This is a genomic window from Massilia aurea, from assembly GCF_014200505.1.
Taxonomy (GTDB): Bacteria; Pseudomonadota; Gammaproteobacteria; order Burkholderiales; family Burkholderiaceae_D; genus Telluria; species Telluria aurea_B.
On the sequence record NZ_JACHBX010000001.1, the window covers coordinates 1,488,318 to 1,544,543 of the forward strand.

Here is a 56,226-nt window from a genome sequence, read left to right on the forward strand (position 1 = left end):
AGCCCGGCCGCCATCGTCCACAAGGCGATCAGCGCTAGCTTGACCGGCATTGGCCGCCCGTGCAGGCGCTGCTGCGCGCCGGACCTGAGCGCGCCGGCCCCGGTCCGGGCCCCGGTGACACCACGCCGGACAAGGCGTTGCAAGCGTTGCTGGAAGGTCGGCGCAGGCGTGCTGCCCGTGTTGTCATCGTTCTGCTGTTGGTCCACGCGCTATCCCTGCCTGCTCAATCTGTCAATTCGGCAAGTATAGCCGACCGGTGGCCTGCACCCGGCACGCCGTTGCGTTAGGCGTCACGCGGTGCTGGTCTTCGGCTCGATGTGGCCGGCGCGCAGCAGTACCTCGATCCGTTCCCCCGTCTGCGGGCGGCTGTAGACGTGGCCCTGCACCGAGTCGCACCCGGCGCCGCGCAGAAAGTCGAGCTGCGCGATCGTCTCGACGCCTTCGGCAATGACGTGCATGCGCAGGCCGTGGGCCAGCGAAATGATGGCGTCGACCAGCGCCGCGCCGTCGGCGCTGCCCACCATGTCCTGGACGAACGAGCGGTCGATCTTGAGAACGTCCACCGGCAGGCGCTTCAGGTATTGCAGGCTGGAGTAGCCGGTGCCGAAATCGTCGATCGACAGCTTCACGCCCATGCGCTTGAAACACGCCATCGTGTGGATGGCCGACTCGATGTCGCCCATCATCATGCTTTCGGTCAGCTCGATCTCGAGCGACGCCGGCGGCAGGCCGGTGTCCTGCAGCACGCGCTCGACGCTGTCCAGCAGGCCGGGCTCGGCCAGCTGGCGCGCCGACAGGTTCACGGCGATGCGCAGCGGCCCCAGGCCGCTGCGTTGCCACTGCCGGTTCTGGAGGCACGCCGTCTGCAGCACCCATGCGCCGATCGGCACGATCAGGCCCGTCTCTTCGGCCAGACCGATGAAACGCTCCGGCTGGATCGTGCCCAGCAGCGGGTGGCGCCAGCGGATCAGCGCCTCGGTGCCCACGACGCGGCCCGTGGCCAGGTCGATCTGGGGCTGGAAATGCAGTGTGAACTGCTGCTCGTGCAGCGCGCGCCGCAGCGCGCTTTCCAGCGCCAGCCGGTCGGATGCCTGCGCATTCATGTGCGGCGCATAGAACTGGACCCCATTGCGGCCGTCCAACTTGGCGCGGTACATCGCGATTTCGGCATGCTTGACCAGCGTGTCGGCGTCGGCGCCATCGGCCGGCCAGGCCGCCACGCCGGCGCTGCAGCCGAGCACCAGGTGCTGGTCGCCGAGCTGCAATGGTTCGGCCACCGCATCGCGCACCTGCCGGATGCGCGTGGCGGCCTGGCGTTCATCGCTGCACCCGCACAACACCAGCACGAAGTCGTCGCCGCCGACACGCGCCGCCGTGTCGAGCGGGGGCAGCGTGCGCTTGATGCGCGTGGCCAGCAGGCGCAGCGCCGCGTCGCCGGCAGCGCGGCCCAGCGTATCGTTGATCAGCTTGAAGTGATTGATGTCGAGCAGCACGACCCACACCGACATTCCGGTCGTGGCGGCGGCAGTCGCACGCTCGATGCGGTCGGCCAGCAGCGCGCGGTTGGCCAGGCCCGTCAGCGTATCGTAACGGGCATGGCGCTCGAGTTCGGCCTCGTAACGCTTGGCAGTGGTGACATCGTAGACGGTCACGACGAAATGGCCGACCTTGCCGTCCGCACGGCGCACGGGCGCGATGTAGACATCGGTGATCAGTTCGGCGCCGTCGCGCGCGTGCATCGTCACGAGGGCGTTTTCCTCGCGTTGCTGGCGCAGCGACGCCAACAGCACCTGCACCGACGGCTGCTCGATGTCCGCGCCGAGCAGGAGCGCGAGCGGCTGGCCGGCCAGTTCCTGCGGCGCATAGCCGAAGGTGCGCTCGCAGGCCGGATTGGCGTAGCCGATCGGATAACCCGATGCACGCGCATCGACCAGCAGGATCGGATTGGCGCTGGACGCCATCGCCCGCTCGTACACGCGCAGCGAGCCGGTCGCCCGTTCGAGCGCGGCGGTGCGCTGCCTGACCAGTGCTTCGATGCGGCGCGTGCGCGCCACCCGTTGCTGCACGAGCGTGGCGGTGGCGGCGCTCAGGACCAGGCCCAGCGCCAGCGTCACCAGCTCGCCCGCGTGACGCCCGAACGCCTGCGACTGCTCCTCGACCACGACCTGCCAGTGGCTGCCGGCGATGTCGACGGATTCGACATGGCGCAGCGTGTTGCCGTCGCTTATACGGGAAAGCCAGCCGGCGGTGCGCGCGGCAGGGCCATGCCGATAGGCCGTCACGATCTGGCCATCGACATCCGGCCCCTGCAGCGACAAACCCACGGCATCGTCATCCAGCAACCGAACTGCATGCAGTGTGCCGCCCACCAGCAGCGCGACATCGATCACGACCTCGGTATGGCCTACCACGGCGGCGCGGCGCGCAAACACGTCAGCGGGGCGCTCGTTGCCCCGGTAGACCGGCACGGTGATCAGGATGCCGCGGCGCCCACCGCCGCCCTGCAGCAGCGTGACGAGCGGACTGGCGACCGGTGCGCCGGCATCGATCGCCGTCTGGCTGACACGGCGCAGCGGCGGATGCGACCATACGTCACTGCCGAACGCGATCGCATTGCCGAGGATGGGCGTAACGTAATCGTTGACCAGATAAAGCGGACGCTCGCCGGCGCGCACCAGCCCCGCAGCGCCACCAGCAGCGCCACCCGCGGCGCCACCCGCCGCGCGCTCACGGATCTGGAAGTCTGGCCAGAAGGCCCGGCGTTCGGCTTCGAATGCCGGGCGCTCGGCAGCGCTGACGAAGCGCTGGAACACGATCGCCTTCAGGTAACCGTGATTCGCCACCAGCGGCAGCGCAAACGCATCGAATTCTTCGCGCGAGATATGGTGCGACGCGCGGAAAAACAGATTGACGGCGCGCGCCGCATCGACGGCTTTAAAAAAAGCCTGCGTCACTGCGGCCACGCGCACGCCGGCGCGCTGCGCGAATTCGGCGTTGGCGCGCTCGGTCTCCAGCGTGCGCACGACGCCGCACAGCGCCGCGGTCAGCATCAGTCCAAGCAGACAGGTGACCACCGCGGCCCTCGACAGGCCGCGTCCGGTACCCAATGAGCGGCGGGCGGATACGCTGTACATACAGCAGATGCTAGCGCAGAATGCGAGGCCCGGGCGCAGCGTTGATACGGCGTTTCCGCACAAGAATCTGCCGTGCGATGATGTGTTTTGACAACGCTTGCATTATCATCTCGCGCATGTCGTCCGAACCCCAAGCCCCTCCCCAGCCCTTGCCGCCCGATGCGCCGCCCCAACGCGTGCTGCGTCAATTCCGTATCGTCTTCAATGCGGTCAAGACCCATTTTCGCCAGCTCGAACACGAATCCGGGCTGGGCGGCGCCCAGGTCTGGGCGCTGTCGGTGATCGACAGCCAGCCCGGCATCGGCGCCACCAGCCTGAGCCGAGCGCTCGATATCCACCAGTCCACGGCCAGCAATCTGGTACGCGGCCTGGTCGAGCGCGGCTATGTGACTGCAGCGCGCGAAGGCACCGACCGGCGCAGCGTTGCCCTGCGCGTGCTGCCGGCCGGTCAGGAGGTGCTGCGCCGCGCCCCGGCGCCCCTTGCCGGCGTGCTGCCCAATGCCCTAGCCACGCTCGATGAATCGACGCTGCTTCGGCTCGAACAGGACTTGGGCACATTGATCGCGCGACTCGATGCCGATGAAGCGGCGGGCAAGATTCCGCTCGGCCAGTCATAACAGGAACACGCGGGAAACACCGGGAAAAAAAAGCCCCCCGACGAATGCGGGGGACGAAAAGAAGCGGGCTGACCGCCTCTTCGCTGATCGGGGCAAGGTGGTCGAACGACCCACTTGCCACGTCCCTATATTGCCCGAAAAGTATAATCAAGGCAACCTTATTTGTGCCAATGGACACAGGAGGGCGCCGCACACGCGAACACGACAGGAACAGGTATGGAAATAGCAGGCTGGTTGCAGGCAGGTGGATGGGGATTGTTGGCAGGCGGCGCGCTGATGCTGGGTGCCGGGATCGGGGTGCGTTATGCTGTGCCCAAGCGTCTGGTCGCAGCCGTCATGGCGTTCGGCAGCGGCGTGCTGATTTCGGCGCTGTCGTTCGAACTGATGGATGAAGCGCTCGAGACCGGTGGGCTTGCCTCGACGGCCGCCGGGTTCGTGGTCGGCGCAGGCATCTATACGGGCGCCAACTGGCTGCTGGCGCGCAAGGGCGCCAAGCACCGCAAACGCTCGACACCGCAGGAGGGCGCCGATCCCAAGGCCAAAGCCAGCGGCACGGCCATTGCCATCGGCGCCCTGCTGGACGGGATTCCGGAGTCGATCGTCATCGGCCTGTCGCTGCTGGGCGGCCAGGGCGTCAGCATGGCAATGGTGGCGGCGGTGTTCCTGTCGAACCTGCCGGAAGGATTGTCCAGCGCCGCGGGCATGAAGCGCGCCGGGCATTCGACCGGGTACATCCTGGGCATCTGGGCGGCGATTGCCCTCGCCTCGGGCCTGGCGGCGACGATGGGCTTCACGCTGTTTCACCAGCTCCCGCCTGAAATGCTGGCCGCAACCACGGCGGTGGCGGCCGGGGGCGTGCTGGCGATGGTGGTCGACACGATGATCCCCGAGGCCTTCGATGAGACCCATGATTTTGCTGGCCTGATCGTCGCGGCGGGGTTTCTCGCCGCCTTTACACTGAGCAAGCTTTCTTCGTGAACTTGCCGTGCATTACTGTTTATAATCACCTTTTCAAGCGACGCCCCCTCCCTGGCGTCGCAATCCCTACTTCCTCCTAAATATGCAACCCCAGTTTTCCGGCGGCACCTGGCGTGACGGCGCGGCGCCGCTCGCACTGCGCTATCTGTTTGCGCTGTTCCTGTTCGTCGTGGCGCTGGCAGCCCGTTTCATGCTGGTGGACATCCTGCCGGCGCGCGGTTTCCCGTTTCTGTCGTTCTTCCCTGCGGTACTGCTGGCGGCCTACCTGGCCGGTCTCGGGCCGGGCCTGCTGACCGCGTTTCTGAGTACGTGGGCGGCCTGGGCATTCTTCATGGGCCCGCGCCTGGCGCCGGCCGCCATGGCGCACAGCGACCTGATCGCGCTGGTGTTTTTCGCGTCGATCCTGGTTGTCGATTGCCTCGCTATCGAGCGCATGAACCTGGCCATGCGCAAGCTGCGCACGACCGGCACCCGCTTGCGCGAAAGCGAAGATGCGCTGGTGGCGCGCCAGGCCGAGCTGAGCGAAGCAAACCGGCAAAAAGACGTCTTCATCGCAATGCTGGCGCACGAGCTGCGCAATCCGCTGGCGCCGATCCTGTCGGCGGCCCAGCTGATCGCCATGCGCGCGGGTAACGATGAACCCCTGGCGCGCGCTGCGGCCATCATCACGCGCCAGGGGCTGCAACTGACGCGGCTGGTCGACGACCTGCTCGACGCGTCGCGTATCCACTCGGCCAAGCTGACGCTGCAGGTTGCGCCGGCCGACCTGCGTGACGTGATCGCCAGCGCGCTGGAAACGAGCGCGCCGATGATCGAACAATCCGCCGCCAACTTCCAGCTGACACTGCCGCCACAACCTATTCCCGTGGACGTCGACAGCACCCGCATCGCCCAGTGCGTGTCGAACCTGTTGCACAATGCCTTCAAGTTCTCGGCCAATCAGGGCGACATCCATCTCTACATCAGCACCGGGGCCGATGGCATGGCCCGGATCCGGGTCACCGATACGGGCCGTGGCATTTCGCCGGACATGCTCCCGCGCCTGTTCGACATGTTCACGCAGGAAGGCCGCAGCGGCAACGATGGCAATAGTGGCCTGGGCATCGGCCTGGCGCTGACGCGCGACCTGGTCCTGCGTCACGGCGGCACGCTCACCGCGCACAGCGACGGCCACGGCCGCGGCGCATCGTTCGAGATCGCCCTGCCGATCAGCACCGAAGTGCACGCAACGGCTATCGCCGCGCCATTGCCGGCAACGGCCGCAGCGCCCCGGCAGGCGCCGTCGGTGCTGGTCGTGGACGACAATGTCGATGCCGCCGAGCTGTTGCAGGCGCTGCTCGCACTGCACGGTTTCGACGTGCACATCGCCCATACGGGCGCCGCCGCTCTTGCCGCGCTGGCCCAGGATCGCTACCGCGTCTTGTTGCTCGATATTGGCTTACCCGACATGTCCGGCTACGAGGTCGCCATCACTGCACGTGCCCAGGGCTTGCTGGACGACACGACCTTCATTGTCGCGTTGACGGGCTGGAGCGACGCCGAGTCGCGCCAGCGCTCGGTCGATGCAAGAATTGACCATCATTTGAACAAGCCAGTGCAGATGGAAGCACTGTTGAGCCTATTCGATGCGCGAACGTTGTCGAACAATCTTACAAATGTATGACACAGATCAAGGTCAATTAATTTAAGTACTTGTTGGTATTGAGGATTTTGAACAGGCACGGTACGTGCTTATATGATATCGCAACAGCAATGTTCGGATTTCGATGTCACCTACATGTTCATCCATCCCTTAATAGAACGGAGTGCTCTGTGAAACTGATCAAACACTTGAGGAGTGCCGCCCTTGCCACCATGCTGTTTTCGGCTGGCGTGGCCAATGCAGCGCTGTACCAGTTCCAGCTGACCGGCGATTACACGGCCAGCTGGCAATTGAATTCGACCGTCTCGCCGGATGCTGTCGGCGAAGGCGAAGGCTTTGTGCTGGAAGACGTTTTCGGCGATTTCCCTGGTTCGTTCTTCGACTACACCGATCTCACCTTCTTCAGCGAGGCCATCGGTGGCGGGATGCAGATCGAGGACTATTTCGGCGATAGCGTGCTGTTGAGCACCGATGGTGTCCAGCTCTACACGGGTTCGGAATTCAGCCCGACCTTCCGCCTGGGCAAGTTTGCACTGAGCGAGTACCTGGGCACTGGCAGATATTCGCTGACCATCACGGATCTGGATGCAGTGCCACCACCGGTCGACGTGCCGGAACCAGCCAGCACTGCGCTGCTGCTCGGCGGCCTGGGTGTCCTGCTCGCATCGCGCAAGCGGCGTCAGGCCAGGTAATCATCATGCGATCGACAAGGCTGTGCTGAACCAGCCTTGCTATCTTTTCGGCGCAGGCGGCGCAGCCACCGCACCCTGCGTGCGCAGATAGGCCACGATCTCGGCCCCCTGCTTCTCGCTCATGAAGCTGAGAAAACGCATCTTGTTACCCGGTACGACCTTTTCGCTATTGCGAATGAACGCGACCAGCTTCTGCTCGTCCCAGACGAAACCTGCCTGTTTCAACGCCGCCGAGTAGGCATATGCAGGGGCGCTGCCGGCCTTACGGCCCACGATCCCGTTCAACTGCGGCCCGAAACCATTGCGGGCGCCCGCGCCCACCTCGTGACAGTTCGTGCAGCGCGCGAACAGACGGCGGCCGGCATCGACCTGCGCCTGAGCGGGTGCCGATGCGGGTGCCGGTGCCGGTGCCGCCAGCGTCTCGGCACCCGTTCCCAGCAACAGCGCAACACCAATAATGAACGCGCGCATGATTACTTCACCCGCTGCTTCTCAAGCTTGCGCGCCAGTGTGCGGCGATGCATGCCCAGCCGGCGCGCGGCCTCGGAAATATTGAAATCGGTCTCGGCCAGCACCGCGTGAATGCGTTCCCATTCCAGCGTCTTGATCGACGTCGAGCGGTTCGTCACCTCGATTTCGGCGCTGCCGGCCACATGGCCAAATGCCGCCTCGATATCGTCGGCGTCCGATGGCTTGGCCAGGTACTGGACGGCGCCCAGCTTGATCGCCTCGACCGCGGTGGCGATGCTGGCAAAGCCCGTCAGCACCACGATGAGCATGTCGGGGTCGTGCTCGTGTAGCAGTTGCACACAGGCCAGGCCCGACGTCTGGCCCTTGAGCTTCAGGTCGACCACGGCGTAGCCGGGATTGTGCTGCGCCAGGATGGCAGCGGCTTCATCATGGCCGGTGGCGCCCAGCACGCGGTAACCGCGCCGCTCGAATGAGCGGCTCAGCGTGCGGGCGAAGGCTTCGTCGTCTTCGATGATGAGCAGCAGCGGCTCAGGGTTCGGCATCGTTCAGTTCCTCTTCCAGTTCAATGGCCGACATCGGCAGTCGCAGCATGACCACGGCGCCGCCTTCCGGCCGGTTGGTCGCCGTCACCGTGCCGCCGAGCTTGCGCACGACGTTCACGGCCAGAAACAACCCCAGACCACCGCCGGGTTTGCCCTTGGTGGACTGGTACGGTTTGCCAAATTGCGCCAGCATGCTAGACGCAAAGCCGGGACCACGGTCGAGCACGGACAGCACCAGCGTACGCTCGTCGATGTGCGCATCGAAGCAGACCCAGTCGGGCGAGGCTTCCAGCGCGTTGTCGAGCAGGTTGTCGACTGTCTGGCGCAGCGCCGAATCGCTCGCCACCGGCCAGTCGTCGGCGATGCGATTATTGTACGTGAAAGTGCGCACCGGGCGGCTGGCCTGCCACCGTTCGACCAGGCCATCGAGAAAGCCCCGCACCGTGGTCCGTTCGGCCGATTCGCCGCGCGCTTCGCCGGCCGAGAGCAGGATGCCGCTGACGATCGACTTGCAGCGTTTGAGCTGCGTCTGCATCTCGGTCAGTTCGCCGAGCAGCTCGGCGTCGTCACGAAATGCGGGCATGCGCTTCCAGTCGCCCAGGATCACCGAGACGGTCGACAGCGGCGTGCCCAGTTCATGGGCGGCGCCGCTGGCAAGCAGGCCCATGCGCACGATATGCTCTTCTTCGGTTGCGCTCTGACGCAGCGCCGCCAGTTGGGTCGCCTTGTCGCGCACATTGTTCGAGATGCGCGAGACGAACAGCACCAGCAGACCGGCATTGAGCGCGAAGCAGACCAGCAAGCCCTGGACATACAGGCTGCCGATGCCGCGCTCATGGTCGAACGGCAGCGGGAGCGGCTCGGCAAACGCCGCCAGTCCCGCCATGCAGGTGATCGTGATGACGACGATGCTCCAGGTCCACAGCACCTCGAGCAGCACGGCCGAGACGATGACCTGCAGCAGGTACAGAAACGCAAACGGATTGGTGGTGCCGCCGGACAGGTACAGCAGCACGGTCAGACTCGAGACATCGACCAGGATGGCCATGAACATCTCGCCGTTCGAGACCGGCCGGCGTTCGTGCCAGCGCAGGTGGCTGGCGATATTGAAGGCGATCAGGCACGAGAGCACCTGCAGCATGTGCACCAGCGGCAGCGCGATCCCGAACAGCAGGATCGCGACGGCGATGGTGGTGACCTGGCCGATGACGGCGATCCAGCGCAGCTCGATCAGCTGCAGCATGTTCTTGTGGCCGGCGGCGAATTCCACGTTCGCAGCCGCCGCCGACGGCGACGTGCGCGCCGCCCGGGCGAAGAAATCCAGTGGAGATTGCATCGAAACCCGTCTGTTCAATGCCCCGTGCGCGGCAATGCGGTCGGGGCGTCTTTAATCGTTGGCGTCGCGGGAGCGCTTCGCCTCGTAGCGGGCCACCCACCACCAGGCTGCGGCCACCATGAGGGCGAGAGCATACCAAGTCAGCGCGTACACGAGGTGATTATTTGGGAACGAGATGACGGTCAGGCCGCCGACGGCGCGCTCGGGCGCCGATGCAGGATCCTGGTTCTTGCCGGCGTCGACGAAAAACGGCGCCGTGCGGGCAGCGTCGAACCCGCGTGCGGCGGTCAAGGCAAGAGCGTCGCGCGAGTACCAGCGGTTGCCGGCCGGGTCGTTGTCGCGCAGGAAGCCGCCTTTGGGTTCGCTGATACGCAGCAAACCGGTCAGCTTGACGGGCTCGCCCGGGGCGGCGCAGGCATCCGGCCCGGCCGTGCGCGCCGGGAAGCGCGTGGCGATATCGCCCGACGACGGGATGAAGCCGCGATTGACAAACACGATGTGGCCCTCGTCCGTGCAGAACGGCGTGAGCAGCCAGAAGCCCGCGCCCAGCTCGGACAGAGCCTGGACGGGTGCGGTGAATTGGTAAAGATAGTGACCCGACAGGGCAACGGCCCGGTATTCGTCAGATTCCTTGGAAATCTGCGGCCACTGCGCTACCGGGGGTAGCGCAGCTGGCGCCGCATGAACACGTGCATCGACGCGTTCGATCAGGTCCAGTTTCCATTGCAGGCGAAACACCTGCCAGGTCCCCAGAACTGCAAACAGCACGAGCAGCAGCAAGGCCAGCACCGCCACCAGGCGTCGCACGAAAGGCGAACGCCGTGGCGGGGGCTGATCCTGCGCCGACAGGGTCGGCGGCTGCTGCGCGTGCATCACCACGATCAGGTCATGTCGGAGGTGTTTTCAGCACCCATGCCCGGCATCATGTTGGTGTTCATGTGGTGCATGACCCAGATCGAGCCCGACATCACAATGACCAGCAGCACCAGCGTCAGGACCAGCGCCATCATGTTCCAGCCGCCTTCTGCCTTCGAATTCAAGTGAAGGAAGTAGACCATCTGGACCACCAGCTGGACCGCGGCGAAGCCGAGGATGACCCAGCGGGTCATGTCCGGGGCCAGCACATTGCCCATCACCAGCCAGAACGGAATCGCGGTGAGGATCAGCGACAGAGCGAAGCCGATTGCGTAATCCTTGCCACTGTAGTGGATCTGGTAGCTGTCATGACCATGATGACCATGGTCGTGCTCGTTATGATGATCGCTCATGGCAGCACTCCCATCAGGTAGACAAAGGTAAACACGAAGATCCAGACCAGATCCAGGAAGTGCCAGAACAGCGACAGGCAGGCCAGACGACGGAAGTTTTCCGGCGTCATGCCGTGCTTGGACAGCTGCACGAACAGGGTCACCAGCCACACGATACCGAACAGCACGTGCAGACCGTGGGTACCGACCAGCGAGAAGAACGCGGTCAGGAAGCCCGAGCGCTGTGGGCCGGCGCCCAGGTGGATCAGGTGCTGGAATTCATAGATTTCCAGCGACAGGAACGCCACGCCCAGCAGGCCCGTGACGACCAGCCACAGCTTGGTCTTGCCCACGTTCTTGGCTTGCGCCGAGATCATGGCCATGCCGAAGGTGATCGACGACACCAGCAGGAAGCCGGTGTTGAGTGCGATCAGCGGCAGTTCGAACAGCTCGGCGCCGGTCGGGCCGCCCGCGTAGTTGCGGCCCAGCACGGCGTAGGCAGCGAAGAGCGATGCGAACAGCAGGCAGTCGCTCATCAGGTAGAGCCAGAAGCCGAGCAACGTGCCCTGCTCCGGGTGGTGCTCCCGCGCCATGTAGCGCGCGGTCACTTCGGCGGGGGTCAACCCGCCTGTCATGGTTGCTTTAATTTCAGACATGGCTTTCCAGCATACGAGTACGTGCGGTTTCGGTCTTCAGGACTTCTTCAGCCGGAATGTAGAAATCGCGTTTGTAGTTGAAGGTATGGGCAATGATCGTACCGAGCAGGACGATGAACGCCCCGATCACGAGAGCCCACATATGCCAGATGATGGCAAAGCCGACCGCGCACGCCAGTGCCGAGATCACGAAACCGGCCCAGGTGTTCTTGGGCATGTGGATCGCGACGAAATCGGCGAGCGGACGCTGGTAACCGTTCTTCTTCATGTCAGCGAAGGTGTCGTTGTCGTGCACCACCGGCGTGAACGCGAAGTTGTAGTCAGGTGGTGGCGACGAGGTCGACCATTCCAGCGTACGGCCATCCCACGGATCGCCCGTGAAATCGCGCAGACGTGCGGTGTTGCGGTCACGGAAGCTGACATACAGTTGCATCAGCAGCGCGCCGATACCACCAGCGATCATCAGGGTGCCCAGGAATGAAATCTGGAACAGCCACTGGACCGACATGTCATCGAAGTGACTCACGCGGCGGGTGTAGCCCATGAAGCCCAGGATGTATGGCGGCGTGAACGCGACCCAGAAACCGATCGACCAGAGCCAGAACGACACGGTGCCCCAGAATTTGTCGAGCTTGTAGCCAAACGCTTTCGGGAACCAGTAGTTCAGACCCGCGAAGATACCGAACACCACGCCACCGATAATCACGTTGTGGAAGTGAGCGATCAGGAACAGCGAGTTGTGCAGCACGAAGTCGGCCGCAGGAATCGCCAGCATCACGCCGGTCATACCGCCGATGGTGAAGGTCAGCATGAACGAAATCGTCCACATCATTGGCAGTTCGAAGCGGATCTGGCCGCGGTACATCGTGAACAGCCAGTTGAACAGCTTCGCGCCGGTCGGGATCGAGATGATCATCGTCGTGATGCCGAAGAACGCATTGACGCTGGCGCCCGAACCCATCGTGAAGAAGTGGTGCAGCCAGACCAGGTACGACAGCACCATGATGACGCAGGTCGCGTAGACCATCGAGGTGTAGCCGAACAGGCGCTTGCCGCAGAAGGTCGAGACGACTTCGGAGAAGATACCGAACGCTGGCAGGATCAGGATGTAGACCTCAGGGTGACCCCAGATCCAGATCAGGTTCACGTACATCATCGCGTTGCCGCCACGGTCGTTCGTGAAGAACGCGGTGTCGAACAGGCGGTCCATGCCCAGCATCGCCAGCACGGCGGTCAGGATCGGGAAGGTCACGACGATCAGGATGTTGGTGCACAGCGAGGTCCAGACGAAGACTGGCATCTTCATCAGGCCCATGCCCGGTGCGCGCATCTTGATGATGGTGACGATCAGGTTCACGCCGGACAGCAAGGTACCCACACCCGCGATCTGCAATGACCAGATGTAATAGTCGACGCCCACCCCCGGACTGGCCAGGATGCCCGACAGCGGCGGATACGCGAGCCAGCCGGTACGTGCGAATTCACCGACGAACAGGGATGCCATGATCAGCACGGCGCCCATCGTGGTCATCCAGAACGAGAAGTTGTTCAGGAACGGGAACGCCACGTCGCGCGCACCGATCTGCAGTGGCACCACATAGTTCATCAGACCCGTCACGAACGGCATTGCCACGAAGAAGATCATGATCACGCCGTGGGCGGTGAAGACCTGGTCGTAGTGGTGCGGCGGCAGGAAGCCGGCGTTGTCGCCAAAGGCGAGCGCCTGCTGGGCACGCATCATCAGGGCGTCGGCGAAGCCGCGCAGCAGCATGACCAGACCGAGGATCATGTACATGATGCCGATTTTCTTGTGGTCGATACTGGTGATCCAGTCTTTCCACAAGGAGCCCCACAGGCGGAAGTAGGTCAGGATGCCAACGAGGGCAATACCGCCTACGATCACACCTGCGAAGGTAGCAAGCAGGATCGGCTCATGGAAGGGAATCGCGTCCCAGCCAAGCCGACCGAAGATAAACTTCGTCAAGTCGAAAGTGTCTTGCATGGTTACTTCTTCACAGTGTTAAAAGGGGCGACGCACATTTCCAGCGCCTCGGCCAGCATGGACTTGCCATCCTTCGGCAGCTGGCGGATGGCCGCAGCCATTTCGTTGCGCTTGTGATCCTCGTGCATTTGCTGGTTCATGCACATGGTGCCTTCAGCAACGCAGCGGTTCAGGATGCGGTTGAACAGCGCGGGCTCGACCTGTGCGTAGTGGCGCACCGGCTCCTTGGCGGTCGGCTTTTCGAGCACCATGTAGTCAGCGCGGTCGAGCACTTCGGTACCAGTCTTCATTTCCTTGACCCAGGTGTCGAAATCGGCCTGCGTCACGCCCTTGTAGGCAAACTTCATGTGCGAGAAACCGTCGCCGCTGAAGTTGGCCGACAGGCCGCGATAATCGCCGGTCTTGTTCAGCACCGCGTTCAGTTCCGTCTCCATGCCCGGCATCGCGTAGATCATGCCAGCCAGGGTCGGGATGTAGAACGTGTTCATCACGGTCGACGACGTGATCTTGAAGCGCACCGGCACGTCGATCGGGGTCACCAGGTGATTGACCGACGCGATGCCCTGTTCCGGATAAATGAACAGCCATTTCCAGTCCAGCGCCACCACTTGCACTTCGAGTGGTTTGACCGACGCAGCGAGCGGCCGGTTGGCGTCGATGCGGTCGAGCGGACGATACGGGTCGAGCTTGTGGGTACTGACCCAGGTAATCAGGCCCAGCACGATGATGATCAGGAGCGGTGCGCCCCAGATGATCAGTTCGAGCTTGGTCGAGTGGTCCCAGTCAGGTTCGTAGGCCGCGTTGGCGCCCTTGCGGTAGCGCCAGGCGAACCAGACGACCAACAGCATCACCGGAATGATGATGATCAACATTAATAGAACCGATATGACGATCAGATCGGCCTGCTGCTTTGCTATATCGCCGGTGGGATTCATTACGACGGTATTGCAGCCAGCAAGCGCTGCAAGAAGAAGTAATGGCAGTCCGCGGCGGACAATTTGTGGAATCATGCTAGGTATCTAACGTTACATGGAGGGAGAGCGTGCTACTGTACTGCCAACGGTCGCCAAAGAACATTGGACAGTTTGTCCCACCCTTTGCCATAATGCAATTTTAACAATAGTGTTACCCACAATAGTGGCGACCGCGACACGACTTTTGGAGAATTAACCATGCACAGCACTACCCACGGCAGCGACGACGCCGCTCCAATCACGAGCCCGAACAGCGGCGCACGTAACATCAACGCCCGCGACGAACACATTTCCCCCGGCGACATCGCCGTCGGCGTCATTGTCGGTCGTTCGGCGGAGTACTTCGAATTCTTTGTGTATGCCATCGCTTCGGTGCTGGTGTTCCCTTCGATCTTCTTCCCGTTTGCCGATCGCCTCGAAGGCACACTGTACGCCTTTGTCATTTTCGCGTTCGCCTTCATCGCGCGTCCGTTCGGCACGCTGCTCTTCATGTGGATCCAGAAACGCTGGAGCCTCGACATGAAACTCCTGATCGCCCTGTTCATGATGGGCACCTGCACCGTCGTCATCGCCCTGCTCCCGAGCTACAGCGAAATCGGCGGCGCTGCCATCGTGATGCTGGCACTGCTGCGCATCGGCCAGGGCCTGGCCCAGGGCGGTTCGTGGGATGGCCTGCCATCGCTGCTGGCCCTGTCGGCACCTGAAGGCAAGCGCGGCTGGTACGCGATGCTGGGTCAGCTGAGCGCGCCGCTCGGCTTCGTCATCGCTGCCGGCGTGTTCGCTTACCTGATCGGCAACCTGTCGCAGGAAGACTTCCTGACCTGGGGCTGGCGCTTCCCGTTCTTCGTCGCCTTCGCCATCAACGTCGTCGGCCTGTTCGCCCGCCTGCGTCTGGTCTCGACCACCGAATATGCACGCCTGCTCGACACCAACCACATGACGCCTGCCCCGGTCGGCGAACTGATGCGTAATCAGGGCACCAATATCATCATCGGCGCTATGACCGCACTGGCCAGCTACGCGCTGTTCCACCTGGTCACCGTGTTCCCGCTGTCGTGGATCCAGTTGTACGATACCCGTCCGGTCGAGTCGTTCCTGCTGGTCCAGATGGCTGGCGCTGTGCTTGCCGCGCTGGGCATTCTGGCCTCGGGCTATATCGCCGACAAGGTCGGTCGTCGCACGACGCTCGGCACGCTGGCCGCGCTGATCGCGCTGTTCTCGGTCTTCGTGCCATCGCTGATCGATGGCGGCACCGCTGGCCAGAACACCTTCATCCTGGTCGGCTTCACCCTGCTGGGCCTGTCGTATGGCCAGGCAGCGGGCGCCACGACGTCGAACTTCCAGAAGCACTTCCGCTACACCGGTGCGGCGCTGACGTCGGATCTGGCATGGCTGGTCGGCGCGGCGTTCGCCCCGCTGGTCGCCCTGGGTCTGTCGGCCAACTTCGGCCTCGGCTACGTCAGCCTGTACCTGCTGTCGGCAGCCGTGGCCACGCTGGCTGCGCTGAGCCTGAACCGCAAGCTGGAAATTCGTGACTGATCTGTCTGGCTTTTTTTGACAGTGACAACAACGGCCCTTCGGGGCCGTTGTTGTTTTCGGCTGCGTGCACAGGCGATGAACCGTTTGCATTACTAAATACAACATTGCATTCCATCCAGCAATCTTTGCTGATGGTATGATCTTCGCAGCCGACACGCGTGTGCCCCAACGGCCCGCGCTACAGTGGCCAGTTCGCGCATCCATCGACGGATGGCGACGCTGGCACTTGCCCCAACCGCTACCGCGCGCCCGGCTTGTCTGCCGCATGGCACGACATCACGGAGCCCAGTCCGGTACACGGGACGTGGCCGTATTTCATCCTGTTCTCACGATCGCACAACCATGAATCTGCATCTGTCACTGCTGGCTGGCGCCCTTCTCGTCACGCAATCGGCCATTGCCGCCCCGCCGGCTTGCTACAATTTTTCACCGGTTAATCAATTCAATGTCCAGGTGTCGGCCAGCTACTGGAATCCGATCATCAGCTACGTCTCGGCCCGCAGCAAGGTCTGCATGAAGCTCAAGCTGGGCCGCACCTCGGCCGACACGACCAGCTTCGTGCTGGCCCGTGAAGTCGACTTCGCGTTTACCAATCACCTGTTCAGCCCCGATCGGGACAAGATGGGCTGGACGGTGTTCGGGCGCCGCAACGCGCCGCCCGTGCATGCGCAGATCGTGGTGCCGGTCGACTCGCCGATCAAGGACCTCAAGGAACTGGCCGGCGCCGCCGTGAGTTTTCCCGGCGCGGAGGCGCTGGTTGCCTACAAGGTCAATTACGCGCAGCTGCTGCGCGCCAATATTCCCGTCAACGTCGTGTTCGCAGGCAATCAGGACGCCGCGTTCACGCAGCTGTTCGCCGGCATGGTCAAGGCCGTCGGTGCGAATTCGCAGCTGGTGGCGAACTGGAGCGGCCGTGAAGGCAGCGCGTTTCGCGTGCTGTGGAGTTCAGCGCCATTCAATGATCTCGCGCTGATGGCCTCGCCACGGGTGCCGGCCGAGCAGGTGCGCGCCGTCGCCAGTGCCTTCCTCACGATGCACACCGACCCGGAAGGCAAGCGCGTGCTCGCCGAATCAGGCGCGCTGGTTCACGCCCCGGTGCCGTTGTCGTTCGTCCCGGCCAGCCAGGCCGACTACGCCAGCTACCGCGCGTTCTACGCCGACGCGCCGGCCAGCCTGCGGTGACACGTCTCGCCATGATATTTGCTCCACTGCGCCTGCTCAAGCGCGTCTTCCTGCCGCGTTCCCTGATGGGACGCGTATTCGGCGTGTTCGCGGCCACGATGCTGCTCCTGCTGGCGGCCGGCCTGGGCATGTTCTACCGCTACCAGTACCTGCAGCACATCGAAGAAACGCAGGACAATGCGCTGATGCTGGTCGAGGCGGTGATCCAGCCGATCGAAGAAAGCGTGGTCATCGGCGATTACGACACGGTCAAGCGTACGCTCGGCAAGATGCTCGTCAAATCGCCCTTCAACCGCGCCCAGTTCCTCGAGGTCGGTGGCGGAGCCATCAGCCTGGAGGCGCAGGACAGCCAGCACGCAGCGCCGCCAGACTGGTTCACGGCGCTGATCGTCGAGCGGTTCTACGATGTCAACCGCGTCATCACGGTCGGTGGCAAGGATTACGGCGTCATGCGCCTGTCGTTCGACGTGACCAAACTGGCGGCCCAACTGTGGCAGCTCATCATCGAAACCGCGGCGGTGGCCTCGGTGCTGGCCTCGGCCAGCCTGCTCATGATGCGCGTGCTGCTGCGCCGCTGGCTAGACCGTCTTGGCGGCCTGCGCGCCTTTGAACACGACGTCGCCGCCGGCCTGGTCACCGCCGAGGCGCCGTTGCACGATGACGCGCCGCTCGAGATCCAGGAAGCGATCCTGGCCGTCAACCGCGGCACTGCCAGTCTGCGCGTGCAGTACGGCGAGCGCATCGAGCTCCTGATGAATTCGCTCGTCCAGCACAAGAGCGCAATGGACCAGGCCGCGATCGTGTCCGAGATCGATGTCGACGGCCGCATCGTCGTCGTCAACGACCAGTTCATCGCCAACAGCGGCCTGTCGCGCGACGAGGTCGTTGGTCAACCCCTGGCGCACCTGACCATCCCCGGCCCGCTGCCAGCCTGGGCACCCGGGCCGAACGTCTGGAAAGGCGACGTCATGATCGCCGGGCGCGATCGCACGCTGCAATGGCACCGCACGATCGTGCCGATGTTCGATGCGGGTGACACGGTGCGCTATATCTGTATCGATATCGACATCACCGAGCGCAAGGCCTTCGAGCGCACGATCCTGGCGACGGCCCGCCGCGAAAACCTGATCGCCGAGCTGGGCCGCGTGGCCCTGACGGCGACCGACCTGCACCACGTATTCCGGGAAGCGATCCAGGCCGCAGCGGCGGGCCTGGATGCGCCGAGTGCGGCGCTATTTTCGCTGGAACCGGCGCCGATCGGACGCTCGCTGGTGATCCGCGCCGGCAGCGGCGCCCTGGCCTCGGCCACCGGGTTCGCCCTTGACTGCCCGCTGGGGCCAATGCCGCAGCAAGAGCCGGCCGACCTGCTGCGCCCGCTGTTCGCGACCGTCGGCGCCGCCTACCAGGTGCGCAGCAGCGTCGATGCCTGCGTGATTTGTACGGAAAGCCCGTTTGGCGTGCTGGGCGTATTCTCGGACGACGCCCGCCAGTTCGGCGCAGACGACCGCAATTTCCTGCGCAGCATCGCGCACATCCTGGCCACCACGATCGAGCGCCACACGGCCCAGCAACGCCTGACCTATCTGGCGCAATACGACGCCTTAACCGACCTGCCGAACCGGCGCTACCTGTCCGAGTCGCTCGACCTGGCCATCGGTGCCGCCGCTGCGCAGGCACGACGCACCGGCGTCATGTTCATCGACCTGGACCACTTCAAGAAAGTCAACGACATGCTGGGGCATGGGGTCGGTGACCAGTTGCTGGTGCTGGCTACCAAGCGTCTGCAGGCCTGCGCGCGACCGGGCGATCTGGTTGCGCGACTGGGCGGCGACGAATTCGCCCTGATCCTGCCCGACGTCGTGGAAGACGGCGACATCGCCGTGCTATGCACCAGCATCATCGATGCGCTGGCCGCGCCGTTCCTGCTGCAGGGCCAGCAATTGTTCGTCTCGGCCAGCATCGGCATTGCGCGCTACCCGGAAGACGGCGCCAGTGCAGAGGAGCTGCTCAAGAGCGCCGATACGGCCATGTATGCGGCCAAACACAATGGCCGCGGCAATTTCCAGTTCTTCAGCGCTGCCATGCACGATGCGACCACCCAGCGCATCAAGCTCGAAGCCGAGCTGCACCAGGCACTGGAGCGGCGCGAGTTTTTGCTGCATTATCAGCCGAAGCTGGATCTGGCCACGGGCAAGACCAGCGGCTTCGAGGCGCTGCTGCGCTGGAACCACCCACAGCGCGGCCTCGTGCCGCCGCTCGAATTCATCTCGGTCCTCGAAGACACAGGTCTCATCATCGCGGTCGGCGAATGGGTCGTGGCGGAAGTCTGCCGCCAGCTCGGCGCCTGGCGCGCCGACGGCTTCCCGATCGTGCCGGTCGCCATCAACCTGTCGGCACGCCAGCTCGAGCAGGACGATCTGGCCGCAACGATCGAGCAGATCGTCACCGCCAGCGGCATTGCGCCGGCACTGCTCGAGTTCGAGCTGACCGAATCGATGCTGATGGTGAATCCGGACGCCGCGGTCGCGATCCTGGGACGGATCAAAGCGCTGGGCATGCGCCTGTCCATCGACGATTTCGGCACCGGCTATTCGAGCCTCGCGTACCTGAAGCGCTTCCCGCTCGATGCGCTCAAGATCGACCGCACCTTCGTGCGCGACCTGCCGCATGACAGCGACGACGCCGCGATCACCCGCGCCGTCATCAACCTGGCGCACAGCCTGAATCTGAAGGTGGTGGCGGAAGGCGTGGAAAATCTCGAGCAGCTGTGCGAACTGAAGCGCTTTGGCTGCGACGAAATCCAGGGCTATTATGTCGATCGGCCACTGGTGCCGGCACGTTGTTTCATTCGTGCCGACAGCGCGCCGCTGCTGGGAATGCAGCGCGACGCTGCGCTGGCGATGTAAGCGAGCCGGTGTTGGCGGGCCGATCAGGCCAGCGCCGTATCCAGTACCGTCATCACGATGAACCCGATGACCAGCGCAATGCTGGCCTGGGTGCCATTGCCCGACTGGCGCGATTCCGGAATCACGTCATTGACGATGACAAGCAGCATGGCGCCGGCAGCGGCGGCCAGCGCATACGGCAGCAGACCAGCGGCGATACCGATGAGCGCGACGCCGAACACGGCAGCGATCGGCTCGATCAGCCCCGACACGATGCCCATGCCGACAGCAGCGAGGCGGCTGTAGCCGACGGAATGCAGCGCCAGCGCCACGACCAGGCCTTCCGGCACGTCCTGGATCGAGACACCAGTGGCCAGTGACGTGGCTTTTTCGAGGTCGATGCCAGCAAACGCGACGCCAATGGCCAGGCCCTCCGGCAGGTTATGCAGCGCAACGGCCCACACGAACAACCATGCGCGCCGCAACGACACCTGGTCGGGATCGGTAGAGAGGATGCTGTCGGTATGGACCGCGCGGCTCATCAGGAGAATCGCGCCGGCGCCGGCCAGGATGCCCGCGCCCACCATCAGGCTGGATTCCCAGCTGCCCGCTCCGGCCGATGAGGCTGCGTTCAAAGCGGGAATCACGAGCGAAAATGCAGTGGCGCCCAGCATGACGCCGGCGCCGAAACCGAGGAATGAGTCGTAGGTACGACGAGAAAAATTCTGTGCAAACAAGACGGGCAATGTGCCAAGCGCAGTGGCTGCTGCCGCGGCGCTGCCGCCCAGCAAGGCGGCCAGCATCTTCGGGTTGGCATTCATGAACTGCTCGATCAGGCTGCCGATCAGGACAAACAGGACAACGGTGCAGATACCAGCAATAATGACGCGACGTGGGGTGAGCCAGCTCGGCATGCCGCGGTGTGGTGGGGCTTTCTCGACTTGACTATCCATGCGGCTTCCTGATAACTGAATGCCGCCTGCCACAGATCATGCGGCAGGCGGCGTGGGCATACGCTATGCGTTTTGCTTACGTCGTTTCGCTTACGTCGTCTTCTTGACGCTGGCCTTCTTTTTCTTGGCAATACCGGTATCGTCGAGCGGACCGCCGCGTGATGCCACGGTGGGTTCACCCATTGCATTTCCGCTACTGCCACCTATCGTACCACCGGATGCAGATTGCATCATGCCCAGTTCGGAACCGGTGCGCGGCATGGCCATCGGGTCCGACAGCGTGCGCGCCGCCATCATTTCCAGCACGTCGATATCGTCGGTCGGCAGCGCCACTTCGGCGTCGCCCGCACCGCCATCGACAGCCATCTGCTTGTCGCGGTCGCTGATGAAGTCCCAGTCGGCGCCCTGGTTCCAGGCACCCCGGACCTCGCCCTCGCCCTGCGACATATTGTAGTAAACGCTGGCAAATGCCGGCACCACGGGCATTTTGCCGGGCGGGAAGTTTGGCTCCATTGCGTACAGCGCTTTCTCGAACGATTTCATGTGCGCCACTTCGCGCGTCATCAAAAAGCCCAGCGCCTCTTTGACGCCCGGGTCGTCAGTCAATGAAATCAGCCGCTCGTAGACAATCTTGGCGCGCGCTTCGGCAGCGATGTTCGAGCGCAGATCGGCGCTCGGCTCGGTGATCGAGTCGATGTACGCGGCCGTCCAGGGCACACCCGCCGAATTGGTCAGCGGCACACCGGCGCCATACAGCACCTGGGTGATGTGACTGTCGTTACCGGCCCCCGTGATGCTGCGATAGGTATCGGCTTCCATGTCGACACCTTCGGCCAGGCGGCCTTTGGCGCCCTTGTTGAGCATCGCAACGATGTTGCCGATGACTTCGAGGTGGCTGAGTTCTTCGGTGGCGATATCGAACAGCAGGTCCTTGCGGCCTGGATCATCCTCGGCAACCGCCTGGGTAAAGTAGCGCATGGCGGCGGCAAGCTCACCCTGCGGGCCGCCGAACTGTTCGAGCATCAGGTTCGCCAGGCCGGGATTGGGGCCGCTGACGCGGACGGTGTACTGCAAACGCTTATTGTGAGCAAACATGAAAGTATCCTCATATGGGTGTTCATCCTTGCGGCACGCGTCATGCGTGACCGTCCAGGACGGGCCGTCGTCAAGATCGGCAGCCCAGTGAACCCATAATCGCATGACAACTATTGGTCATCCATCAGGTGTAATCCCGAGTCCGTGTAGGATTAATTTGACACGATGTTATTTCAAATCAACATTTGCACGTGGCAGCCAGCCTGTGCAATCTGGCACATGACTGACAAGGCACCGGCATGCGCGCCTACAGTCATCTCGACCGACGTGCCCCACGATAGCGGACAAACAATCACATCGGGGGTACTACCATGTTCAATCTCAAGCAACTCAGCCCAACCATCACTGACATGATCCGCTTCGATCATTCGCACGTCATGGTCACCTTCCACCAGTATTCGAGCGACAAGAGCCCGACCGTCAAGAAGGCGTTGGCCGACACGATCTGCGATGCGCTGGAAATCCATGCAACGCTGGAAGAAGAGATTTTCTATCCGGTAATGCGACGCGAAGATGCGAAGCAGCCGTTCATCCACGAGGCTGAACCGGAACACGACGAGATGCGCCGCCTGATCGCCCAACTGCGTCGCACCAGCGGCGCCGATCCGCGCCACGATGATCTGGTCATGGAATTGATGCGCGACGTGATCCATCACGTGGCCGATGAAGAAACCCGCCTGCTGCCCGATGCCGAGAACATCCTGGGCAAGGCGCGCCTGTCGGAACTGGGTGCTGCAATGACGCGTCGCCGTCTCCAGCTCGTCGGGCCGAAGGCCGGCAAGCTGGCCAAGGAACATCTGGTTGGCTTCTCGGGCAGCAGCGCGGCGCTGGCCGTCGGTGTCGTCGGCGCCCTGATTGCCGCCTTCGCGCTGACGCCAAAGACAACCTCGAACGACAAATCGGCAGAGGCATAACGCGCGCAGTCGCCTTTACCTGACGCGATGCAACACCGTCCCCGGCAACGGCGACGGTGTTTTTTTTGGCGCTCTACAGGTCGGGATAAAGGACTGGCAACTATCGGCCGAGGCCACGTTAAGACCGTGCAGGGGCTGCAATGAACAACTGCAGCTCTTCGCAGGCGCGTACCCGTTCGAAGTCGATGGTGGCTACCAGAAAGTAGCGCAGTGGATTGAGCGTCAGCGGGCCTTAGTCTGTCAGACCGGCCATGGCCCCAGCCATTTTCAGCAAGTGGTACACCTGCGAAAACGCCGTCGTGAAGTGCGGCACCATCCGGTCAAGCGGCGTGCGCTGCAACGCACTCATCACGGCGGCCGTACTGGTCGCGCGCCAGAACTTGTGTGGACCAACAATAAAGTTTGACAAAAGCCCTTTTAAGAACCTGGCCAATTCCAACGAGCTGGTGTGCGAACAAAGTTTGACACAAACAGTCGTCGGCGTCTTCCATGTCCGCAGGTAGCGACAATAAAGTTTGACACAACTACCTGTCCCCGTAGGCCAACGCGACCGGCTGCTTTCGACCCAAAGCAGTCATACGGGTTGATGCTTGCTTAGCGGCGAAGGTGAACCGTGAATGCCGGCTCGCTTCCGATATCTGCCAGCGTAAGGCTACAGCTCGGCAGCACGGCAGACAGGCGCGCTGCTGACTCACCCATTGCTTTTGACCGGCTCTAGGAGCGAGCCTGCCACCCCACGTGCGTGGGCCGGACGCGCGAGCAGTACCAGGCCGACAGCCCCGGACAGAATCAACAGCCCTGAAATAATTTCCGCTTGCGTCGCCGTGGCGAAGCCGATATCGAACATTGGATTAATCCGTACCTGTTCGATCACCATGCGCTCCACGCCGGCGAGCAGCACGTACAAGGAAAAGAGCCATCCTTTGCGGAACCGGTGATCGCGCAGAACCCAGAGCAGCGCGAAGCAAGCAAGCCCCATCACAGTCTCATACATGGGGGCCGGGTAGACGCCGGGAGCAGCGATGACTTCGCCAATAATATTATTCTCATAGGTTTGCGCCCACATCCAAGTCGGCAGAAAATCAGGCTTAAGTGCAATGTTGGAAGCGACGCCCCAGTCGCCGTCGCCCGAGACCTGACAACCGATTCTTCCCAGTGCGTAGCCGAGCATCATGGCTGGCGCAGCCGCGTCCATAAGAGGACGCAGCGGCAGCTTATGCCACTTCACGTAAAGCAGACCGACAATGGTCCCGAGGATGAGTCCGCCGAAGATGGTGAGACCGGCACGAGTGAATATCATTGACAAAGGATCGGCAGTGAACTCATCGATATGTTCGAAAATATGGAAAATCCGCGACCCCATGATTCCTGCCACCATGATCGCCACGGTAAAGCCCGGAACGATTTCCTGGGGCGCTACGGGCCGCAGCGTCACGAGTCCATCGCTACCCCTGCTCTTCATCATCGCAGGCCCGATCTGGCCATTTTTGTAAAGCCGCCCTAGCTCGCGTTGGAACTGTGCTGTTGCCACCAGCATCGCGAAGGCAACGCATATGCCGAACATGGGTAGAGGCAAAGGGATATCGTAGCCCGTGATTGCCTTTAGGAAGTCGCTAAGATATGGATATGCCATCGTGTTCCTTTGAAACCAGGTGCCTAGTTAATCCGAGATGCCCAGAGGCTGCTTCTAGCTGAACCCGGCCGTCCAGCTGAGCATATCAGGTCACCAAAGCGGAAAAGTCGCGGACTGTCACGACAGGCCGCTATCGACCCGAAGCGGACCGTTACTTTTTGACCAGGAGTGTCGGGTCGAACCAAACATCCTCATACCCATCGGCGATTTGGAATCTGTAGCCCGGGGGCAGTGACAGGTAAGGTTCAACCGATGGCAGGTACTCAGCAACGTGTGCGACGTGAAGCGGTTGATAGAAGTCGGGATCTGTCGATGCCTCGCCACCACCCCAGATAAACCACCCGCACGTTCCGTCAAGGTGAATCCGTAAGCCGTTGATGGGAAGTTCTCCAACAGTGGCGAGCGCAATCCCCAGTTTCGCCCCGAGGGCTGGCGGCTCCGCCACTGCACCGAATTTTGAACACACGTCCTCTTGCTTTTCCATGGATTCCTCTCAATGTTGGCTCGGGAGGTTGAAAGACCGCTTCTCGCCGACCCCTGTCGTTCAGACCAGCATGGCTGGTTGCCAAGTTGAAAATCCAGTGGTGGCTCCGACAGGCTGGAAGCGACCTATAGCAGACTACCGGGAAAGGGCGTAGCACAGGTATCCAGTCGCCACGACAATGTACGCGATTGCAATGTACCCGGACCACATCATGAATTTTCCTTCCCAGCTACCTTCCTTGCTGAGTTTTGAATAGTATCCCCAAACATTTCCAGGCTCGTACTTCTTTCGATGCCTGTAGTCGATAATTTGGTTGGGAATTCCAAGAACGATTACAAGAACTAACGCCGTCATCTTGAGTATAAACACGTGGTCCTCCTTTGGTCGTAGTCCTCCGCCAAAGCCCGCGCTTGGCCGAACCCGCCCTCTCGTATTAGCTTAGCAGGTTGCCAAGCTGGAAGATTCACGGACTGTCACGAAGGACCGGTTCCGACCCTAAGCAGCCGTTGAGTTGCTGGGGAAAACGTCCTAATCTACCAATGCGGATATGAGATGAGCTACAAGTGCCTGAACCTTAGTTGACGGCGTGGGGACTGACGGAGCTACAGCAGAGGCTTTCAATGGCTCAAGCTGGCAGTCAGATATACACCGGACAAGCTTGCGACAGACCAGCAGCCATCCGACGCGTTGACGGCCCTGAATACTTTAACGCAGTGACCTTGGCATGGGCAGCAAAACGCGGTATCCGTATTGATTTCATCCTACCTGGACATCCCCCTACCTAGAGCGTTACAACAGAACGGTTCGCTACGACAGGCTCGCCTATTACCTGTTCAATATGCTCGACGAAATCCAGCAATTCGCCACTAATTAGTAGGGGACCTATAATCACGACTGGACCAAAATGGCGCTCGGCGGCTTTACACCACAACAGAAACTTGGCCTTGCCGCTTAACCTCTATTTTTAGTAGCCTCTAAAAATGGGGAAATTACCACCGGAGACGAGCGCGTCCTGGCGACGCTGGCTACGGATACTCTTGAGCCGAAATTTACTTCGTACGGCGCCGGAAGGCCACTAACACTTAACGGGAAGGATGTCACTGGCTCCAGTGGTTTCGATTAATCGAGAGCCCCTGAAAGCGACGCTGCTTCTCGATCAAGACAGTTATAATTGCTGCAGGCGCAAGCGATGTCAGAAGAAATTACGACAGCGGATAATTGAATTAGTTCGAAAATGTCGGACTACCGGATCTGATACCCGGCTCCGCTGTGACACCCAGCCTCGCGAACACCAGCCCTGCTACGCTAGCCATGAGTCGCAGAAACCAGGCTGGAAATCAGCATACATCCACACGCACCGTAATGGCCTTGCAGCGCAACCATGCGTCCACCGATACGAAAAGTCAACGCGCCATTAACGATCACGTTCATACCATGGCCAGGCATTGGGCAGAAAATCTTGTCGCCAACGCGGGCAATTCCGATCCCCGCGACAGTGTGCGTGACCGATGCCGTGATGACTCGACCGCCGTGAGATGTCATATCTCCCAAGCGGATAATTGGTAGCGCCATGTTCCACCTCTCGTTGTCGAAGTTATCGAAACCGCCCGCTTCATTCTGTAGCTGCGTTCAAGTAGCCGCACTTTCGCAATGTATTTTATAATCCTCAATCATGTGAGGATAATAGCGAAAATCGCCGGTGTAATTTATTAACTGTTGCTGCAAGATGTAGATCTCTGCCCATCATTACCGCGCAGGTTTTCTTCTTGTTGTCGTGCGACTACAGCAGCTTTTTCAGCATCAAGAACCAAAAGCCGATTAATCGACCGTGCAGTCCCTTCACGAACAGGTCAAATGCAATCACCGTCTCTTATTCACGCAGGCTTGCTAACGACGCATTACTATTCCTTGATAGACAAATTGAAGGCTACTGTCACTCATCTAAATAATCAAGAGTGTGACGCTGCTGCAGGCGTGTCATGCCTGCAATCTTGTCGTCTGGATCGTCCGACATCATAGCGATGAAGATCGATTTGTACACTGGATTATGCCTGTCGAAATCCATTCCATGGATAACCATCAGCTTGGTAATGGCTAACGTAATCGGGATACGTTCGATTTCGGTAAAAATCATGCGTTTAAGCGCATCCACCACGCCGCGCGTCACTGGCGCGATCGGAACGGAACCGGCAAATTCTCCGCGTATTTCCTTGAATTCACTATTGGCAAACGCCGTCATCGCATTGATATAGATCGGGTCTGGGTCACGCTTGTTTATGTACTTCAACATCAACAATCGATTGCTCTCCAGCATACGACGCACGGCCGAGAAGGGCGTGATAGGCATTGGCATGTCAATTTCGGCCTTGAATAAAGCGACTGCTTTGGCACTATCAAGCAAATAAAGCCCGGTAATAGCATCAGGTGAGCGCGCAAAATCATTTGCGAGAAAATTCCACGCTTCTTGCCGATCGGCCTGACTGATCCCATCGAAATAACTTTGATCGAGGCCGTTTAACCGCTCCGCTCCAGTCTTATCGAAGAATGCATAAAATTTTGCGAGGGAGCCGCTTTTTAATGGACTGATCATGGCACAGTTCCCTCTAGTCTTAGCAGATCATTCACTTCCACGTCGCTAAGGCGAATCAGATCGCCGGCACCACCAATTTTGTACATGCTCAAATCTTTCACTTCACCTGAAATCATCTTAAATTGAATCACTGGCTTTTCAACATTATGCCATAGCGTGTTGGTGTCACTAAGTTTTTCAATTGATTGCACTGTACTCACATTGCCGGTTACACCCTCAGCGTATTGTTCGGACACGCCTTTCCACAAATCGCGCGCGTAAGGAGGGTCGCCATACCTAGCATCCCAAGTATAACCCTTGTTGACTTCTTCCCAGCCGTCAATAATTCGTCCGCCAGATGTCGTCTCCAATGTCACACCATTGATACTCTCCGCATATTTTTGTGCTGCCAACGGATCGCCGGACCAGAATACAGCGCCGTCCTTCGGTGAACCAACATCCAATCTTTTTATGACTTCATCCCATGAATCGCCGGGACCACTGGGCAAATGCGGCCGCAAAATTTTTCTTCCCTCTTCGATTTTGGCCGCCGCAAGTACCCTGTCACCACGTTTTTGCGCTTCCTGTGCTTCGTTCGACAATTTCGTTATGCGCTCCCGGTCCGCGGCGACCGCGGCATCCACTACGGCCTGCTTCTTCGTATTAGCCCCATCGTCCGGCGGCTTTACTGGATCCGGACTGTCCTTCAGTGGCACGTCATCTGCAGCTGCAACTGGCGCCGCTTTCGGTTTCGGCTTTGGTTTTGCGACGCCTGCTACTGCTGGCTTGGCAGCGGAAGTTGGCGCTTTCGGCATGGGCTTCGGTAGCACCTTGCCTGGCGTATCGCGCACGCGTTGCTTTACCGGTACAGTGGCCGCCTTGTTCTCGACCTTCACCCCCGCCGACACCGTATGCGCCTCTTTCGGCGCTGTCTGCGCCAGGACCTTGCCCAAGCGGGCGTCCAGCTCGGCCAAGGCTAGCGGCATCTGTTTCAACGCATCATGTTGTAGCGCGTAGAATTTCTTTTCCCAAGCCGCCAAAGTCGCGATAGTGGTTTTCACGCTGTCGAAGTAGCGAAAGCTTTCCAGATGCGTGCGCAACGACCTGACTATGCTGACTAGCTTGCCGATAAATTTTCCAATCGCCTGCACCAGCGTTTTTTCGTACGTGGCAAATTTCACTGCACGCAGGAATTTCAGCACGTCGCCGTGGACAAACTTTTGCAGGAACTGGACCAGTTCAACCAGCTTAGTCGCCTCCTTAATCAGCATCAGCATTATCGCGCGCAATGCGGCGCCCAATTCGGAACCAGCGATGCCGCCAACGATAGCACCCGCACCGGCTGCTGCCGCGCCGCCTGCAGCCAATGCTAGCGGCAAGGCGACCACAATCAGGCATGCGCTGAGCAGAACCCATTCCATCAGCTCCTCGCGCTTTTCAGGATGGCTGGCCAGACGCAGGATGACAGCCGTCGCGTCACGTGCGCTGGTCACGATGACAACGCCGGGAACAAAACTGATCAGCATGTCGGCCACGACCGCCGACAACGGCCGGTGATCGGCAAATTCACCGAAGAGCACGGATTTTAGCCAGTCCATACCACCGACGATGCCATCCCATGCATCGTCGAGGATCGAATCCTTAGGCGGCGACGGCCGCGTCATGCCTTGCCCTCCTCTGGAGCCTTGCGTGGCGTCCAGCTAAGGAGTTCATGAATGTCCTCATCCATTTCTGTACTGACTGTAGACTGCGCCTGCATCGGCTTGTAGTCGTATTCGATCTTCGCGCTGACGCCCGCGGGCACGCCTACAACGCGCGCAATGCCTGCCGCATCGAGCACGCCCTTCCGCGTGCTGCCGTCGCTCAGCGTGGCTTTGTATGCGGCGCCAGCCAGCACCGCACCCCAGTCCGTAAGATGGCGGAACTCCAAGTCGGTCTTTTGCAGTTCCGGTTTGAGTACGTGCGGCATCACATACGGTTGGGTCGCCGGTCCCGGCATCGTATGCATTGACGCCTTCGCCGTCCATGTCCCAGAGGTTCCGTTGGTGATGCCGGCCGCGTCGATCTGAATGAACGAGCCGCCTGCGGAAATCATAACCTCATCTTTAGCATGGATTGCGATGCGCGACGTGGTCGACAAGAGACGCACAACTTTCTCGGCGATCAGGTCCAAGTCGTCATTTTGCGCTTGGATTTCGACTTTCCCCTTGGCCGCAAATAATTTGATACCGGCGTTATAGGCAAAAAGGCTGATTTTCTCCGCGACGCTGGCCAACAGACTTTTGCCGGTTCTGTCGCATTAGCAAACCTCCGGTGGCGGGATCAGATAGACTGCGGCGCCCGACTACTGGATGACTCGACATGCTCAACTTCAAAGGGGCGCGCTTTCCAATTGATGTGATCCTGGTCTGCATCCGCTGGTATGCAGCCTACCCGCTGAGCTACCGGCACCTCGAAGAGATAATGGAAGAGCGCGGCGTGTCGGTCGACCATTCATCGATCAACCGGTGGGCCATTCGTTTCCTGCCGCTCATAGAGAAGATGGCCCGGAAAAACAAGCGCCCGGTCGGAGGCAGCTGGCGCATGGATGAGACCTACATCAAGGTCAAGGGCGTCTGGAAATACCTCTACCGCGCTGTCGACAAGCAGGGTAAGACCGTCGACTTCCTGCTGACGGCAAAGCGCGACATGGCCGCGGCTAAGCGCTTCTTCGAAAAGGCTATGGGAGTGAACGGCGATCCGAACAAGGTCGCGATGGACAAGAGCGGCGCCAACAAGGCGGCCATGGATGCGGTCAACGCTGGCCGCGATGTGCCGATCCTTGTACGCCAGGTTAAATACCTCAACAACATTGTCGAACAGGACCATCGCGCCATCAAGCGGGTGACTAGGCCAATGCTCAACTTCAAATCGTTCCGGTCTGCCGGCTCTGTACTCGCAGGCATCGAGTTGATGCACATGATCCGCAAGGGTCAGTTCGCGATCGACGGCGTCGAGGCCATGTCGTTCGCCGACCAATTTTTTGCGCTGGCAGGAATAGTCCGTCCAGTTTGAGCGGTGCAGTGGCGTCCTAGGAAAATTCTGTCGTTTGATCAACAACGCGACACAACCGTTCTGAATGGCAGCACTTGCCGTCCCAGTGATTGAAGGAGCAGCCCTGGCGCTGCTGCGGGCGCTTGGCGTTGTCGCTGTCACGGGTGCCGGCGCGGCCGTTGTCAACGAAGCAGCGAAAAAGAAGGCTGAGTCAGCTGAGCGAGCAAAGGCAGCGCCTATCGCGAAGGCCGGATCGCAAGCAAAGACGCGCGATAAATGCTCCAAATGTCCTCCCGATTGTGGAAAGTTAGTCACCCGGAACTGGCACATGTCAGACGAAGCCCGCGCTTATCAAGCGCGAATTACGGGGTTTACGCCCCGCACCGAATGGGAGTTCGGCAACACCGATTTTGATGGATTCAAGTCGCAAGCATGCTTGTTGCTAGAAGCCAAAGCGGGTTACGATCAGTTTTTAAGCCAGCAGAGGAAATCGAGGAGACGCCCAAAGTGTTTTTCCGGCTCACAGGATTAGCTAAGATGAAAAATCAAGCTAAATCACAGAGTATTGTTGTTGAGGCTGCGTCACCAGCCCAATTGCACTGGCACTTTATGGAACCGAAATGCTATGCCTACTGTACTGAATCGTTCAGTTTATCCTTACTACCCATTGTTACACACTTGACCCCATGAGTTTCTATCTCGCTGTTAGCGCAAACTTCCGGACTGGCACCAGTCTTCCATCCTTGGACGACCAGTACAATGATCTGTGGAAACTCGCCAAATCTCTGGAAACATTGGGCCAACCGATCAACGATTGGTTCCCGCCTGCGGACACGGAAGTGAACTCCTTGTTAAACCAAGCATTTACCTCCAGTGGCGTCAGCCCTGCCGCACTCGCGCTAGCGAGGGCTGACAAGGGCAATCGCGCGACTGATCTTCGTACATTGGGGGTCTGGAATGGTAAGGATGACCAGGGCGCGATAGTATATACCGCGACCTATAATACCAGCCGCATTCCATCAGATCTGGATTTTAGCGCCGACGGGGTTACCGGATTTATCGACTATAGGAATGTAGTTACACTCGTAAAAGCTGTGATCACTATATGGAACCCTATTTTAGTAAAAGTGGTACCCAGCGGGTACAGCAAACGCCGAATATTCCCTGACCGCCCGCCGGTGGGATGGATGATTTATCTCCCGTTTGAGGTAAACGCAAAACAAGTCCCTGAAGCGGCCCATGTAATTCCAATCACTGACGGAAAAGGCAAAAAGCAACAAGGAACCTTGATCGTAACGGTGACTAATAGGTTCGATGTGACTGACCCAGAACACGTGAAGAAGGCAAATGCCATCGAAACTCGACTTGTAGACCAAGATCTGCTCCCTACGTTGAGGGAGTTTGTGACAAAATTTTAGCGCACGATTCATTCGATTCGCTTAGCGCTGGCTGTCGTTAACTGCGTGTTTTCGATAGTTAGCCACTAGGGGGCTAGTGTCCCTCTATCGAATACTTGTGCAGATGTGATCACCTAATCCTCGATTCCACGTAGGGCGAAGCGCAATTAAGTCGCTTCCACCAGCCTGATATTCAGACCACGTAGGCCGGCAGAAGATTGCACTTCCTGGCGCGACTGTGAACGCCGGTCCCTTTAGCAAAATCAGACGGCACAGCTCAGTACGGAAGGACAAACACCGTAGCTCCTAGGCCAGGCTACTTATAAACGACGGAAACTGCACCTTGTCGCCTGTCGTTGAGGATGCAAAAATGCAGGACGATAGAGCCAATATTTGCCCACTCGAAAAACATGTCGACACGCATTCGATGAATCCACAAAATCATCAGATCTGGATTTAGCTAATAATCAGCTAAGATGTTGATTTGCACCGAAAATTGGCCCACTTTCCCCAGTAATTTGCAACTGAAACTGACCCACGTGAAGAGCACAATTTGACCCGTCTCATCGGCAGGAGAACGGAGTGATCGACGTGGCTTTACTAGGCATAATTCGACGCTGGCACATTCGTGATCAGATTCCCCTACGGGAGATCGCCAGACGAATCGGCATCTCGCGCAATACCGTCCGACGTTATCTACGATCGGAAATGACTGAGCCCAGCTATGCCGAGCGGCGTATAGCTAGTGGGCTAGACAAATATTCTTTGCAATTATCAGGATGGCTCAAGGCAGAAGCGAGCAAGCCGCGCAAACAGTGGCGCAGTTTGAAACAGATCCACGCGGACCTGAAAGAACTGGGTTACGAGGGGTCGTATGACCGCGTGGCAGCGTTTGCCAGGCAGTGGAAGGCGGGTCAAACTGAGTGGGTCAATTCATCGAGCAAACGAACAGCTTGATTTTCTTCAAGATGTCCTCTCAAATTTCAACGGCAGCTTTTGGCCGGCACTTGCCCTTGCGTACAGCTGTCATGACCTGGTTGAAGCATTTTTAGTGCTTGAGTGCCCACCACCTGATTGCCGGGCCTGCTTTCGCCGCTCAAGTAACGCTCCTGTGCCCGTGACCTGGTCGATGTCCTTAATCAGTGTGTTGATGCGCTCGGTCGGGACGGTGGGGCCAAGGCAACCGGTGTAGAGCACGACACTTTTATTGCGATATCCCCGGCCCCGGCTCACGCTCAAACTAAGCGTCGACATATCGGTGAACGTGTTTTCGCAACCGTCGGCCCCTTCCTGGTAACTATCGCGAATCTCATCGAAGCTCGCGTTACGCAGCGCCTGTGCGATTTGCGTCAAGCCGCGCCGGTCAATCCGGGATTCATCAGAGCCGCCTGTGTGCTCGAAGGTCGGGCCAGAGTGACGCACCCGCCCGTCAGAAAAAATCTTGACCTCGAAGGCGGGGCAGTCGAACAGGCAGGCCGATTGCTCGATTGTGAAGGCATCGAAGTCCGTGAACGGCTTCAACCTCTTCTGTTCGATTGAGCCTGCATCTCTACACGCCGATAGCAGCAATGCCGCCGTGAGGAAGATCCATGTGCTGAGTGATCTCATCAAAGTTTTCCAGCCATGATTAGCCGATCGGCAACTCGCCGCCACTTGAAAATATAAATGTCGCCGCTTGCAGACAAAGGTGCCGGCGCCGTCAGCTTCTGGTCGAACTTGGCCGTTGGAACAGCATAACAGGTCATCAAAGCCGAAAAGTCGTAGACTATCCCGAAGGGCCGGAGCCGACCCGAAGCAGACCTTGAGAGTCTTCAATTTTGTTTTGCTAAGCGACGGTGATTGGCGTCGTGATCCGGTGACCGTGTGAATTGAAAAAGCTTCCACCTGCAAACCCTTCGAGGGAGCGCTCGATAAATTCTCTCGCTGTCGTGGTGGAGATTGAATGCTTTTCGTCCGGTGGTATGTGAACGCGCCACCAACGACCAGATCGACTCTGATGTGGCCAGTCGATGAGATACTTGAGCCACATATGACCACAAAGATTGCAAGTTAAAACAGAGATTTCGGCCCCGTGGCTGTCTTCGCCAACTTCGACGGTTTTATAATCCTCAAAGCGAAACGGGGGTTCTTCACAGGAACATGAACGCCGTTTCATGGCCTTATCATTCAATCCAGAAAGATTTAAGAGGCGTCTGACAATTCTCATCATGCTCTCTTCCTAACGAAATGATTGTGGATGCGATGGGCCGCTTTTGGCCGAACTCGGCCACTCACTACAGGATGGCAGGGGGCTCAGAGAGGGAAGCCACGGAACGTCACGACAGGCGGCGCCCACCTGCCGCAGCGGTCGCCACTGCAATCGCATCTGTCTCAACTATGCTGTGACTCCAAGCGGTACGGGATATCGCGCCCGCGTATCAGTTGGCGGCCTGCTCGAGGTCGCTGTCGCAGGCGTAGGACTCGCCCTGATCGAAACCGTTGACCGTGACATTTTTCAGGCGGCCATACTCGTCGAATGACACATTGGCCAAGCGCTGCGGCTCGGTGCCGACGGCATAGGCGGCCCCGCTCTCGCTGAGCATCACTTGTTCGGTGGTGACCTTGTTCAAGTCGAAAGTCTGGGTACCCACCCTGAGCAGATTGCCCTCCAGCTGGAAATCGACCTTCCGTCGGTTCATGATGTCCTGACCGGCGCCAACGCAGGTCACCTTGCGTGGCTTGACCGTGAATTGCTGGGCGTAGGTTGTGAACAGGGTCTTGCCATCAAGCGGCAGCACGTCCTTCACGCCGCTGCAGCTGATGTCCTTGTCGCCGTACTTTGCTATTACGTTGTCAGTGTTGCCCGGGCCGGAATTCTGCAGCGTGAGGAACAGCTCGCCCACTTCGCCGATCAAGGACACGCCCTCGGCTTGCTTACCAGGAGGCGTGCGCAGCAAGGTTGCCTCGCCCTCGTGCAGATTGGCGCTGAAGGTGCCGATAGTCACCGCGCCATTGCTGCCGACCTTTACTTCTGTTGCCACCGGCTTCATCTGCAAGCCTTCTGTACACTTCCCGCCGAATCTGCCTTGCAGGGCACCGGCGATCGGCTGCCAGTAATCGACCTTCGGCAGTGTTGGTTCGGCCTGCTCGGCGGCTTCTGCGACCTTAGCCCGCTCTTCGGCGGCTGCCTGTTCGGTCTCGGGCTCGCGGTCATCAGTAGATTTGCTGCAAGCAGTAACGCCGAGAGCAGCGACAATCAGCAGGAGTGAAAAAACAGGAGGGCGGTGCGGACGCATAGGCTGTAAGTTAAGATTTAAGCAATGATTGCAGATCATATCCGAAACGAATACGCGTGATAAGCCCAACCGTACACTGGATTGCGTCGTCAGCAAAGCTGCCAACCTGCTGTCGCCCCTCGAACAAGGCCGTCTGGGTGCCGGGCAATGAAAGCTGCACGAGATCCAGCTTCCCGAACAGCAGTTCGTAGATTTCGCTCGAAACCACAGAACCATTAGGGAGTGGCCCAGCGACTTGTTGCTAAATCGTACCGAACCCGACCGCTCAGTCGAAGAACCTGTAACCGTTCATTGATCGTTGTATGCGCACTATCACTTGGCGAGACCTCGGCTCGTCGAATATTAAGACGCAATACTTGATCACGAACTGCAGGAACTTCAGATAGTTCACTCCGCCTGGATGAGCGGGTCGCGAGCATTTCAACAATTGCGAAGTCAAGCGAGGTGAAATCACCTTTCATCGTGCATCATTTAGCATATCTGCATAGTAGGTACAGGTGGATCTAACCGGTGACAGTCCGCTCTTGGCCGATTCCTGCCTGTCGCGACCGGCTGGTTTCGACCCGAAGCGGACGGTCGTCGAAGGGCCAGCCTCATCGATGCACCAATCGCCACTTTCCTATACAGCCAACAAGCAAAAAATAGGACGCCGCCATGAGCCAGAGCATGTTGCCCCATCCGATGCGCGGCCAGCCGTAGTCGTGAAAGTACTTAGCATTGACCGTCCAACTCGTGTAAGCGGAAAAAGCAAATAAGACTAGCAAAACCGCACCAAAGCCACCGACAAGAAGGCGCGCAACATATCCAATCTTATGGTGTTTAGTATCCATATCTTATGTCCGGTTATGGCCGAACCCGGCCGTTCGGCCCAGCATAGCAGGTTGCTGAGCTGGAAAATTCACAGACAGTCACGATAGGCCGCTGTCGACCCGAAGCGGACCTAGGCGGCTGCCTTGGCAGAGAATGCATTAGCACGCTCAGAAAGTAATTGAGCATGCCACTTCTCGAGAAATTTCCCTTCCGCTTCCACACCCTTGTCCTTATAGAGCCGTTCAGCCCACCTGCCCTCAGAGCGCTGAACAAAGGCATAGCCATCATCGTTAAGATCCGAATTGAGAAGTTCTGTCTTCGAAGTCACGTGTTCCAGTGAGGCTGGCATAGCGTTGATCAAATAGTCATGTTGTCCCAAAAAACTCAAAAGTTGCCAAAACCGTCGCTGAATGACGCCGTACTTCACTTCTGGGAAGCCGGCTCGCCGATGCGTAGCTTCACACTCGATTTGCTATTGGACCGATATGATTTTGAAGTCCTGTGCAGGCCGTGGCGGCCACTTTTTGCTCATAGCTTCCTTTCAATCTTAGTCCAGTTTTGGCCGAACCCGGCCGTTCAGGCCAGCATAGCAGGTGGCCAGGTTGAAAAGTCACTGACTGTCTCGACAAGACGCTGTCGAACCAAGCTGTGTAGAAACCCAAGAAAAATCGTCGGATGAAAAATCGAGCCCCAGAACGGCCGCTATGCGATTTTCTTGAGGTCGGGAGGGGCACACTAAGCATGAAATTTTCAAGTTTTTGCACAGCCTGGACCCATTTCAGACGCTCAGTACGACTAGCGTCAACTACGAGACTAACCTTCTTTGACGCCACGTACGGTGTCGCTTCACCAACCACAAGCAACACCGCTATGCGATCAGCCATCTACACTATTTTGCAGTTTTCTCATATTCGCTTTTGCCATCCGTTATATGACCTGTTTTTTTATCGACTGAGTAAGTGAGCAGTTCAGATGGAACTTGCAACAGTCCGTCCTTGTAAACTGCGGGCATGCTGTGCGTCCGAGTGCTTGAATCAACGAAGCTAGGCATTGTGCGCTTCACAAGATATGTGTCACCATTTTTTTGGATATCGAGGGATATATTTAATTTAGATCCACCATCTTGAATGCGGCTCCATTTTCCAACGAAAGCGTCACTGTTCGAATTTCCGCATCCTGCAATAAACAAACAAGAAAGCCAAAATAGATTTTTCTTCATACGTATCCTATGTTTTTATGATGATAAATTACTGCTAGGCAGTTAGAGACTCTCTACGGCTGACAAGCCCCTCGCTACTAGGTGCTAGTCACGTCCGGCATAGTTTACCATGTGGAAGTTTGGGGAGACTGCCCTAGCGGGGCCTAATTAGGCGCAGCATTAGCACTGCCCAAACATCGTTTGCGGGTTCGGTTTACGTCTGGTGCAACATGAAGCGATGGCTCGACGTGATCGTCTGCTTGTGGCCGGTTCCTGCCTGTCGCGACCGGCTGGTTCCGACCCTAAGCGGCCCTCCGGTTCCAGTCTCCTGCGGTCATCGTGCATGTCCTGCCTGCTGCATCAGCACATGAGTTCACTCACGATTTGTGTCCAATCCGACATTAACATTGAGTCCTGATGCATCCATGCCGCCGCTAAATGCTACATTGAGCAGCTTGTGCGAATTTTCCCAAGTTTTGCGGTCATAGCTTGACCAGTATTTGTAGATGTAAATATCTCGCCCAAATGTGAGGCTGCCGGTTACGGACTGGCTGCCCTTCAATAAAGATCCACGCGTGGTCACTTTCAGTGGAACGGGTGAATTAGCCGGGATATGGAGAACAAACTCACCTTCACCTAGCGGCGGCGTACCCATCTTCACAACCGGAAGTGCAGAAATCATGTCTGTAGGTGCAGGCATCGCTGCGGGTGCAGGCACCGTAGTAGCGCAACCTGCGGTGAACAGAACAATTAAAGCAAGCCCGACGATGCACTTTTTCATTCCATCCTCTGTATGTCGATAAATTAATTGAACTCTACGGTATCTAGCAAATTTGTACGACCGCTTATGGCCGAACCCGGCCGTTCACATCAGCTTAGCAATTCGCACGGCTTGAAAAAGCACTGACTGTCACGACAGGCCGCTACCTACCCGGCGCGGAGATGGCGACCTTATGCGCTCTATCTAATCCGCTGCCAGACTCACTTCGTTGGGACCGAAGATAACGCTGGATGATCGAATTCGCATTTATGCATGAGCCAGAGTGAAATGCACAATGCGACAAGGTTTATGCCGATGGCGAAGCGCGCACCCGGTTGTCCCAGGTTGATACTGAATTGCGCACCAAATCCCGAACCGAAAAAGCCGACTTGAAATGGTGACAGCTTGGCGAAGACCTGAAGTTGCACACCGCAAAACACTGTGTAGCCGAGAAAGGGTGTCTGTAGCAGAGGTGTCTGTATAAACCAGAAAATCACATTTCGGTATAGGGCGTGCCGAGTGCCTTCAAGCATTTGCACACCACACCATATACCCCATAGAAAAAACCCCATGCCGAGTGCGAAGGGAACGATATTTGTTGGGGCTAGCTCCTGACCTTGCAGAACTGCGGTCATGCTTGAGCCGAATCCAAGTGCCCCGCCACCGATAGACAGGACGCCAAGTCCACGACGTTGCCAGTTACTCAAGGAGCCGATCATGTGAATCTGCGCATTGTTTTTTGTTGAAGATGCGCGAGATTACCAGACTACAGCTCGGAGGAAATGCTCGGATTCTCACCACGACAGACAGGAAACGATATATCAGCGCTTATGCCTTCTCGAGAAGTCCGCTTTTGGCCGAACCCGGGCGTTCAGCTGAGCATATCAGGTCACCAAGGCGGAAAAGTCGCGGACTGTCACGAAGGGCAGGAACCGACCCAAAGCAGACGTTCAGAAGGTTGGGTCTAGCACTTTATTGAGGGCCGCATCTTCCAAGGGCACTCGTGATGGCAGCTTGCAGGCGGATCTATAGATTCTTATCCATCATTACGTCCGCTTGACCAGCTCGACGCGCCGGTTCTTTGCACGTCCCGTATCGTCGTTGTTAGCTGCCACCGGCTTGGTATCACCTAGGCCTAGAGTACTGAGGCGCTCCTTAGCGATACCTGTAGCAATCAGTGAGCCCATTACGGCGTCCGCACGCTGCTGCGACAATGTCTTGTTGTGAGCCGGATCACCAACATTATCCGTATGGCCCTCAATAGTCAGATTCAAGGAGGGGTTCTTATCCAACAGTTTTGCAATCTCATCCACTGCAAGTCTGCCATCCGGCCGGATACCCGCTTTATCGGTATCGAAGTTGATATACAACGCAACGTGCCCGTCCTTCCCCAGCGCGTTCCACATCTCGTCGGCCTTGATGAAACTGACTCGCTGCTGCATAGGTTTTTCTTCCAGTGTCGTGACACTGACATTCAAACCATCGTCAAACAAAGAAAAACTGAGCCAGATGTTCCTGTCAGGCGCACGCAGCAGGTATTGCGCATATACCGGAACATCTCCCGGCAAATCGGCCGGAAGGTTGGGTAGCCGCAATCGCTGGAGGATGGATTTGGTTTCGCCATTGCGCGCGACGAATACTGGATCAGCAGGGCCCACTGCGTCTACGCGGACTGCGCCGAGCGCTCGAAATGCGCTGTCGTAGTTGCGGTAGGCCTCCAACAACGACATTTTTACTACACTTAGCGGGAACCAGCGCTGCTGGTATCGGCCCTCGACAGAACGCAGTTCATTGCCCGCAATCACATAAATCTGGTCGAATTGCTGTTCCTCGTTATGATAGCCCTCCGTTCCCGCTGGCCTGTCAACGTAGGGAAACGCTGGTAGTTTGGTAGACGTTATAGGCACGCTTTGCAAATCAAAAGGTGTGACGGCACTGCTGATGGCTGGGTTGCCAATAGGTGTCGCTTGCGAACGTGCACGTGTTGAATCTGCTGTCGAGGTAGTAGTCGCCGCCGTTGTCTCTGCAGTAGTGGCGTCATCGCGCTTACAGGCGCTTAAGGAGATAAGTGCAGAGAGAGCCGCTGTTGTAATCTTAGTGGCATTAGACATTAATATTTTCTTGGAAAGTTTTTAGAGTTATTGTATGGCACTAGTAGTTAAAATAATTGAATGGCCAATACAGCTTAATATGCAACGCCGTTCAACTTTTGAGTCTAGAGGAAAAGTCTACCTAACTAGTGACACGATAAAAGCACACATATTTACTGTCTAGGAACAAGTCGCATAAAATAGGATACAAATAGGAGACACGACGTACAAAGGGCTGCACGGTCAATCAAGGGCCCCTTTTAGCGGAAATAGGCCAGTTGACCAAGCTTAGCAGGCTGCCAGGATGAATCCAATAGCCGCCGTGACAGGCCGGAAACGACCCATTGCGGACCTTAAGCAAGGTACCGCATACGCCAACGGGTCAACCCTTCTTCCCTAATTAGCGCAAACATGGGGCCTCGTTACTCGTCATTGCCGCTGATTTTATTGCCACTGGTCCTGGTCCATGATGCCTACGCCCAGTTGCTCGCACAGGCCCACGAACTTGTCGCCGTCGTGCTCATCGACCAGCACGACATTCCAAATGTCGTCTCCGTCGTCCATTACGATCATCCGCTTGCCGAACTTCGGTGCGTGTTCCAGCAGGGTATCGAGCAGTACGCTGATCCGCGCCGGCCCCTGCGGCGGTTCATCAGGCAAATCAGGCGCCGGCAGCTGGCGCGTGTTACACATGCACAACATCATTTCTTCGAACGTGTCGTTATCCTTGAAGTCGGCCTGCACGGCCAGCTCGATTGAAGCCAATTCTTCCATCAGAGTAAAAAATTCCGGCATGCTTTCGCTGTTGTCCACTGTCGAACGTGCCTGTTCGGCTAGTTCCGGCGTGCCGCTTACGAGCTCAAGCCAGCGTACAAAAGCATCACTCTCACTGAGTTCATAAGTATGTCCCTCTTGGGAGGCGCTAATGTCGCTAGATGTCGTCATGGGTAGGTCAATCCTGAAAGATTATTAGAGTAATAACAATATCATAGTAAACTTCCCGCCTCTATACCAATGCGAGCAGAAAATTAACTTTCCTCGTAATGCTGGTTTCGGCCAAAAGACCGCTTCTGGCCGAACCCGGCTGTTGAGCTGAGCATATCAGGTCACAATGGCAGAAAAAAGCGCAGACTGTCACCAAGGGCAGGAACCGACCCATGACAGACGTCCGTCTTGCCAATGAGGTCAGCGCACGTCTGCGCAGTAGACATCGCGCAGCTCGCTACAAGCCTCGTCGAAGTGTTCGAGGTACGACTTACAAAACGTAGACTCATCCGCTGCGGAGTCAAGCCATGCCGCCAGTCTAGTAAGACCAGTGCGCTCAGAAAAAGCGATCAGGTCGCTGATTGCAGTCGATCCCACATCTTGCAGTGGTCCAAAAGAACCGGAATTTCTGACTGCATAGTCTATCCACCACATCCAATAAACGCCCGACTCGGCTGGACTAAGGGAATCCGCCCCTTCATCATTTAGCTTCTGGAGGACGACAGCGCCTGTATCGATGAGCCAGGTTTCAAGGTCAAGCATCATTAGTGGGTTCCCTGCCGAGTTTGAATCGTTAGCTGTTTAAGCGTCCGCTCTTGGCCCAGGCTGTGTAAAAACGTAGCGTCGTGTAAACGGACGTCGTCCGGTAACCGTTAAGACAGTATCTCATCAAGACGGATGCAAAATGAAGCGCTTCATTGAAGGCGAGGATCGTGGCCAAGGCACTCTGTTGCCCGAACTCTTGGACGACTACGTGGCCGAAGATAATCCAGTGCGAGTGGTCGATGTATTCGTGGACGAACTTGACCTTGGCCTCCTGGGCTTCACTCGGGTGCAACCAGCAAAGACGGGCCGGCCCGCTTACCATCCCGCAGTTCTTCTCAAACTTTACATTTATGGCTACCTTAACCGCATCCAATCGAGCCGTCGGCTCGAGCGCGAAGCGCAGCGCAATGTCGAGCTGATGTGGTTGACGCAACGCTTGGCGCCGGACTTCAAGACGATCGCGAACTTCCGCAAAGGTAATGGCAAAGCGATCCGCAATGTGTGCCGGCAGTTTGTCGTGCTGTGCCAGCAACTGGACCTGTTCTCGGACGCGGTTGTGGCGATCGACGGCAGCAAATTCAAGGCAGTCAACAGCAGCGACCGCAACTTTACCCAAGCAAAGCTCAAGCGCCGGATGGAAGAAATCGAGGCCAATATCGGCCGCTATTTGGCGGAACTGGACACGGCTGACAGGCAGGAGCCGGCGGTAAAGCAAGCGCGTAGCGCCCGACTGAACGACAAGATATCAGCGATGAAATTGCAGATGGCCGCGCTTAGAGAAATTGAAGCGAAGCTGGAGGAGACTGGCGAAACGCAGATCTCGCTGACCAATCCAGGGCGAGGAAATTTTGACGTGCAAGCAAGCCGGCATTGCCGTGCTGGTGCCGGCTACCAGAACATCGAACGCCAAGGCCGACGACAGATTCGACAAGGCAGATTTCGTCTATGACCGGGAGAAGAACGAGTACCGTTGCCCGGCGGGTCAGGCACTGATCTGGCGTTTCGCCGGCGTTGACAAAGGCATGACGCTCAACCGTTATTGGAGCTCGAATTGCAAGACCTGCCCGCTCAAGGGCAGGTGCACGCCTAGCCAACAGCGCCGGGTGACGCGCTGGGAGCACCAGGACGTGCTCGACGACATGCAGGAGCAGCTTGAACGGAGCCCGGATGCCATGCGGATCCGGCGTTGCTCAGTCGAGCATCCATTCGGGACCATCAAGTCCTGGATGGGGGCAACGCATTTCATGACAAAAGGACTGGAACGCGTGAAGATCGAAATGAGCCTGCACGTGCTCGCCTATAACTTCAAACGGTTGATGTCCTTGTTTGGGGTCGCTGGCATGATAGAAGCAATTAAGGCGTACGCCTTTTTATTGGACCTGCAGTGCGTGTTTGGAGCGGGTGCCGTGCTGATCAGATCAGTATCCTCAAAAAACCGGCACTGCTCCCTGATTACCCTAAAGCGCCGTACCATAAGCATCGGCGGGTACAGTTCCACTGCCAAAGCCTGCTTCTAAGTTTTTACGCAGCCTGGAGCCATTGCGGACATTCGAGCTGCAATGTCAATCAGTCGCGACGACGCTTGCCTTCGGCGGCGCATCGGGACATTCGTCTGCCCAGCGCGTGACTGTCATGTCGCGCAACTGTTCTCCGATGGAATCCATGCGGAGGCATTTCCCTTTTTTGGAGTAGTAAAGGATGCACCGTGAGCTGTCCATGGAGCACGAGTCCACCTCGAAAATTTTGTGGCCAGTGAGCTGCAATTCAGCACCGCTGTATTCGTAACCGTCCGACGAATGCCGCCGTGTCGGCCTCCAGCCCTGCTTGAGAAGCTTGGCACGCGCCGGTAGCAGCGCTTCGCCCTCGGCGATGCCTGCAGGTCCGCGCTGGTTGCCTTTGTGCACTCCGTCAGCTAAAGCCGCGCCGGCGGCGAAGCAGCATCCGGCCAAGGCAACAGTCGTGATCAAGCTCCTCATTTCCCCGTTCCTCCGGCGGCTCTGCAGCTCGCCAAAAATTCTGAATATTCGACATAGGGCTGCGGTGGATAATGGTTGGCAAGCCCAGGCCCCTCAGGCAGCGCGGCCCATTTGAGCGCCGCCTTTGGCATCGCGCCTGCCACGTCCCCCACCTTGATCTTGTCGATCACGCCGATGGTGCGCAGCATGTCCACGGCGATGAGGTCCTGCGTGTTCGGCGTGAAGTCGGTAAGTCGGTAAGTCCTATCTTGCCGCCGAACTGGCGCCATGTGTCAACTGTGATTTGATACATGCCGGCAGCGTGGTCCTACCTCCGAACCCCGCGCCCGGATGGGTCGAGGTGTCCGTAAATCGCCAAGGGTCATTTTTCTTGCCCTTGACCGCGCTATATTTAAAGTCATAGCCGCCGCACTCGGAAGCTGCGATCGCTTTGAGATAGGCCGCGGCATTCGGATCGGCCTGATACACCTTGTTCTCCTCGTGTCGAGTATTCTTCTCCAGCGCGACGCGGATGGCCTTCGCCTCAGCGCTCTCCTTTAGGCGTTGTCGTTGCGCGGGCTTGGTGCCGGAGGGTCCTGCCCGTTGGTGATGTTATGGTGGCTGCTGCGCTCATCGTGTCTCCTCAAACATCAATGTCGATGTCGTCGGCTTCGGCGGTCGACGACAGCATGTGGGTATTGCCTTGACCGTCTGATACGCCGTGCTCGATTTTGCCGGAGGCCCGGACAATTGTGTATTCCGCGTGCGCCAAAATCTCGCCACTGTGCGCGTCAATTAGGACGAAGTGGTCGTCGCAAGAGGCGTCCTTCGAGGCAGCAGCTTGGTTAGGCTGCAAACTGTCAGCTGTCGCCGCGGCCGCTGCCGCTGCCGCCGTAGCGATCGGCGCAGTCGAGGCGCGTGCGCCCGACCCTAAGCCGACTTCAATCGTGTCGGTTATCTGGGAGGCAATCAGCGTAGCTCCGCACGACGTCTTCATGCCCTCGACCGCGATGCTAATGCCCATCATGCTGGCGTTCATGGCGCCCTCAACGATCACGGGCGAACCCGAGCATTTAGGACCGTGGACTCGGTGCCCGACCCCAGCAGCAGGCTTGCCGTGAATAATAAGGAACTGGTGCCCCTCAACAACGATTCCGCCATGCGAGGTCCTGTCCCCCACCCTGATGATTGCTTTGTCTCCCGACTTGCCTTCCCTTCTGCCGCGTGGCGGCACGGTCTTGCTTGATTAGTCTTGTTCGGAAACGCTAGCCTCCAGCTTGTCGTGATGAGCTAGCCGAGGTGCTGCCCCTCGTTGCATGAAGTCCCGATTGTCGTGCCTACCTTGAGCCGAGCGACCATCTTTCGCCGCCCAAAGTAACAGATCGCGCGAGCTCTTCTTGTTGATCGGCCTGCAGGCCGTAGACGAGGCAAAAGTGTTCACGCTCAGAAATGAGGACAACCGGCCGTCCATCATAGTGGTCTACTCGTCCTGCTCTGCTACCAAACTCAATTTCAGATTTAACTGGGAATGAACGGCAGCTGTTGGCCGAACGCGGACATTTAGCTGAGCATATCTGGTCACTAAGGCGATAAGGTCGCGAACTCTCACGAACGGCAGTGTCGCCGTCGGCAGCGGCAAGAACATCGATCATGCCCTCAAGCGCTAACCGGCTCTGGAGCACTATGTCAGCTCCGGCACTTTCCCGCTAGACAACAATCCAGCCTAGAACGCGATCCGTCCAATCGCCATCGGCAAGAAGAACTGTCTGTTTGCCGGCTCGGAGCGTGCTGGTCGCCGAGCCGAAGCCACCCAGAGCCTGTTTGCGATGACCAAGCTCAATGGATTGGATCCGGCCCGCTGGCTGGCCAACACCCTCGACAAACTGCCGACTTGCCCAAGCAGTAAGATCGATTCGCTGCTGCCATTTGCGGACTCTCAACCAGCTTGATTCGGCTGTGAAGATGGGGCGGCTGACCGCTTACGCATGCCCCTGAGTGTGCATGTCTCGACCGGCTAGACGCCCTTCCCCGCTGGCATTCGGCAAGCAGCATCTGATGTGGGAACGCATGGTGAACCTGGTCGACATGGCGCTCTACATGGCCAGGTCGTACGGCCGCAACCGGGCATATGGCGTGCGCGGTTTCGCCGATGACCAGCTGGGTAGCCTGGATGCGATCAAACAGAACCCGGTACTCGCCTAGCGCACCGGCCAGGTCGGGCTGTCGACCGTGATGGGCGGATGCGATACGCCGCGCGCTTGAGCGAGCGGCTGAACCGCGCGGGGCTCGGTCTGTTAGAAGCCGACCTTCAGGCCGACCGACACCACGTCGGCCTTGGCGCCGATCTCCGGCTGCTTGCCATAGCGCTCATATTCGCCGACCAGCGACAGGTTCTGGCCCAGCGCATACTGCAGGCCGACCGCGCCGTACACGCCATTGTCGTTGTCCGAATAGCTGGCGCCGTTGGACGACAGGTTGACCTTGCGCTCGTTACGGGCCACGCCCAGCTTGCCATAGGCCGACAGGCGCTCGTTCAGCGGCACCGCATACTTGGCAGCGACATAGCTGCTGGAACTCTTGACTTCTCCCTGTCCGAAACCTGACGTCGAGAAGACATTGACATCTTGGTTGCCGAAGCGGGTATAGCCGGCCTCCAGGGCCCAGTTCTGGTCGACGTTATAGCCTGCGAATACCTTGCCGCCGGCCTTCCAGTCGTCATCTGCGGAGCGGTTCTCGGCACCGGCCACTGCCACGCCCAGGTAGGTGCGCGAGGCCCAGTCGGGGCCGAGCCCAGTGGTCGTCGTCTGGGCTTGGGCGGATGCGATGGCGGTCATGCCGACCGCGAGCGCGATCAGGAGCTTGTTCATGGTTTTGTTCCTTGGTCTGGTTCGCAGTTCCCAATGAATTGCGTAGCGAAAAGATACATCGCGACGAGCCTGGTCCGAACTGCGGATGCGTAAGCACTTGTAACGAAACGCCACGGTCGACGGCCCGTCGGCGCGCTGCATGTCGCACATTCGGGGGTTGCCGTACTGATGCGCACTGTACGCCAACAATTCGTGCAAGATGCAATATATGCATTTTGTTACGCCTGGATACAAGATCGCCTTGGCAGACCTGGAGCGAACGACAAAGGGACTACGACAAGAGGGCGACATCGCATCGCGACAATGAGTCGCGCATAGACCCAACGTACAGGCCGCCCAATGAAATGTCGGTCACGATCTGCTCCGGAAACTCGTCAAAGCGCCAGCGTAATCCGCAGCGCAGGTGTTACCCCATCCAGCGCGTCACGAGCGGCACCAGCCAGGGAGCAAGCAGCGCTGTCAACGCGCCATTCAGTCCCATCGCCAGGCCGGCAAACGCCCCCATCTCGGGACTGAGCTGAAATGCCCGCGCCGTGCCGATCCCGTGCGCGGCCAGGCCCATAGCGAACCCACGCGCCGCGTCCGAGCGTACGCGCAGCGCATGAAACAGCCAGGTCGAAAAAATGGCGCCAAAGATGCCCGTGCCAATCACCAGCGCAGCGGTCAGGGAAGGCAGGCCGCCCAGCCGCTGGGCCACGGCCATCGCGATGGGCGACGTGACTGACTTGGGTGCGAGCGTCGCGATCAGTGCCGGCGTGGCGCCTAGCCACTGCGCCACGACGACCACTGAGACAATGGCCGTTACGCAGCCCGCGAGCAACGCCGCCGTGAGTGGCAACCAGTGCTGGCGCAGGCGCGGCAGCTGGCGCACCAGCGGCACGGCCAGCGCCACTGTCGCCGGGCCGAGCAGGAAGTGGACGAACTGCGCGCCGGCGAAATACCGCTCGTACGACATGCCGGACAGGCTCAGGATGCCCACCACGATAGCGATCGCGATCGCGACGGGGTTGGCGATCGGCGCACCCTTGCACCAGGCGCCGATGCGCTGCGCGGCCAGATAGGCGCACAGCGTCATGGTCAGGCCCAGCAGGGGCGAGGCCGCCAGATAAACCCAGAACTGGTGCAGGCCGGCGAAATCAGGCATCGCGATCTTTCGCCGGTTCGCCCTTCATGCCGCGCAGCAGCAGGCCGGTGACGGCCAGCGCCAGTAGGGTGCTGACGACAACCGACGCGACAATCGCCAGCCAGTGGCCACTGCCGCTGGCGGCGGCGACCACGATGCCCACGCCAGCCGGCACGAACAGCAGCGACAGGTGGGCCAGCAGCGCGTTGGCCGCCTGCTCGACCAGCACCTGTAATTTGGGAAAGACGATCAGGGCAGCCACGAGCAGCAGCATGCCGGCGACGGGGCCGGGCAGCGGCAGGCGCAGCACGAACACGATGCCCTCCCCCAGGCACTGAAATAACAACAACACCGCAAACGCTGCCAGCATGCTTTCTCCTTGATGCAAGACGGCGGCCAGAGGCCGCCGCAAACACGCAGGATAGCAAATTACCGATCAGGCAGCAGTGGTTGCCTCGCTGGCGGCGCCGAGGGCGCCACGCTTGACCTGGTCGCGCTCGATCGACTCGAACAGCGCCTTGAAGTTGCCTTCGCCGAAGCCGTCGTCACCCTTGCGCTGGATGAATTCGAAGAACACCGGGCCCAGCTGCGCCACACCAAAGATCTGCACCAGCAGACGCGCCTTGCCGTCCGTGACCGTGCCGTCGAGCAGCAGGCCGCGCATCTTGAGCTGTTCAGCGTCTTCGCCATGGCCCGGGATGCGCTCGTCGAGCATTTCGTAATACGTCTCGGGCGGCGCCGTCATCAATGGCACGCCGGCCGCGCGCAGGCTGTCGACCGTGGCGATCAGGTCTTCGCTCAAGAGCGCGATGTGCTGGATGCCTTCGCCGTTGAACTGCATCAGGAATTCCTCGATCTGGCCGCCGCCCGCCTTGCCTTCTTCGTTCAGCGGGATGCGGATCATGCCGTCCGGCGCCGTCATCGCCTTCGAGGTCAGGCCCGTATACTCGCCCTTGATGTCGAAGTAGCGGATCTCGCGGAAGTTGAACAGCTTCTCGTAGAAGCCGGCCCAGTACGACATGCGGCCGCGGTACACATTGTGCGTCAGGTGGTCGATGATCTTCAGGCCGTGGCCTTCCGGGTTGCGCGGCGCGCCGTCGATGAACTTGAAGTCGATGTCATAGATCGATTTGCCGATCGTGTCGCCTTCGTCGAAGCGGTCGATCAGGTACAGCGGCGCGCCGCCAATACCGCGGATTGCCGGCAGGCGCAGCTCCATCGGGCCGGTCGGGATCTCGACCGCCTGCGCGCCCAGTTCCAGCGCCCTGGCATAGGCCTTGTGCGCATCGCGCACGCGAAACGCCATGCCGCAGGCTGACGGGCCATGCTCGGCCGCGAAGTACGCAGCGTAGCTCTTTGGCTCGTTGTTGATGATGAAGTTGATGCCGCCCTGGCGATACAGCGCGACGTCCTTCGAGCGGTGCACGGCCACCTTGGTAAAGCCCAGCGCCTCGAACACGGGTTCGAGCACGCCCGGGGTTGGCGAAGCGAACTCGACGAACTCGAAGCCCATCAGGCCCATGGGATTGTCAAACAGGTCTGCCATTGTCTCTTCCTTTTATTCGTCCTACGTTGACGGTCATTCCGCGAACACGTCGGCCAGCAAACCACGCAACCACACATTGCCCGGATCCTGGTTGAAGCGGCGGTGCCAAAAAATATTCGTTTGCAGCGGCGGCAGATCCAGCGGCGGCGTTACCCATTCGAGTGCGAACGGCAGGCCGGCCCGTTCGGCCAGTTTTTGCGGCACCGTCACCACCAGGTCGCTCGAACTGACGATGTACGGCACCGCCGTGAAATGCGGTACCCGAAAGCGCGTCGCCGGCGCAATCCCGGACCTGGCCAGCACCGCGTTGACCCGGTCATACGGGCTGTCGGCCGCGTCCACCAGCAAATGCTCGGCCGCAGCGAAACGTGCCAGCGTCAGCGCGCCCTTGCCCAGTGGATGGCCCTTGCGGAACATCGTCACGAACGGCTGGCGAAACAGGTGGCGCTGGTACAGCGCATCGGACACATCCTCGAACGGGCCCACCGCCAGGTCGACCCGCCCGCCTTCCATTTCTTCCTTCAGCGTCGCCGCGCCCACGCGTACCGAACTGAGTTCAACGTGCGGCGCCACCTGCCGGCAGCGCTCGATCAGCGTGGGCATGAAGTACACCTCGCCGACATCGGTCATCGCCAGCACGAAGCGGCGGCTGCTCGTGCCCGGCTCGAACCGGCTGCGCTGGTTCAGTGCCAGCGCCACCTGCGCCATCGCCGCCCCGATCGGCTCGGCCATCTGCGTCGCCAGCGGCGTCGGCTGCATGCCGCTCGCCGTACGCACGAACAGCTCGTCGCCAAAGGCGCGCCGCAATCGTGCCAGCGCATTGCTCACCGCCGACTGGCTCAGGCCAAGGCGGCGGGCGGCACTGGAAATCTGGCGCTCCCGATAGACTTCCTGGAACACGGACAGCAGATTCAGGTCGATGGTGCGCGGTTCGATCATGGGTTTTCAGGGTTGCCGGCGCATTGTCCACGCGTGATGGTGGTGGAGGCCAGCAGTATTCATGGAATCAATAGTCTACATTTTTCTATTCATCTCGTAAAACTGGCCGGATTATTCTAGAGTGACGCCATCGACCAATCGCACCACACCACCCGTTCCAGGAGACACCGTATGGCCCACCCGTCAGGTTATCTGTCCGGCTTCGGCAACGAATTTGCCACCGAAGCCCTGCCAGGTGCGCTGCCGCAGCATCGCAACTCGCCGCAGCAAGTGGCGTATGGCCTGTATGCGGAGCAGTTGTCCGGCACCGCCTTCACCGCGCCGCGCAGCCATAACCGGCGCTCGTGGCTGTACCGGATCCGCCCGGCCGCGGTGCATGGCAGCTTCGTGCCGCTGGATGCGCCGCGTCTGGTCAGCCGTTTCGACAACGCCGCGCCGCCAAACCAGTTGCGCTGGAGTCCGCTGCCGATGCCGACGACGCCAACAGACTTCATCGATGGCTGGGTCACGATGGCCGGCAACGGCTCGGCCGAGGCGATGACGGGCTGCGCCGTGCACCTGTACGCCGCCAACCAGTCGATGGACGGCCGCTACTTTTACAATGCCGACGCCGAGCTGCTGATCGTGCCCCAACTGGGCCGCTTGCGCATCGCCACGGAACTGGGCGTGCTGGACGTCGAGCCGCAGGAAATCGCAGTGATTCCACGCGGTGTGCGCTTCCAGGTGACGCTGCCCGATGGTGAGGCGCGCGGCTATCTGTGCGAGAACTTCGGCGCGCTGCTGCAATTGCCCGACATGGGACCGATCGGCTCGAACGGCCTGGCCAATCCGCGTGACTTTCTGACGCCGGTGGCGCGCTACGAGGATGTTGAAGGTGATTTCGAGCTGGTCACCAAGTTCGGCGGGCGGCTGTGGCACGCGCCGATCGGCCACTCGCCGCTGGACGTGGTGGCGTGGCACGGCAACTACGCGCCCTATAAATATGACCTGCGCCACTTCAACGCCATCGGCTCGATCAGCTACGACCACCCGGATCCGTCGATCTTCCTCGTGCTGCAAGCGCCGTCAGACACGCCGGGCGTCGATACGCTCGACTTCGTGATCTTCCCGCCACGCTGGCTGGTGGCCGAGGACACGTTCCGGCCGCCCTGGTTCCACCGCAATGTGGCAAGCGAGTTCATGGGCCTGATTCATGGTGCCTACGACGCGAAGGCGGACGGCTTCGTGCCGGGCGGTTCGAGCGTGCACAACTGCATGAGCGGGCACGGGCCGGACGCCGCGACCTTCGACAAGGCCAGCAGCGCCGACACGCGCCAGCCGCACAAGGTGGGCGACACGATGGCGTTCATGTTTGAGACGCGCAATGTGCTGGTGCCAACTGAACAGGCACTGGCCTCACCGCAGTTGCAGGGGGATTATCAGCGGTGCTGGGCCGGCATTACCAAGCGCTTCCGTACGACGCCATGATCATGGCGCGCGAGCCGCTCGCTCGTTATCCCGAAAAGTTCCAGTCCAGGCCGAGCTTCCTGACCAGCAGAAGTGTCAGGTAGCCGAGCACTGCAAGCAGGACCACGAAGATGAGGACGACCTTGGCCACGCCGATCACCAGCCTGCGCCGGTCCATGCCGTTCTCTTTCTTGCCCTGGTCATAGTGCCATTTGATGGCGAAAAACATGCCCGTGCCGAGCACGAGCGCTTTGAACGTAAAGAAGACGATCGGGAACCATTCCATTGTTGTGCGTATTTCCAGGCTGTTGCCGGACACGGTCGAAGAAATGACGACAGCGCCGGCGGGGAGAGTTTTCAAGCATACTACTTGAAAGCAATTTCCATACATCGAGACAAAATGTCCCAGGCAAGGCCCCTACCAGACTCGCGGGTTCCCGTCTGGCTGCCGCACTTGACCGCGAATGGCGGTCCCCGTTTTTTGCAGATTGCGGATGCGTTGCAAGCTGCCATCGTGGCCGGATCGCTGGCGCCGGGTGACCGCCTGCCGCCCCAACGCCAGTTGGCAGTACAACTGGACATCGACCTGACCACTGTCACGCGCGCCTACGATGAAGCCAGACGCCGCAACTTGCTGGAGGGGCGCGGCGCGCACGGCACCTACGTCGCGCCCCCAAAAGTCGGCTTCGCCCCGGTAATCGACCTGAGCATGAACACGCCGCCACCGCCCGCTGGCGTGGACGTCGACGACATGCTGAAACAGGGCCTGTCCCAGGTGCTGCTGAGCGCAGACAATCAACTGTTGATGGCCTACCATCTGGGCGGGGGCAGCGATGCCGATCGCCAGGCCGGCGCCACCTGGCTCGAGCCGATCTGCGGACGGCTGGATCCCACGCACATCGTGGTGTGCCCGGGTGCACAGGCAGCGATCGCCGCCGCCATCCTTGCACACACAGCGCCAGGCGACACGATTCTGGTTGAACCGATGAGCTACCCCGGGCTGCGCGACGCGGCGACCCATCTGGGCCGGTGCCTTGCTACCGTAGAAGCCGACGAACACGGCATGGTCCCCGAGCGGCTCGAAGAAGCCTGCCGCCGCGACAAGCCCGGGCTCATCTACCTGAATCCCACCTTGCAGAACCCGACTGCCGTCACGATGCCCGAAAGCCGGCGCCAGGCGCTTGCCGGCATCGCGCAGCGCTACGATGTGCGTATTCTCGAGGACGATCCCTACTGGCTGCTGGCGGACGCCCCGCCGCCGCCAATGATGACGCTCGCCCCGAACCACGTGCTGTACGTCTCGACCTTGTCGAAATGCCTGGCCCCCGGTTTGCGTGTCGCGTTCGTCGTCCTGCCCGACCCGGACCAGCGCGCCCGCTTTCTTGGCGCGCTGCGCTCGCTTGCACTGATGGCCACGCCACTGTCGGTCGCGCTGGCCACCCAGTGGATCGTCGACGGGTCGGCCGCCAGGCTGATGCAAGGCATACGCGACGAAGCGCGCATGCGCCAGCAGATGGCGCGCTCTGCCCTGGCCGGGCAGTACAGCGGCCCTGGCGATGGCCTGCATGGTTGGCTGACGTTGCCGGCCTGCTGGAATGCCGCACAGTTGGCGGCCGCCGCGGCAACCGAAGGCATCGTGGTCACGCCGGCGGATGCATTCGCGGCAGGGAGCGAGTCAGTCAATGCGATCCGGCTCTCGCTCGGAAATATCAAGGACCGTCAACAGTTGCAGGCCGGGCTTCAACGGCTGTCCGATCTGATCGCCCGGCGACCCGCTTCGTTCAGCGCCGGACTGACTCGCTAGAACTGTTCCCAGGCCAGCTCCGGTTTTGATGCCGGTGCGCGTCTGGAGGTCTGTGCGCGAGCCGTCGACACGGCAGCATTCGCAACCTGCTTTTGGGGTCGATCCGGTGCGCGCGGTGCAGCGCTTGCGGCATCCGTGTCTGCGAGCTGGAAGATACTGACAACCCGGGCCAGTTGCGCAGCCTGTTCCTGCAATGAACTGCTGGCTGCCGCCGCCTGCTCGACCAGTGCAGCGTTCTGTTGCGTGACCGCGTCCATTTCGGTCACCGCCTGGTTGATCTGCTCGATCCCGGCATCCTGCTCCTGTCCGGCGGCCGCGATATCGCCCATGATCGTGGTGACGCGCTCGATGCTGCCGACCACTTGCGTCATGGTTGCACCTGCCTTGGAGACAAGCTCGTTGCCGATATTGACTTTGTCCAGCGAGTCGCTGATCAGGATTTTGATTTCCTTGGCCGCTGCAGCCGAACGCTGCGCCAGATTACGCACTTCGGACGCCACCACGGCAAATCCGCGCCCCTGTTCGCCCGCACGCGCCGCTTCCACTGCTGCATTCAATGCCAGAATATTGGTCTGGAAAGCAATGCCGTCGATGACGCCGATAATATCGACGATCTTGTTTGACGTAGCGCTGATCACGCCCATCGTCGTGACGACTTCGGCAACCACCGCGCCGCCCTCGCGGGCAATCTCCGACGCCGACCGTGCCAGCGCATTTGCCTGATGCACATTCTCGCTGTTCTGTTTGACGGTCGAATTCAACTCTTCCATCGACGATGCGGTTTCCTCCAGCGCGCTGGCCTGCTGCTCCGTCCGCACCGACAAGTCGTTGTTTCCGACCGAAATTTCCTTGCTGGCCGTGGCAATCTCGTTGGCGCCTGAACGGACCTGACCGACGATGTCCAGCAGATTCGCAGTCATGTTCTTCAACGCCGTGAGCAGCGTGCCGATTTCATCGGTACTGGTGTAGTCGATTCGTTGACGCAGGTCGCCGCTGGCCACTGCCTGGGCGAGCGTGAGCGCGCGGTTGACAGGCACGGTGATCGAGCGAATTGTCAGCACAGCGACGATCGTCGCGGCAATCAGGGCGCCGATGGTGAGCGCAATGGCGATCCAGACTGCCGATTGCGCATCGGCCCGCACCTTCGCCCCTTCAGTTTCCATCAGCGACGCCTGGAACCTCGACATGGCATCCAGAGCGGCCGAGAATTCTGCCTGTGGTGACGTGACCTCCTTCAGCAAATACGCACCCGCTTCGGCGGTTCTCCCTTCTCGCAACAATGCCATCGTCGCTGTCCGTGCCACACCGTATTTTCCACGTGCTTGGTGCAGCGATTGGAACAGCGCCTGGCCCTTGGGCGTATTGATCATGCTTTCCAGTTTGGTCATGAACCCGTCGGTCCTGTGCACGGACTCGGCGATCCTGTCGACGATTGCCGCGATCTGCGCTTTTTCGCCCGCGCCGAGGATGATGGCATTGCGCAAGTCGCGCGCCTGCACATTGATCTCGGTTTCGATGGATTGGGTCAGCACGACCTTGACGTAACGGTCTTCCAGGATGAAGCCGATGGCCTGATTCGACGCGTTGATGCGCGTAATCGTCACAGCGGCCAGTATGATCAGGAAGACCATCAGCAGGCCAAATCCCATCCCCAAACGCGTGGCGAGTTTCCAGTTAGTCATTCTCACAATCTTCCTTCCAAATCTGAATTGATCAATCATCCGATGAGATCGGGTGTACATGAGGCCAAGAGGTCAAAGATAATTTCCTCCAAGAATCAAATTTAATATCAGTATTTGTTTTAATCAATATTTTTGAGTTAATATCTGTAAAAATTGATTTTTTGTTGTTTTTCGTTTTATTTGATTTTTAACTTTTTGGCTGACAGGCCTGAGCGACGGCGTTGGCGTGACGGAGCGCCCGAGCGGTATTCCACGCTTTTGTCATTTATGCCATGATTCGTCCGTACGCCATGGTGGCGGACCCGGCCACGGCCCGGAAATGCCCGGCCATAGGCCTTTTGCTCGTCATGTCAGATATATTGATCATCCTCGTTCTGATCCTCTTGAACGGGGTGTTCGCGATGAGCGAACTTGCGCTCGTCTCCGCAAAACGCATGCGCCTCGAACGGCGCGCGCAGGAAGGCAGCCGCGGGGCGCGCAGCGCCATCGCACTGGCCGACAACCCGAGTCATTTTCTTTCCACCGTCCAGGTCGGCATCACGCTGATCGGCATCTTTACCGGTGCCTTCGGTGAAGCTTCGCTCGTCACGCGCCTGCAGCCGCAGATCGAAATGGTGGGATTCCTGGCTCCCTACGCCTACGAGATCGCGCTGTTCATCGTCGTGCTGGCCATTACGTTCGTGTCGATCGTACTGGGCGAACTGGTGCCGAAACGTATCGCGATGCGCCATCCCGAGACGATGGCGACGTTGATCGCCCCGCCACTGTCGGCGCTGTCGCTGATCATGTCGCCGTTCGTCAAGGTGCTGTCGCTGACGACCGAGGCGATCGTGCGCCTGTTCGGCATCCATGACGCCAAAGAGGAAGCGCCAACCGAAGAAGACATCGCCGGCATGTTCAAGGAAGGCACCGATGCCGGCCTGTTCGAAAAGACTGAATATGACATCGTCTCGCGCGCTTTGCGCCTGGATGACCGGCACCTGAAGGCGCTGATGACGCCGCGCGTCGACCTGATCATGATCGACCTGGACGCCGAACGCCGCGACACGCTCGAACTGATCGCCTGCCACACTTACAGCCGTTTCCCGGTCTACCGTGGCGACCGCGCCCAGATCCTGGGCTTCGTGAAGGTGCGCGACCTGCTGGCCCAGTCGGTACGTCACGGCTCGCTCGAGGCGGTCAATATCGAGCATGCCGTGCAGGACGTGCTGTTCGTGCCCGAGACC

57 protein-coding genes and 2 pseudogenes (2 of these 59 running past the window's edge) are annotated in these 56,226 nt (G+C 59.6%); 19 read left to right on the forward strand and 40 right to left on the reverse strand.

What is annotated here, in order from left to right:
- Positions 1-206: the 5' end (the start) of a penicillin-binding protein 1A gene (locus HD842_RS06595; RefSeq protein WP_183552450.1), read on the reverse strand. It extends 2,269 nt beyond the left edge of the window; the window shows 206 of its 2,475 coding nt (coding positions 1-206); it begins with the start codon at positions 204-206; the stop codon falls past the left edge of the window.
- A gap of 84 nt (positions 207-290) precedes the next feature.
- Positions 291-3,134, reverse strand: coding sequence for a bifunctional diguanylate cyclase/phosphodiesterase (locus HD842_RS06600; RefSeq protein ID WP_183552452.1), 2,844 nt, complete (start codon positions 3,132-3,134; stop codon positions 291-293).
- Between the two features lie 116 nt (positions 3,135-3,250).
- Between HD842_RS06600 and HD842_RS06605 the strand changes: the two genes are divergently transcribed.
- The 4 genes from HD842_RS06605 (at position 3,251) to HD842_RS06620 (ending at position 7,063) form a co-directional block, all read left to right on the forward strand.
- Complete coding sequence (locus tag HD842_RS06605) at positions 3,251-3,751, forward strand: MarR family winged helix-turn-helix transcriptional regulator (protein ID WP_183552454.1); 501 nt, start codon at positions 3,251-3,253, stop codon at positions 3,749-3,751.
- 216 nt (positions 3,752-3,967) lie between these two features.
- The gene (locus tag HD842_RS06610; RefSeq protein ID WP_183552456.1) at positions 3,968-4,729 is read left to right on the forward strand and encodes a ZIP family metal transporter; all 762 of its coding nucleotides are present in this window, start codon (positions 3,968-3,970) and stop codon (positions 4,727-4,729) included.
- Positions 4,730-4,811: 82 nt separating this feature from the next.
- On the forward strand, positions 4,812-6,392 hold the full coding sequence (locus HD842_RS06615; protein WP_183552458.1) for an ATP-binding response regulator: 1,581 nt from the start codon (positions 4,812-4,814) through the stop codon (positions 6,390-6,392).
- 149 nt (positions 6,393-6,541) lie between these two features.
- A complete protein-coding gene (locus tag HD842_RS06620; protein WP_183552460.1) occupies positions 6,542-7,063 on the forward strand; it encodes a PEP-CTERM sorting domain-containing protein in 522 nt (173 codons plus the stop codon).
- A 39-nt stretch (positions 7,064-7,102) separates the two neighbouring features.
- Here the strand turns inward: HD842_RS06620 and HD842_RS06625 are convergent, their stop codons facing one another.
- The 8 genes from HD842_RS06625 to cyoA are packed head-to-tail and all read right to left on the reverse strand — an operon-like array spanning position 7,103 to position 14,327.
- On the reverse strand, positions 7,103-7,534 hold the full coding sequence (locus HD842_RS06625; protein WP_183552462.1) for a c-type cytochrome: 432 nt from the start codon (positions 7,532-7,534) through the stop codon (positions 7,103-7,105).
- A gap of 2 nt (positions 7,535-7,536) precedes the next feature.
- Positions 7,537-8,076 (reverse strand): response regulator transcription factor, encoded by a 540-nt coding sequence (locus tag HD842_RS06630; RefSeq protein WP_183552464.1) that lies wholly within the window; start codon positions 8,074-8,076, stop codon positions 7,537-7,539.
- Positions 8,063-9,412 (reverse strand): ATP-binding protein, encoded by a 1,350-nt coding sequence (locus tag HD842_RS06635; RefSeq protein WP_183552466.1) that lies wholly within the window; start codon positions 9,410-9,412, stop codon positions 8,063-8,065. Before HD842_RS06635 ends, HD842_RS06630 begins: the two co-directional genes overlap by 14 nt.
- A gap of 51 nt (positions 9,413-9,463) precedes the next feature.
- Positions 9,464-10,285, reverse strand: a complete 822-nt coding sequence (locus tag HD842_RS06640; RefSeq protein ID WP_183552468.1) for an SURF1 family protein — start codon at positions 10,283-10,285, stop codon at positions 9,464-9,466.
- A gap of 8 nt (positions 10,286-10,293) precedes the next feature.
- The gene (cyoD, locus tag HD842_RS06645) at positions 10,294-10,680 is read right to left on the reverse strand and encodes a cytochrome o ubiquinol oxidase subunit IV (protein WP_183552472.1); all 387 of its coding nucleotides are present in this window, start codon (positions 10,678-10,680) and stop codon (positions 10,294-10,296) included.
- Positions 10,677-11,315 (reverse strand): cytochrome o ubiquinol oxidase subunit III, encoded by a 639-nt coding sequence (gene cyoC / locus HD842_RS06650; RefSeq protein ID WP_183552474.1) that lies wholly within the window; start codon positions 11,313-11,315, stop codon positions 10,677-10,679. The genes cyoD and cyoC overlap by 4 nt, the downstream gene beginning before the upstream one ends.
- Complete coding sequence (gene cyoB / locus HD842_RS06655) at positions 11,308-13,317, reverse strand: cytochrome o ubiquinol oxidase subunit I (RefSeq protein ID WP_183552476.1); 2,010 nt, start codon at positions 13,315-13,317, stop codon at positions 11,308-11,310. The genes cyoC and cyoB overlap by 8 nt, the downstream gene beginning before the upstream one ends.
- A gap of 2 nt (positions 13,318-13,319) precedes the next feature.
- Positions 13,320-14,327 (reverse strand): ubiquinol oxidase subunit II, encoded by a 1,008-nt coding sequence (gene cyoA / locus HD842_RS06660; protein WP_183552478.1) that lies wholly within the window; start codon positions 14,325-14,327, stop codon positions 13,320-13,322.
- Positions 14,328-14,489: 162 nt separating this feature from the next.
- Between cyoA and HD842_RS06665 the strand changes: the two genes are divergently transcribed.
- The 3 genes from HD842_RS06665 to HD842_RS06675 all read left to right on the forward strand — a co-directional run bounded on the left by HD842_RS06665 (position 14,490) and on the right by HD842_RS06675 (position 19,918).
- Positions 14,490-15,830, forward strand: coding sequence for an MFS transporter (locus tag HD842_RS06665; RefSeq protein WP_183552480.1), 1,341 nt, complete (start codon positions 14,490-14,492; stop codon positions 15,828-15,830).
- A gap of 342 nt (positions 15,831-16,172) precedes the next feature.
- Complete coding sequence (locus HD842_RS06670) at positions 16,173-17,012, forward strand: phosphate/phosphite/phosphonate ABC transporter substrate-binding protein (RefSeq protein WP_183552482.1); 840 nt, start codon at positions 16,173-16,175, stop codon at positions 17,010-17,012.
- A gap of 11 nt (positions 17,013-17,023) precedes the next feature.
- Positions 17,024-19,918: an EAL domain-containing protein gene (locus HD842_RS06675; protein WP_183552484.1), complete on the forward strand. Its 2,895-nt coding sequence runs from the start codon at positions 17,024-17,026 to the stop codon at positions 19,916-19,918.
- 23 nt (positions 19,919-19,941) lie between these two features.
- On the opposite strand, the gene HD842_RS06680 is transcribed toward HD842_RS06675, so the two are convergent.
- Together HD842_RS06680 and HD842_RS06685 are read right to left on the reverse strand one after the other, a co-directional pair.
- Positions 19,942-20,850, reverse strand: a complete 909-nt coding sequence (locus HD842_RS06680) for a ZIP family metal transporter (protein WP_183552486.1) — start codon at positions 20,848-20,850, stop codon at positions 19,942-19,944.
- Between the two features lie 90 nt (positions 20,851-20,940).
- Positions 20,941-21,945 (reverse strand): manganese catalase family protein, encoded by a 1,005-nt coding sequence (locus HD842_RS06685; RefSeq protein ID WP_183552487.1) that lies wholly within the window; start codon positions 21,943-21,945, stop codon positions 20,941-20,943.
- A 311-nt stretch (positions 21,946-22,256) separates the two neighbouring features.
- On the opposite strand from HD842_RS06685, the gene HD842_RS06690 reads away from it, so the two are divergent.
- Positions 22,257-22,859, forward strand: coding sequence for a hemerythrin domain-containing protein (locus HD842_RS06690; protein WP_183552489.1), 603 nt, complete (start codon positions 22,257-22,259; stop codon positions 22,857-22,859).
- Positions 22,860-23,550: 691 nt separating this feature from the next.
- Here the strand turns inward: HD842_RS06690 and HD842_RS06695 are convergent.
- From HD842_RS06695 to HD842_RS06720, 6 genes are all read right to left on the reverse strand, one after another.
- Complete coding sequence (locus HD842_RS06695; RefSeq protein WP_183552491.1) at positions 23,551-24,492, reverse strand: prolipoprotein diacylglyceryl transferase; 942 nt, start codon at positions 24,490-24,492, stop codon at positions 23,551-23,553.
- Positions 24,493-24,643: 151 nt separating this feature from the next.
- On the reverse strand, positions 24,644-24,976 hold the full coding sequence (locus tag HD842_RS06700) for an immunity protein Imm33 domain-containing protein (protein ID WP_183552493.1): 333 nt from the start codon (positions 24,974-24,976) through the stop codon (positions 24,644-24,646).
- 1,305 nt (positions 24,977-26,281) lie between these two features.
- A complete protein-coding gene (locus HD842_RS06705) occupies positions 26,282-26,548 on the reverse strand; it encodes a PAAR domain-containing protein (RefSeq protein WP_183552495.1) in 267 nt (88 codons plus the stop codon).
- 361 nt (positions 26,549-26,909) lie between these two features.
- Complete coding sequence (locus tag HD842_RS06710; RefSeq protein WP_183552497.1) at positions 26,910-27,566, reverse strand: hypothetical protein; 657 nt, start codon at positions 27,564-27,566, stop codon at positions 26,910-26,912.
- Positions 27,563-29,209 (reverse strand): hypothetical protein, encoded by a 1,647-nt coding sequence (locus HD842_RS06715; RefSeq protein WP_183552499.1) that lies wholly within the window; start codon positions 29,207-29,209, stop codon positions 27,563-27,565. Before HD842_RS06715 ends, HD842_RS06710 begins: the two co-directional genes overlap by 4 nt.
- Positions 29,206-29,820 (reverse strand): DUF2345 domain-containing protein, encoded by a 615-nt coding sequence (locus tag HD842_RS06720; protein ID WP_229424615.1) that lies wholly within the window; start codon positions 29,818-29,820, stop codon positions 29,206-29,208. The genes HD842_RS06715 and HD842_RS06720 overlap by 4 nt, the downstream gene beginning before the upstream one ends.
- Before the next feature lie 86 nt (positions 29,821-29,906).
- Between HD842_RS06720 and HD842_RS06725 the strand changes: the two genes are divergently transcribed.
- The 5 genes and pseudogenes from HD842_RS06725 to HD842_RS06745 all read left to right on the forward strand — a co-directional run.
- Complete coding sequence (locus tag HD842_RS06725) at positions 29,907-30,599, forward strand: IS6 family transposase (protein ID WP_183552501.1); 693 nt, start codon at positions 29,907-29,909, stop codon at positions 30,597-30,599.
- Positions 30,600-30,663: 64 nt separating this feature from the next.
- Entirely contained in the window at positions 30,664-31,110 is a 447-nt protein-coding gene (locus tag HD842_RS06730; protein ID WP_183552503.1) for a Tox-REase-5 domain-containing protein, read from the forward strand.
- A gap of 5 nt (positions 31,111-31,115) precedes the next feature.
- Complete coding sequence (locus HD842_RS24445) at positions 31,116-31,268, forward strand: hypothetical protein (RefSeq protein WP_370660796.1); 153 nt, start codon at positions 31,116-31,118, stop codon at positions 31,266-31,268.
- Positions 31,265-31,996 (forward strand): Imm52 family immunity protein, encoded by a 732-nt coding sequence (locus tag HD842_RS06740; RefSeq protein ID WP_183552507.1) that lies wholly within the window; start codon positions 31,265-31,267, stop codon positions 31,994-31,996. The genes HD842_RS24445 and HD842_RS06740 overlap by 4 nt, the downstream gene beginning before the upstream one ends.
- Before the next feature lie 561 nt (positions 31,997-32,557).
- Positions 32,558-32,884, forward strand: a pseudogene (locus HD842_RS06745) (winged helix-turn-helix transcriptional regulator); the annotation flags it as partial.
- A gap of 117 nt (positions 32,885-33,001) precedes the next feature.
- Here the strand turns inward: HD842_RS06745 and HD842_RS06750 are convergent.
- The 11 genes from HD842_RS06750 to HD842_RS06800 all read right to left on the reverse strand — a co-directional run bounded on the left by HD842_RS06750 (position 33,002) and on the right by HD842_RS06800 (position 41,638).
- Positions 33,002-33,583: a DUF6438 domain-containing protein gene (locus HD842_RS06750; RefSeq protein WP_183552509.1), complete on the reverse strand. Its 582-nt coding sequence runs from the start codon at positions 33,581-33,583 to the stop codon at positions 33,002-33,004.
- Positions 33,584-33,800: 217 nt separating this feature from the next.
- A complete protein-coding gene (locus tag HD842_RS06755) occupies positions 33,801-34,184 on the reverse strand; it encodes a hypothetical protein (RefSeq protein ID WP_183552512.1) in 384 nt (127 codons plus the stop codon).
- A gap of 208 nt (positions 34,185-34,392) precedes the next feature.
- On the reverse strand, positions 34,393-35,250 hold the full coding sequence (locus HD842_RS06760) for a hypothetical protein (protein WP_183552514.1): 858 nt from the start codon (positions 35,248-35,250) through the stop codon (positions 34,393-34,395).
- A gap of 593 nt (positions 35,251-35,843) precedes the next feature.
- The gene (locus HD842_RS06765) at positions 35,844-36,080 is read right to left on the reverse strand and encodes a hypothetical protein (RefSeq protein WP_183552516.1); all 237 of its coding nucleotides are present in this window, start codon (positions 36,078-36,080) and stop codon (positions 35,844-35,846) included.
- Between the two features lie 110 nt (positions 36,081-36,190).
- Positions 36,191-36,487, reverse strand: a complete 297-nt coding sequence (locus HD842_RS06770) for a hypothetical protein (protein ID WP_183552518.1) — start codon at positions 36,485-36,487, stop codon at positions 36,191-36,193.
- A 462-nt stretch (positions 36,488-36,949) separates the two neighbouring features.
- The gene (locus tag HD842_RS06775) at positions 36,950-37,279 is read right to left on the reverse strand and encodes a hypothetical protein (RefSeq protein ID WP_183552520.1); all 330 of its coding nucleotides are present in this window, start codon (positions 37,277-37,279) and stop codon (positions 36,950-36,952) included.
- 352 nt (positions 37,280-37,631) lie between these two features.
- Complete coding sequence (locus HD842_RS06780) at positions 37,632-38,039, reverse strand: hypothetical protein (RefSeq protein ID WP_183552522.1); 408 nt, start codon at positions 38,037-38,039, stop codon at positions 37,632-37,634.
- Between the two features lie 200 nt (positions 38,040-38,239).
- Positions 38,240-38,737 carry a hypothetical protein gene (locus HD842_RS06785; protein ID WP_183552524.1) on the reverse strand — a complete coding sequence of 166 codons (498 nt, stop codon included), beginning with the start codon at positions 38,735-38,737 and terminating at the stop codon, positions 38,240-38,242.
- A gap of 327 nt (positions 38,738-39,064) precedes the next feature.
- Positions 39,065-40,129 carry an OmpA family protein gene (locus HD842_RS06790; RefSeq protein ID WP_183552526.1) on the reverse strand — a complete coding sequence of 355 codons (1,065 nt, stop codon included), beginning with the start codon at positions 40,127-40,129 and terminating at the stop codon, positions 39,065-39,067.
- A 423-nt stretch (positions 40,130-40,552) separates the two neighbouring features.
- On the reverse strand, positions 40,553-41,053 hold the full coding sequence (locus tag HD842_RS06795; RefSeq protein WP_183552528.1) for a DUF6630 family protein: 501 nt from the start codon (positions 41,051-41,053) through the stop codon (positions 40,553-40,555).
- Between the two features lie 240 nt (positions 41,054-41,293).
- Complete coding sequence (locus tag HD842_RS06800) at positions 41,294-41,638, reverse strand: hypothetical protein (protein ID WP_183552530.1); 345 nt, start codon at positions 41,636-41,638, stop codon at positions 41,294-41,296.
- 139 nt (positions 41,639-41,777) lie between these two features.
- On the opposite strand from HD842_RS06800, the pseudogene HD842_RS06805 reads away from it, so the two are divergent.
- Positions 41,778-43,155 (forward strand): annotated as a pseudogene (locus tag HD842_RS06805) (transposase).
- Positions 43,156-43,200: 45 nt separating this feature from the next.
- On the opposite strand, the gene HD842_RS06810 reads toward HD842_RS06805, so the two are convergent.
- The 4 genes from HD842_RS06810 to HD842_RS06820 all read right to left on the reverse strand — a co-directional run bounded on the left by HD842_RS06810 (position 43,201) and on the right by HD842_RS06820 (position 44,827).
- Positions 43,201-43,614, reverse strand: a complete 414-nt coding sequence (locus HD842_RS06810) for a hypothetical protein (RefSeq protein WP_183552532.1) — start codon at positions 43,612-43,614, stop codon at positions 43,201-43,203.
- Entirely contained in the window at positions 43,611-43,802 is a 192-nt protein-coding gene (locus tag HD842_RS23975; protein ID WP_229424616.1) for a hypothetical protein, read from the reverse strand. The genes HD842_RS06810 and HD842_RS23975 overlap by 4 nt, the downstream gene beginning before the upstream one ends.
- A gap of 55 nt (positions 43,803-43,857) precedes the next feature.
- Positions 43,858-44,082, reverse strand: coding sequence for a hypothetical protein (locus tag HD842_RS23980; RefSeq protein WP_229424617.1), 225 nt, complete (start codon positions 44,080-44,082; stop codon positions 43,858-43,860).
- 154 nt (positions 44,083-44,236) lie between these two features.
- On the reverse strand, positions 44,237-44,827 hold the full coding sequence (locus HD842_RS06820; RefSeq protein WP_183552534.1) for a PAAR domain-containing protein: 591 nt from the start codon (positions 44,825-44,827) through the stop codon (positions 44,237-44,239).
- Between the two features lie 592 nt (positions 44,828-45,419).
- On the opposite strand from HD842_RS06820, the gene HD842_RS06825 reads away from it, so the two are divergent.
- Both HD842_RS06825 and HD842_RS06830 read left to right on the forward strand, forming a co-directional pair.
- Positions 45,420-45,542 carry a transposase domain-containing protein gene (locus HD842_RS06825; RefSeq protein ID WP_183552536.1) on the forward strand — a complete coding sequence of 41 codons (123 nt, stop codon included), beginning with the start codon at positions 45,420-45,422 and terminating at the stop codon, positions 45,540-45,542.
- Positions 45,543-45,648: 106 nt separating this feature from the next.
- On the forward strand, positions 45,649-45,795 hold the full coding sequence (locus HD842_RS06830) for a hypothetical protein (protein WP_183552537.1): 147 nt from the start codon (positions 45,649-45,651) through the stop codon (positions 45,793-45,795).
- A 92-nt stretch (positions 45,796-45,887) separates the two neighbouring features.
- Here the strand turns inward: HD842_RS06830 and HD842_RS06835 are convergent, their stop codons facing one another.
- The 5 genes from HD842_RS06835 to HD842_RS06855 all read right to left on the reverse strand — a co-directional run bounded on the left by HD842_RS06835 (position 45,888) and on the right by HD842_RS06855 (position 50,068).
- Positions 45,888-46,460: a porin family protein gene (locus HD842_RS06835; RefSeq protein WP_183552538.1), complete on the reverse strand. Its 573-nt coding sequence runs from the start codon at positions 46,458-46,460 to the stop codon at positions 45,888-45,890.
- Between the two features lie 406 nt (positions 46,461-46,866).
- Positions 46,867-47,604, reverse strand: coding sequence for an LrgB family protein (locus tag HD842_RS06840; protein ID WP_183552539.1), 738 nt, complete (start codon positions 47,602-47,604; stop codon positions 46,867-46,869).
- Positions 47,597-47,953, reverse strand: coding sequence for a CidA/LrgA family protein (locus HD842_RS06845; protein ID WP_183552540.1), 357 nt, complete (start codon positions 47,951-47,953; stop codon positions 47,597-47,599). The genes HD842_RS06840 and HD842_RS06845 overlap by 8 nt, the downstream gene beginning before the upstream one ends.
- Before the next feature lie 66 nt (positions 47,954-48,019).
- A complete protein-coding gene (hppD, locus tag HD842_RS06850) occupies positions 48,020-49,129 on the reverse strand; it encodes a 4-hydroxyphenylpyruvate dioxygenase (protein ID WP_183552541.1) in 1,110 nt (369 codons plus the stop codon).
- Positions 49,130-49,162: 33 nt separating this feature from the next.
- Positions 49,163-50,068 carry a LysR family transcriptional regulator gene (locus HD842_RS06855; RefSeq protein WP_183552543.1) on the reverse strand — a complete coding sequence of 302 codons (906 nt, stop codon included), beginning with the start codon at positions 50,066-50,068 and terminating at the stop codon, positions 49,163-49,165.
- Positions 50,069-50,239: 171 nt separating this feature from the next.
- Between HD842_RS06855 and hmgA the strand changes: the two genes are divergently transcribed.
- On the forward strand, positions 50,240-51,535 hold the full coding sequence (gene hmgA / locus HD842_RS06860; protein WP_183552545.1) for a homogentisate 1,2-dioxygenase: 1,296 nt from the start codon (positions 50,240-50,242) through the stop codon (positions 51,533-51,535).
- A 25-nt stretch (positions 51,536-51,560) separates the two neighbouring features.
- On the opposite strand, the gene HD842_RS06865 is transcribed toward hmgA, so the two are convergent.
- Positions 51,561-51,875, reverse strand: coding sequence for a hypothetical protein (locus HD842_RS06865; protein ID WP_308638212.1), 315 nt, complete (start codon positions 51,873-51,875; stop codon positions 51,561-51,563).
- Between the two features lie 39 nt (positions 51,876-51,914).
- Here HD842_RS06865 and HD842_RS06870 point away from each other — a divergent pair, with 39 nt between their 5' ends.
- Positions 51,915-53,318: an aminotransferase-like domain-containing protein gene (locus HD842_RS06870; protein WP_183553681.1), complete on the forward strand. Its 1,404-nt coding sequence runs from the start codon at positions 51,915-51,917 to the stop codon at positions 53,316-53,318.
- Here the strand turns inward: HD842_RS06870 and HD842_RS24365 are convergent.
- Positions 53,315-55,000 carry a methyl-accepting chemotaxis protein gene (locus HD842_RS24365; protein ID WP_183552547.1) on the reverse strand — a complete coding sequence of 562 codons (1,686 nt, stop codon included), beginning with the start codon at positions 54,998-55,000 and terminating at the stop codon, positions 53,315-53,317. The genes HD842_RS06870 and HD842_RS24365 overlap by 4 nt on opposite strands.
- 347 nt (positions 55,001-55,347) lie before the next feature.
- Between HD842_RS24365 and HD842_RS06880 the strand changes: the two genes are divergently transcribed.
- Positions 55,348-56,226, forward strand: the 5' portion of a protein-coding gene (locus HD842_RS06880) for a hemolysin family protein (RefSeq protein ID WP_183552549.1). The gene runs 447 nt beyond the window's last position; only the first 879 of its 1,326 coding nucleotides appear in the window; it begins with the start codon at positions 55,348-55,350; the stop codon falls past the right edge of the window.

Coding starts and splice junctions, on each gene's coding strand:
- HD842_RS06600 (WP_183552452.1), bottom strand. CDS start 3,134: ATGTACAGCGTATCCGCCCGCCGCTCATTGGGTACCGGACGCGGCCTG.
- HD842_RS06605 (WP_183552454.1), top strand. CDS start 3,251: ATGTCGTCCGAACCCCAAGCCCCTCCCCAGCCCTTGCCGCCCGATGCG.
- HD842_RS06610 (WP_183552456.1), top strand. CDS start 3,968: ATGGAAATAGCAGGCTGGTTGCAGGCAGGTGGATGGGGATTGTTGGCA.
- HD842_RS06615 (WP_183552458.1), top strand. CDS start 4,812: ATGCAACCCCAGTTTTCCGGCGGCACCTGGCGTGACGGCGCGGCGCCG.
- HD842_RS06625 (WP_183552462.1), bottom strand. CDS start 7,534: ATGCGCGCGTTCATTATTGGTGTTGCGCTGTTGCTGGGAACGGGTGCC.
- HD842_RS06630 (WP_183552464.1), bottom strand. CDS start 8,076: ATGCCGAACCCTGAGCCGCTGCTGCTCATCATCGAAGACGACGAAGCC.
- HD842_RS06635 (WP_183552466.1), bottom strand. CDS start 9,412: ATGCAATCTCCACTGGATTTCTTCGCCCGGGCGGCGCGCACGTCGCCG.
- HD842_RS06640 (WP_183552468.1), bottom strand. CDS start 10,285: ATGCACGCGCAGCAGCCGCCGACCCTGTCGGCGCAGGATCAGCCCCCG.
- cyoD (WP_183552472.1), bottom strand. CDS start 10,680: ATGAGCGATCATCATAACGAGCACGACCATGGTCATCATGGTCATGAC.
- cyoC (WP_183552474.1), bottom strand. CDS start 11,315: ATGTCTGAAATTAAAGCAACCATGACAGGCGGGTTGACCCCCGCCGAA.
- cyoB (WP_183552476.1), bottom strand. CDS start 13,317: ATGCAAGACACTTTCGACTTGACGAAGTTTATCTTCGGTCGGCTTGGC.
- cyoA (WP_183552478.1), bottom strand. CDS start 14,327: ATGATTCCACAAATTGTCCGCCGCGGACTGCCATTACTTCTTCTTGCA.
- HD842_RS06665 (WP_183552480.1), top strand. CDS start 14,490: ATGCACAGCACTACCCACGGCAGCGACGACGCCGCTCCAATCACGAGC.
- HD842_RS06670 (WP_183552482.1), top strand. CDS start 16,173: ATGAATCTGCATCTGTCACTGCTGGCTGGCGCCCTTCTCGTCACGCAA.
- HD842_RS06675 (WP_183552484.1), top strand. CDS start 17,024: ATGATATTTGCTCCACTGCGCCTGCTCAAGCGCGTCTTCCTGCCGCGT.
- HD842_RS06680 (WP_183552486.1), bottom strand. CDS start 20,850: ATGGATAGTCAAGTCGAGAAAGCCCCACCACACCGCGGCATGCCGAGC.
- HD842_RS06685 (WP_183552487.1), bottom strand. CDS start 21,945: ATGTTTGCTCACAATAAGCGTTTGCAGTACACCGTCCGCGTCAGCGGC.
- HD842_RS06690 (WP_183552489.1), top strand. CDS start 22,257: ATGTTCAATCTCAAGCAACTCAGCCCAACCATCACTGACATGATCCGC.
- HD842_RS06695 (WP_183552491.1), bottom strand. CDS start 24,492: ATGGCATATCCATATCTTAGCGACTTCCTAAAGGCAATCACGGGCTAC.
- HD842_RS06700 (WP_183552493.1), bottom strand. CDS start 24,976: ATGGAAAAGCAAGAGGACGTGTGTTCAAAATTCGGTGCAGTGGCGGAG.
- HD842_RS06705 (WP_183552495.1), bottom strand. CDS start 26,548: ATGGCGCTACCAATTATCCGCTTGGGAGATATGACATCTCACGGCGGT.
- HD842_RS06710 (WP_183552497.1), bottom strand. CDS start 27,566: ATGATCAGTCCATTAAAAAGCGGCTCCCTCGCAAAATTTTATGCATTC.
- HD842_RS06715 (WP_183552499.1), bottom strand. CDS start 29,209: ATGACGCGGCCGTCGCCGCCTAAGGATTCGATCCTCGACGATGCATGG.
- HD842_RS06725 (WP_183552501.1), top strand. CDS start 29,907: ATGCTCAACTTCAAAGGGGCGCGCTTTCCAATTGATGTGATCCTGGTC.
- HD842_RS06730 (WP_183552503.1), top strand. CDS start 30,664: ATGGCAGCACTTGCCGTCCCAGTGATTGAAGGAGCAGCCCTGGCGCTG.
- HD842_RS24445 (WP_370660796.1), top strand. CDS start 31,116: ATGAAAAATCAAGCTAAATCACAGAGTATTGTTGTTGAGGCTGCGTCA.
- HD842_RS06740 (WP_183552507.1), top strand. CDS start 31,265: ATGAGTTTCTATCTCGCTGTTAGCGCAAACTTCCGGACTGGCACCAGT.
- HD842_RS06750 (WP_183552509.1), bottom strand. CDS start 33,583: ATGAGATCACTCAGCACATGGATCTTCCTCACGGCGGCATTGCTGCTA.
- HD842_RS06755 (WP_183552512.1), bottom strand. CDS start 34,184: ATGATGAGAATTGTCAGACGCCTCTTAAATCTTTCTGGATTGAATGAT.
- HD842_RS06760 (WP_183552514.1), bottom strand. CDS start 35,250: ATGCGTCCGCACCGCCCTCCTGTTTTTTCACTCCTGCTGATTGTCGCT.
- HD842_RS06765 (WP_183552516.1), bottom strand. CDS start 36,080: ATGGATACTAAACACCATAAGATTGGATATGTTGCGCGCCTTCTTGTC.
- HD842_RS06775 (WP_183552520.1), bottom strand. CDS start 37,279: ATGAAGAAAAATCTATTTTGGCTTTCTTGTTTGTTTATTGCAGGATGC.
- HD842_RS06780 (WP_183552522.1), bottom strand. CDS start 38,039: ATGAAAAAGTGCATCGTCGGGCTTGCTTTAATTGTTCTGTTCACCGCA.
- HD842_RS06785 (WP_183552524.1), bottom strand. CDS start 38,737: ATGATCGGCTCCTTGAGTAACTGGCAACGTCGTGGACTTGGCGTCCTG.
- HD842_RS06790 (WP_183552526.1), bottom strand. CDS start 40,129: ATGTCTAATGCCACTAAGATTACAACAGCGGCTCTCTCTGCACTTATC.
- HD842_RS06795 (WP_183552528.1), bottom strand. CDS start 41,053: ATGACGACATCTAGCGACATTAGCGCCTCCCAAGAGGGACATACTTAT.
- HD842_RS06800 (WP_183552530.1), bottom strand. CDS start 41,638: ATGATGCTTGACCTTGAAACCTGGCTCATCGATACAGGCGCTGTCGTC.
- HD842_RS06810 (WP_183552532.1), bottom strand. CDS start 43,614: ATGAGGAGCTTGATCACGACTGTTGCCTTGGCCGGATGCTGCTTCGCC.
- HD842_RS23975 (WP_229424616.1), bottom strand. CDS start 43,802: ATGCTGCGCACCATCGGCGTGATCGACAAGATCAAGGTGGGGGACGTG.
- HD842_RS06825 (WP_183552536.1), top strand. CDS start 45,420: ATGACCAAGCTCAATGGATTGGATCCGGCCCGCTGGCTGGCCAACACC.
- HD842_RS06830 (WP_183552537.1), top strand. CDS start 45,649: ATGTGGGAACGCATGGTGAACCTGGTCGACATGGCGCTCTACATGGCC.
- HD842_RS06835 (WP_183552538.1), bottom strand. CDS start 46,460: ATGAACAAGCTCCTGATCGCGCTCGCGGTCGGCATGACCGCCATCGCA.
- HD842_RS06840 (WP_183552539.1), bottom strand. CDS start 47,604: ATGCCTGATTTCGCCGGCCTGCACCAGTTCTGGGTTTATCTGGCGGCC.
- HD842_RS06845 (WP_183552540.1), bottom strand. CDS start 47,953: ATGCTGGCAGCGTTTGCGGTGTTGTTGTTATTTCAGTGCCTGGGGGAG.
- hppD (WP_183552541.1), bottom strand. CDS start 49,129: ATGGCAGACCTGTTTGACAATCCCATGGGCCTGATGGGCTTCGAGTTC.
- HD842_RS06855 (WP_183552543.1), bottom strand. CDS start 50,068: ATGATCGAACCGCGCACCATCGACCTGAATCTGCTGTCCGTGTTCCAG.
- hmgA (WP_183552545.1), top strand. CDS start 50,240: ATGGCCCACCCGTCAGGTTATCTGTCCGGCTTCGGCAACGAATTTGCC.
- HD842_RS06870 (WP_183553681.1), top strand. CDS start 51,915: ATGTCCCAGGCAAGGCCCCTACCAGACTCGCGGGTTCCCGTCTGGCTG.
- HD842_RS24365 (WP_183552547.1), bottom strand. CDS start 55,000: ATGACTAACTGGAAACTCGCCACGCGTTTGGGGATGGGATTTGGCCTG.